Raw genomic sequence first — 44,312 nt, 5'->3', positions numbered from 1 at the left:
GCTCATAAGGGACTTACACCCTCTGGAAAAATAACACGCCATATCTTTGTTTTATAATCTGAAATTTGTATTTTTCAATTTTTATCAAAGACTACGGCGTGTGTCCTGCTCATGCAGGGCACACACAGCCACTACAACGGATTTGGGCATTGGGATTAATGGGAAGATAGTTTTGTATTTGGAATGATTTGGCAAATCCGAAAATAGGGCTTAATTTAGTCCCAAACCCGCTGTAGTGCCAAAACGTTAGCAGTAATGTTAACCTAATAATTCGATTAACAAATCAACTCTAATTCGTTGCGTTTGGTATTCTCTAAATAAATCGTCTTGCCATTTATCTTCATGTTTTGAAGTTGAAAATCTTTCTTCAAACTGTCTATGGCAAATTTTATTTAACTCTAAAAGTTCTTCTTTTAATTTCAATAATAAATCTTCTTTTTCCATTTTGTTATAAATTAAAACACTACTGCTAACATATGATAATGGCTATTTGCAGACGTTCTGCTCTCCGAGACAACTTATGTAGTGGCAAACAGCCACTAGCATCAGCCGTTATGCCTCAGTTCAACAGAACTAAGGCTGAAAAAATAAATAATAACATTAAAAAACAAAACTATGAACGAAGAACAAGCCGAAAGAATGTTGAACTTATTAATTGAAATAAGTGGAAAACTTACCGACATTTCAAACCAAATATCTTCAGAATATGAAGTAAGTACTATATCTGAAAAATTAGATAGTGCTGTTTCAGCATTAAACTCAATAGACATAAATACAGCTAGCTAATTTTAGTATTGCTTGCTACACGACTTTGCAAACGCCTTATAATTTCGCTGAAATCTTTAAGAGTTGATCCTTTTAGGATATTCATAATTTCGTTTGTTTTTTTGACAATCTCATTGTCTTGTGTTTTTGAATCTGACATAATAATTTAATTTTTAATTTATAAACAATGAAAATAACTGTAAGAGAATTGATTGAACGATTAAAAGTAGAAGACCAAGATTTGGAAGTTTACTTTGGCGGACTTGAATTTTATAGACTAAAAGACCGTGGTGGAGTTTTACAAGTTGAATTTAATCAGTCAGTTTATCCAGATGAAGAAGGTTTCGTGGTGGTTGAAAACCATTTAGAACGGAGACAATCCAAACCTGAATAACTTAATTTGTTTCAGGACGATATTGTTCTTTTACTTTACCGTTTTCAAATCGAGATAGAAAATATTTCCCGTCTTCAACTTTAATTATAATTTCTTGATTTTCTAAAATCATAATAATTAATTTTTAATTGTGTTTCTGACTTAAAAACGGTGCAGAAACTAAACCGAAGTATTATAAATAAAGAACCGAAGGCATAATCGAGTAGACGGCTCCGTCTCAAATAGAACGGAGTGCGCCTCTCACACCACCGAGCGTACGGGTCACGTACTCGGCGGTTCGCAAAGTGATGGGTTAAGTTCGATGTAAACATCCATTAAAGATTGATAGCCTCTTTGTTTTAGGCGTTTCAGGGTAATGGTGGTATTCAAAATCGGACTCTGTGCAATTGCCCACCCGCCTTTCCTTGTTCGACTAAAAGCATAGGCATGGTCTTGGTCAACCCCCAGTCGTATGAGATTCTTTCTCTTTCGTTCGGGTTTCTTCCAATCGTGCCAAATACAATAACGAAGTCGGTTTCTGAACCAGCCGTCCAAATCACGCAGTTTGCCCATAATACTCGCTCCCCGAAAATAGTTTATCCCCTCTGGTGCTCGTTTGCAACGAGTACCTACATAAATTAAAAGATATATTGTAGCGTTTGTAACGCGGCTATTAAAACAAAAGTTTCTTATAAACCTTATTGTAGGCAATCTATCTGAAAAGCTGCGTTGCAAACGCTTTATCCTATTTTCATAAATAATTAGGTACTCGTTACAAACGAGCACCAGAGGAGACTGGCGTTATGTGAGATTCCAAAAAAATTAGTAATAATTTGAAAAGTTACCATATTTTGGTAACTTAGCTAAAAAAATTATGGGACGAAATACTTCTATATCGCTTGGTAATCATTTCGAAAGTTTTATTGAACACAGTGTAAATGATGGAAGATTCAATAACGCAAGTGAAGTTATCAGAGCCGGTCTTCGTCTTTTAGAAGATGAAGAAAATAAAATTGTAGCGTTAAGAAAAGCAATCAATGATGGAATTGAAAGTGGACGTGCAGTTGATTTTGATGCAAAAAAATATCTTGATGTTTTAAAAGCAAGAAAAAAATCAAATGGCTAAGTATTATTTTACAAACAAAGCTGTTGATGACTTATCTGAAATTTGGGATTATACAATCGAAACGTGGTCTGAAATGCAAGCTGAAAAGTATTATGATTTACTTTTTGCATCATGCAATGATTTAGCAAATAATCCAGAACTTGGTAGAAACTATGATATCGTAACGAAAGGAATATTAGGTTTTAAATCAGGTGAACATATTATCTTCTACACAATTATATCTAAGAACGAAATAGAAATCGCAAGAATTCTTCATGGAATGATGGATTTAAAAAGCAGACTATAAGAAACCTCACACAACATAGATACTACAACGGATTTGGGCAATTAACTTAATGAAAAAATGTTTTTTTTTTGTAGCAACCATAAAATCAGACTATTAAAAAACAAAATTGACCTCTTGAGAATTTTATCTTTGAGATTTTTCTCAGGCAGCCCTCACAATACCTTATAAATTTAAAGAGTTTTTTTTCACAGACTAACGTTACCAGAAAGGGCAAAACGCGTATCATGAACCCCAATAAAACAAGAAAATTTAATCATTAATATAATATTTTCATCCATTTAAAGTATTTTTGTAATAGACTTAAATTGGAGCTAAATCTATATGAAAAATATTGACAAAAATAGTTTAGAAAATGCATATCGATTGTTTGAATCGAACGACATTGAAAAAATAGAAATCGGCACCACAAAAGGTCTCAAAGAAATACACCGCTATCTATTTCAGGGTTTATATGATTTTTCTGGAGAAATAAGAAAACTCAATATTTCTAAAGGTGGATTTAGATTTGCAAACGCTTTATATCTCAATGAAATTTTAGTGAAGATCGAGCAAATGCCAGAAAATAATTTTCATGAAATTATTGCTAAATATGTCGAGATGAATATTGCTCATCCTTTTATGGAAGGTAACGGAAGATCTATGAGAATTTGGCTGGATATGATTTTAAAAAACAGACTCAAGAAAGTTGTAAATTGGCAACTCGTTGACAAAACACTTTATTTACAATCAATGGAGAGAAGTCCCATTAATGATTTGGAATTACGGACTTTATTACAAGAAAATCTAACTAACGATATTAACAATAGGGAAATTATCTTCAAAGGAATTGAACAGTCCTATTATTATGAAGGCTACGAAAAAGATGAAGAATAAAATCTTTAGAAAAAAGGCCTTCTGATAACAGTTTCGTAAACTAAATCTACTTCGTGAATGGGAAATGTTTGCCCCCACTGGCGCGAGCTTCCCGCTCGTGTATTCTTTCCTACAATAATATCTATATTACAGCATTGTGTGCACGAGCGGGACGCTCGCGCCAGCCTGGCACTGATTGCAGCAGCCTTGTTAGACTGACTATATTTTAACGAATCTGTAATAATGTATTTTTGATTTATTCTGGTAAATAATGCACTATGTTTTTTTATTTATAAAATACAAAACCACAACTTTTTAGGGTTGTGGTTTTTGCTCTTGTTTATTGGCATAAGCCTAAGATGTCGCCTAGCTCAATGGTATCTATTTCTCGTACTACTAGTGGAAATTGTGTTTGTAGTTGATTTTAATAAAGTCAATACCAATGTGTACAGGCTTTTATTGTACAGGTAATGTACTTACAAAACAACTAATAAGTTTATTTCCCTGGCCATCAAAAGTTTCAATGCCATATGCCTCACGTGTACAACTGTAAGACGGTGCATCTAAATAATCTCCATTTGCAAGAAAATAAGGTAGGTATATATTATAATAAATAACCATCATCATCGATAGTTACATAAGCGCTTGTACTCTCAGCTTTAATTTCTATATAATCATTGTCATAGTCAAATTCACGTCCCAAGTCGTACACAAGATCTGTACCTGTTTGTAGATTTCCTATAAAAATTGGTGATCCACCATTTATGATAATACTTACTGATACATTGCCATATGTAACATCGCCATTAATAACATATTTTTGTTGAGCGTTTGTTGTACAAGCAACAGTTAAAAGTAAAAAACAAATAATTTTTTTCATAATAATTAAGGTTTTTAAGGGTTGTTAGATTGTAAGATTTGTAAAACGAATTTATATTATTATTAAGTAGTTTAATTATTTTTATGTTTTTATTAACAAAATTTATCCTATTACTTATAAATCAAACATCCTAACCCGTAGTGCTGGCGCAAGCGTCCCGCTCGTGAACACAATCAACAAAAAACTAAAAACCCTTTCAGATTTAAACTCTGAAAGGGTTCTTTTTAGAATCAATAACAATTCTATTATACTTTTTGGATTATTAAAACCAAAAATTAATTGACTGTTGCGGTATTTGTAGTGGCTTTGGTAGTCCGACGAGCCAATATATCCGAGTAATATTTTCGGGTGGTATTAATCAAAGTTAGCGCACGGTTGTACTGCTCAGAATCCAGTGCCTTAGAGAGACTCAACACATAATTGGTCATATCTGAGTATATTTTGTTTATTTCCTGACGAAGAAGTTTGATGTCAAAAACCTCTTTATTGGCTTTTTCATGAGTGCGTCCTGAAAAAAGCAGTTTAAATTGGTCGTTGGCAGTTTTAAGACGCTCTGCAAAAGGCAGCATCTTCAAAACATTGAGGTGCTGATTGTATTTTGGGATGCTCAAATCAGTAAGAAGTTTGTCTATGCCATTGGTCTCCTCAACAAAATTCCAATTTTGAATTCCTTTGTAATTGTAAAACAAATTGGTAAGGCTTGAAAAAGCTTCCAACTCATTTGGCTGCTCTGAAAGTTCAAAAACTTTAAGTATGCGAAACAAAGCCGTAACAGCATTATCCCTCTGCTTGTCTGCCTCAACAATTTTAGCAGTCTCATCACTTTTGGTTGTCTGAAGTTGGGCTTTATCATAATCAACAGATTTAGTCTCTAAAATGGTCAGATAATTTACCAAAACTTCATCTGTTATCGTAATACCTTCCATGTTTCCCAGCCCTTCACAGCTACTTTTCAAAAGTTGTCCAAATTCCAAATTTGATAGGCGGGTTAGACTTAAGTTTTCCAATTTTTTCATTATTTTATTTTTATAGTTAAGTTATAAATGTAGTAAAAAAACTATAAAAATAAATTCAACCATTAAATAATTGTAGTATTTTACTTTTTAAAAAGAATATTTCATACTATTTGAGCAGCATTTGAGGCAAACTGAGTGTAATTATGTGTAAAAGCACTGCGTCTGAAGTAAACTCAATTCAATTGATACTAAAAGCGTTGCTGCTGAAGTAAACTCAATTCAATTGATACTAAAAGCGCTGCGTCTGAAGTAAACTCAATTCAATTGATGCTAAAAGCGCTGCGTCTGAAGCAAACTGAACTCAATTTGCTGGCGCGAGCGTCCCGCTCGTGCATTCGTTCCTAAATAATATCTATTTACAGCATTATGCGCAAGAGCGGGACGCTAGCGCACAATGTCATTAAGCTAAGGATTAAATGATAAAATGATTACTGATTTTTGATTAACGATTTTTAATTTCAGATGTAAAAACCTTTTAAAATCAAAAATCTAAATATTTAGCCAAACCAAATCTGAAATCAAAAATCGTTAATCCTCAATCTAAAATCTCTTAACTTAATGACATTGCGCTAGCGCATCAATATCTATATATTTAAAAGATAATGGTTCGACAGATAATCAACATTATTTGTGGACCGAATCACAAGTAAGTAAAATCCCCGATATTTCAATCAGGGAATTAAAAACTTTTCATTGGTTATTAAACCTACAGAATATTAGACGAAATATCTTATATTTGTTATTACTTCGAAATATTTTTTATCGATTTTATCACTAAATTTCTTTTAGAGATATTACGAAATATAAAACCAAAACATACATGAAACTAATCATTACAACTCTGCTTCTAATTTTTAATCTGACTTTAATCGCCCAATCAAACCAATTTGCAGGCGATTACAGTCGTTCACTTAGTAACACTGATGGAAAACATAGAATCGAATACAAACTGACTTTAAATCAGGATGGAACCTTTTTATTTCATTCGTATTCGAAAATGCAGGGCGGAGTTCCGCCTGAAGTAAATAAATACGGAAAAGGAAAATGGAGTGCAAAAAACAATCTGGTTCACTTTTTATCCAATAAAAACGAAGACTTTGATACAAAATATACGTTAGATTTTAATAACTCTACAGCGAGATTTATCACTAAAAACCCGAGAGATAAAAATGATAAAATAGCACCAACAAAACTTCAGTTTTTAGAGTCAGGAATTTTCTGGATACAAAAAATTGATGTTTTTAAACTGTAAATCTGCCTTTCAAGGATAGTCCTGATTTGTAATCAAAAGCTTTGACAAATAAAAACTCATACAATAAAATCATTGACAACTGGATCAAAGCCAGAAATAGTGCTATTGTAAACAAACCTGTTGTAGATTTTGCTGATTATATAAATTCAGAAGGAACAATTTTAGACATTGGCTGCGGAACCGGATTGCCAATAGCAAAATATCTTTCTGACCGAAATTTTTCCATTACAGGAATAGATCAATCGGCTAAAATGATCAAAACAGCCAAATCTGTCGGGATTAAAAACTCAGTCTTTTCTACCTGCGATTTTTTTGATTTTGAATCAGATGAAAAATTTAACGGAATTATAGCCTGGGATTCACTTTTCCATTTTCCAAAAGAGCGACAAGAAGAAATTTACAGCAAAGTGTATCGCTTATTAGCTCCCGAAGGTTATTTTCTTTTTACCCATGGAAAAGAAGAAGACGAACATTTTGGCAGTATGTTTGGAGTACAATTTTATTACAGCTGTCTGTCTAAAAATTTTGTTCTTGACTTAATGAAAAAAATTGGCTTTGATATAATATATTCAATTGAAAATTTCATCGAAGAAAAAGACGAACGGGACTGGGTTGTGCTCGTTAAAAAAAAATAAAAACTTTGCTGCAAATGCAGAATTTAAACTAACATTAAGTCTTTAAGCAATGAAAAATCAAAAGAATCAAAAAACATTCTCAGACATTTTTGGAGACCCAAATGTTTTCGAAAGAGAAAAGTATAAATATTACATACAAAACAATGATTCGGCATTAGACCTAAAAGAAAAAACAAGAAAGATTGTTACTGAAAAAAGTCTGGGTTCTGTTATGAATGATACAAAATGGTTAAAACTTCAAAATGCAATAGAAAAATTACCATTTGCTCCTCCTTACATTGAAAAACTAATATTTGAAGATAAAACTTTTGAAGAAGTACAAATAAGCGACAACCCTGATTGGTTGGGTGATTGGAGTCCGTTTTATCAGGAAGGCATGAGTTTGTTTTTTGCGATTGAATACATCAAGGTAAGACCCCGTTATGCTGAGCACCAAGGCAGACTAACTGTTCCAAAAGTAATTGACGAAACAAAAGAATTTATACAACTTTTAAAAGAATTATACATCCCTTATGAAGAAGATAATGGGACTTTTATAATTTATGGATACAAATAATGACCTGTCACTTTGATAAGAAGGAAAAAGAAACGTTTAAAAAGTCTAAATTGTCTAGTTACTATTTATATCGTCTTCTCTTTGATTATTATTAAACTATAACAGCACAATCAACCTTTTTTTCTTCAATTATCTTCAAATCAATTATTTTTTGAGCAACATCTCCCCTTTCAAATAAGCGAATGAATTTGAAAACAGCACTTACAAAATAGCCCGGATTTGAAACTAATCGGGCGATTTCTGTAATTCTTTTATCTCTTACCTGTGTACAGGCATCACGTTGATTTTCAGGAGTAGATACAAATTCATTGGCAAATTTCCAGGCTCCGTCTCTGGCGGTTTTCATACTAAAATCAATAAAAAAATTATCAATTTTACCTGTCAATTTTAATATAATGGTAAGCGTTGGCCAAATCTTGATTAAACATTTCTCAACATGCTCTACCAGATTACTAAGAATGATATTGATTTGATTAAAATCTGATTCTAAATCCTGAATGTTTTCTACCGTACTTACTTCTGCTGAAGCAATTCCTAAATCGAGGTTTACATGTGCATTAATTCCGAGCAGTAAATGCTGAAGTACTATTGGCCAAAAACTTTCTGCCTGCTGAAAGGAGAATTCCCAACATTCTGATGCTTTTTCTTTGGCTTTGTATTGATAATATGCCTTCAAATACCGATTGGCAAAAACGACATCCAGCCTTTCCATGCGCTCTCCGTCCTGAAAAGCACCATTTTGAATTCCTTCCTTGATTTTTACAGTAACTTCACGATACAACATCGTGAACAAACCTATTGCACTTTGCTCCAGTTTGGATGTTTCAATTATTTCATCCAGTAAAAGAATAACTTCATCTATAGTAGCGGCTTGTTTTATATTCATTTCCAGTAGATTATAATTAAATTAACAAAAGCGAATATAATTATTTTAAATTTTCAGAAAAAATTATTTAAAGTAATTATCTTGTTATTTTTAACTCTAAAACTAATATATCCCTCCATTTCTTCATCTCATTTCAATTCTAAAAAATACACCAAAAGGAGTATTCTTCTTAGTTATGAATTATCTATATTTACGTATTAATTTAATTATGAACCTAATAAACGCCTTAATTATGAAAACAAAACTACTCTTCACTTTTTTATTCATTGCAATTTTTTCCACTTCTTACTCACAACAAGAAGCGACTGACTATCTGTCAAATTTAGAAGAGCCATCAGGAATGGTTAACAAAGGAAACATATTGTATGTACAAGGGCTTAAAAAATTATACGAAATCAATACCGCTTCTGGTTCTCCAACTGCTAATGTAATTTATACTGCTGAAACAAATTACTACATGAGCAACCTTACCATTAGTGGCAATATTATTTATATTTCAGAAGAAAATTATGATGAAGATTTTGACACCTCCTCAGGCTGCAGAATTATTGCTCTTGACACCAATAATCCCGGAGCACCTCTAAACGTGATTTACACGACTACAAATTACGTTTCGGCATTGGCGATTACAGGATCTAACCTCTATTTTGCATCTGAGACTACTCCTGATGCAAATGATAAATTTACGGTTCAGGTAAAAAAAATCAATATCACAAATTTGGCGGTAGAGACTGTTGTAAGCAACTTATGCGAAGATGAAGCTGCAAATGATATGGCTTTTCATAATAATAATTTATTAATCTCTGTTGGTAATCTTCAAACGGTTTTTGGATTTGATACTACAGAAACTGTAATCTCAGTATCTCAATATATGACTAATCTCAATTTTAATAAAGGCTTATTTGTAAACGGTAATAACGTATTTATTGCTGAAGGTAACCGTATTGGAACAAAACCACTTAACGTGCAGGCTTCATTAACTTATGTTGCTCAAAACACATTTTATAAGGATAATATCAATGGACTCTTTAATGCTAACTTTAGAGATGTCGTTTTAATTGGAGACAAATTGTATATGACTTTATTAAACCAGGGTAAAGTTGTTACCGTGCAGGATCCTGCTTTATCTAAAGACAAATTCAATCAGGATTTAAAAGCCGTTTCTATTTCTAATTCAAAAACGTCACTTATTGTTTCCGGATTAGAAAGTAATCATAATGCAACAGTATATAATCTTGCAGGACAATTAATCGCTACAAAAAAACTTTCTGCAGGTGAAAACTCAATAGATTTAAGTACCTTTAGTAATGGTGTTTATGTGTTACAATTAGACAATCAAAAGACGTTTAAATTTATTAAATAGACTTCTAATCCATGACACATGGATGCAATATAACTCACAAAAAAGCTGCAGAAATTAAATTCTTGCAGCTTTTTTATTTTGCTATAAAGCCAATATGCAAACTTCAGCATTTTGTGATAAATTTGAATTTCATTCAGTAATTGAAACACAAGTATTAAAATATGAATAATATTTGGTTTACTTTTGAGAAAAACAAAGCCATTTCATACAAGTCATTGAGGAATATCAGGCAAACAAGACATACTGACTTCAAGCTAACAACCTAACAAACATTTAGATAATTTTATTGTCTATTGCAAAAGCCAAAGCTTCTGTAAAATTTTTGACTTCGAAAATTTCGAAAATTTTTCTTCTATAATATTTTACGGTATCCGGTGAAACAAACATCTTTTCCGCAATCTGATTTATTGTTAAACCTTGGGCATATAAAAGAAGTATTTCCAATTCTTTTTCTTTGAGTTTTAGCCTTTCTTTCGAAATCCAGACTTTGGTTGACAAATTCAATTCCCATAAAAAAGAAGAACCTTGCTTACTTATGGTTGCATTTCCGGCCTTTTTATTATGCGAAATAGACACAATACACAATGATTTCCAAACAGTTCCTTTTTCGTTTAGAAAAAGTGGTGTTAATTTATGATTAATAAGAATAGGTTTGTCATGCTTCCCTTTTAAATGAAAATCATACGAAATACTGTATAATTTTCGTTCCTCATCATTTGGTAATTTATCATAAAAATCAAATCCGGCATTGTTAATTACAGTTAATAATTCTAAATCTTCTTTAGGAACATTATTGAAATAGAATTCATACCCCATTTCAAGTACTTCTTCAGAAGAATAGCCACATAAGAATAACGGATTGTTTGAAACATACTCAAACTTCATTCCTTCATAATCAATAATATAAACGCTTTGATATGTGATTTTCGCAAATGCTTTTACCACTTCCAAATAATTACCCAGCTGAAATTTATCAGCTTCTGATATTGCATTAATTCTATTTCTGTTAAGCAATGAGTACTTTTCGTTTTCCATCCCTTAAAAATACTAAAAACTACACAAAAGTGTAAACTAAAATTAAAAATCATTGCTTTTTTTTGTATAGAAATTTAACTTTTTATTATGAAGAAAAAACCTTTATCCGAGTCCAGTTTGGAAGAGTTGCTTAAGAATAAAAAAATAATACAAGTAACTATAATTAGCTTTGGAATTTTATTTGCTATTTCTTCTATTATCATGATAGCTATATCAAAATACACCTTGCTTTTTACTTTTTTACCAATTGTGCTTGGTGTAGGAGTTGCCGTTTATAGTGGTGTTAGTGAAATAAATTCTGAAATTAAGAAGCGTAATTCTTAAAACAGCTAATTGATAATTCACTATTTTAATCATTTAGTGCCTTAAGATCATAATTCATTTTAGATCATAAAATAATGACTCCATCATCACAAAATATTGTTTAACTACAATAATACAGCCAGTGTATTTTTTACAGCAACAACCGCAAATAAATGAATCAGAAAAATCATTAGACTACAATGAACTGCAAAAACTGTGCAAGCGAAGTAAATCAAAACTTTTGTCCAAACTGTGGATATCCAGCAAAACTGAAAAGAATTGACGGACATTATATTGCTCACGAAATTGAACATGTTTTACATTTTGAACGTGGAATTTTATTTACTGTTAAAGAACTTTTTATAAATCCGGGACAAAATATTAGAAGTTATATTTCTGAAAACAGAAGCCGTCTTGTAAAACCGGTAATTTTTATAATTATAACATCTTTAATTTACACACTTATCAGTCATTTTTTTCATATTGAAGATGAATATGTAAAATATGAAGGGCTAGAAAAATCTGCCTTTGTGAAAATTTTAGGGTGGTTTAAGGCAAATTATGGCTATATGAATATTTTGACGGGAATGTTTATTGCGATTTGGCTAAAACTATTCTTTAAAAAATATAACTATAACTTTTTTGAATTGCTTATAATGTTATGTTTCGTACTGGGTATTTCAATGCTTATTTTTGCTTTTTTTGCTATATTTGAAGGAATTTTACACATCAAATTATTAAACATTGCAGGAATGTTTAGTCTGGTTTATCTAATTTGGGCGACAGGTAATTTCTTTAAAAAGAATAAGATCATTAACTATTTCAAGGCATTAGTTTGCTATTTATTGGGAATGATAACCTTCTTTATTTTAACATTTGCAATAGGAATTACAATTGATATAATAACAAAACCTTAAAATATGGAAAATAATAAAATCCCATCGTTTATTTTTGGTGTAATAGCAGTCATTTTAGGATGGACATTGTTAAAACATTTTGATTTTGAAAATATAAGATTTCAAAAACCCTGGTTAGACTCACTATATCTAATAATTTTTATATTTTCAATTTATGCTCTGATAAAAAACTACAAGAATCGAATTAAAAAATAAAAACTGCATTTATTTTGCATTTTGCCAAAAATCATAAACTTAAAATTTCATTTCAATTCCAATTTCTAAATCCTTAATTTCGCTTTCAAATAAAAAGAGAAAATGAAGGTCTGTATTGCCGAAAAGCCTAGTGTAGCAAGAGAAATTGCCTCCGTTTTGGGAGCAAACAATAAGCACGACGGCTATTACGAAGGCAACGGTTATGCCGTGACCTACACTTTTGGACATTTATGTACTTTAAAAGAACCCAACGATTACAAACCACACTGGAAAAGCTGGGATTTGAATAACCTTCCTATGCTTCCTGAAAAATTCGAAACCAAAGTGGTTCAGAATTCCGGAATCGAAAAGCAATTTAAAATCATAAAAAGTTTATTTGACAAAGCCGAATTGGTGATTAACTGCGGGGATGCCGGACAGGAAGGAGAACTCATTCAGCGCTGGGTAATGAACGAAGCACATTACAAAGGCGAAGTACAACGCTTATGGATTTCATCTCTAACCACCGAAGCCATAAAAGAAGGTTTTGAAAACTTAAAACCATCTGCCAACTACGATAATTTATTCTATGCCGGGTTTTCCAGAGCGATTGGCGACTGGCTGCTGGGTATGAATGCCACACGTTTGTACACCGTAAAACATGGCGGTTACAAACAAGTATTATCTATCGGCCGTGTGCAAACTCCAACTTTAGCAATGGTAGTGGATCGTTTTAAAGAAATTGAGAATTTTAAACCTCAACCTTATTGGGAATTACAGACGTTATATCGGGAAACACTTTTTAGTTATGAAGAAGGACGCTTTCTGAATAAAGAAGACGGTGAAATTTTGGCGAATAAGGTCAAAGAAAGTGAATTCGAAATTGTTTCAATTGATAAAAAAAACGGAAACGAATATGCCCCAAAACTGTTTGATTTGACTGGCTTACAGGTTTATTGTAATACTAAATTTGGATTTTCGGCAGATGAAACACTTAAAATTGCCCAAAGTTTGTATGAGCAAAAAGTAGTTACTTATCCCAGAGTTGATACAACTTTCTTACCAGGTGATATCTATCCGAAAGTACCCGGGATTTTGCAAAAACTAACAAATTACAGTCATTTAACGGAACCGCTTTTAGGAAAAAAAATCAAAAAATCCCCAAAGGTTTTTAATGATAAAAAAGTAACCGATCACCATGCCATTATTCCAACCGGAATAGAAATCAACCTTCCTTTCAATCAACAACAGGTTTATGATATTATTGTAAAACGTTTTATTGCCGTTTTTTATGATGATTGTCTGGTAGCCAATACCACTGTAATTGGAAAAGCTGCTGACGTAATGTTTAAAACCACCGGAAAAGAAATCTTAAAAAAAGGTTTTCGGGTTGTTTTTGAAGATCCGAATGCCAAAGAAAAAGAAGCTGATATATTACCGGGTTTTGTTGTGGGAGAGAAAGGCCCCCACGAACCTTCATTTTTAGAAAAGGAAACCAAACCACCCAATCAGTTTACAGAAGCAACTTTATTACGTGCCATGGAAACCGCAGGAAAACAAGTCGATGACGAAGATTTGCGGGAACTGATGAAAGAAAACGGTATTGGTCGTCCGTCAACACGGGCGAACATTATTGAAACGCTTTTTAAACGTCAGTATATTATTCGAAATAAAAAACAAGTTTTACCAACACCAACCGGAATACAGCTTATTGAAACGATTCAGAATGAATTAATCAAATCAGCTGAATTGACTGGTTCCTGGGAAAAACAATTAAAGGACATCGAAAAAGGTACTTTTACCGCCGGAGCCTTTATCAAAAACATGAAAAGAATGGTCGAAGCTTTGGTTATTGAAGTACGAAGTGAAACCAGACATGCTAATATATCTCACGCAGCAACGATTCAGAAACCTGCCGTAAAAACAGAAAAAGAGAAAAAGAAAGCTTCCGGGATTTCGGAAGAAACATGTCCGAAATGCCAAAAAGGAAAATTAATTAAAGGAAAGTCAGCTTTTGGATGCAGTGAGTACAAATCGGGCTGCAATTTTGTATTGCCTTTTGTTTTTCATGATAAAAAGATTACTGAAATCCAATATTTACGTTTAGTCCAAAAAGGTTCAACTGTCAATATAAAAGGCTTTAAAACTGAAGATGGTACAGTTGAAGGTTTGATTCGTTTTGAAGAAAACTACAAACTGAAGTTAGAGCCTAAGAAAACCGAGAAAAAAACCGGGGTAAAAGAAAACTCAGATTCTTTAACCTGTCCTAAATGTAAAAAAGGAAATATTCTAAAAGGTAAAACCGCTTATGGTTGTTCAGAATACAAATCAAACTGTGATTTTAAAGTAACTTTTGACGAAGTAAGAACAAAACTGGAGAATCAAAAACCTACAAAAGAATTGGTTTATTCGATTTTATGCAGTGAAAAGTGAGAAATGTGAAATGTGAAATGTCAGATGTTAAGGAATACACATTTCACATTTCACATTTCACATTTCACATTTCTCATTTCACATTTCTCATTTCACATTTCACAAATAAACAATTCTTTTTCATACTTTAGTAACTCAATACAAAATCAAAAACTTACAAATATGTTTCAAAAAATTACACTTATCGCTCTTATTATAACTTTCGTTTCCTGCCAGAAAAAAGAAACCGTTGAAAAAGACAAAATCAAAAAAGCAGACTGGCTAATCGGAAACTGGGAAAATATTTCCCCCGATGGTGTTTTAACCGAAAACTGGGAAAAAGTAAACGACAGTACTTTTAGTGCTGCTTCTTATTTTATCAAAGGAAAAGATACTATTCATTCTGAAAACATCGTTTTAGCTCAATTAGGCGAAACATTAACCTATAAAGCAACCGTAAAAGGTCAAAATAATGACAAACCGGTTTCTTTTCCTTCTATTTCGGAATCAGATAAACAATTGGTTTTTGAGAACCCGAAACACGATTATCCTCAAAAAATCACTTATACAAAAGGAGCAAATAACACTTTAACGGCTGAGATTACAGGGAAATTGAATGGTAAGCAGACTACGGAAAGGTTTATTATGACTAAGAAGTAATTGCTGCTTTTTGTAAAAAAGTAAAATATTAGTAAAGTAACCCGTTGTGTGTAATTAGTTTTTGATGATAATTTTTCGTCAGTTCGAGTGATTTTCGATAGAAAATTGTATCGAGAACAGAAAAATTATCATCAAAAACGGTTCTCGATACTTTTTTTGTTCCGTTTCTCTACACAAAAAACACTCGAACTGACGTTTTTAATAATTACAACCAACGAGTTTAAGTACTTTAAAGCTTATAAAACTCAATGTCATCCTGAGCGGTGTCGAAGGCTTTTGAAAACGAAAGGGCTTCGACTAAGTTTATCCTGTATGAAGCCAAAGTGGCTCAGCCTGACACTTAAACTTTAATTATACCCAACTCTTTAAAATAATAAAATCTACTTCCCTAATTATAAAATTAATCTTTGAAAAATTACGTTTATATTGAAAAAGCTTCTTCAATTAAGTTTATAATTGGAAATTTATTATTTATACTCAGTTTTTTTATAATAATTTCCATCAATAAAAGCAATGCACCAATTCTTTTATTAGTCTCTTTACTAACAACTTACTGGGGAATTTTCTTCATTTCATCAGAAGGTTTAGAAATTGATTTTCAAAATAAAAAATTCAGAAAATTATTTGCTGTTTATGGATTCCGAATAAGTTTAACATGGACTTTTTTTCCTGAAATACAATATATTGCTTTAGTAGAAACCACCGTTAAGCAAACTTTTGGAGGGCGGGGATTTAAATCGAGTGCAACCACAACTATAACGGAGAAGACAATCAAAATAAATGTTTTCGACTGTAACGAAAAATATTTCACCTTGTATTTTGCAAATGATAGAAATTCAGCTTTAGAAATTGCATCAAAAATTGAGGATGCTTTTAAAATTGAAGTTCTGACAAATTTTTAAAATAAGAATAAAAAGGAAAAGATAACACACACTGCCAAAACTTAGAATCTCAGCAACTCAGCAACTTTAAAAAAAACCTACTCATTCTCTCCTATCTTATCGACCATAAAAATCATTAAAATACCCAAAAGAGCCATAATTAAAAAAGCCCATTTCATACTCAGGTATTCTGAAATAAAGCCCACCATTGGCGGAACCAGTAAAAAACCAAGATAACCAATTGTAGATATAGAAGTTATGGCAGAACCACTGTTTAATTTAGAAGATCTTCCTGCAATACTAAATACTAAAGGAACCACACAGGAAACTCCAAAACCAATTAAAACATAACCAAAAATTGTTGGATAAGCATACGGCAGGATAAAACAAATGGCAAAACCTGCTGTAATTAATATACCACTATAAAGCAGAATTTTTTTAATACCAAATTTCATTACTCCATAATCTCCAAATATACGTCCTAAAGTTACTGCCGTTGCAAAAAACACAAATGCAGCACTGGTTAATTTTGGAGAAGCTTTCAAAATATTTTCAAAATAAATACCGCTCCAGTCATACATGGTGTTTTCACAAGCCATTGAAACAAAACAAATTACAGCAAATTTTATCAGGTTTTTTTCCGGCATTGCAAAGAATTTCTTTTTAACAGGAACAGGTTCATTATGAATACTCAATGGATAAAAGCAAGCCGTAAGTGCCAGCATAAAAACACTTACCCCTAATAAATGATGGGAAGGCGCAATACGTTGTGTTACCATTACATAGCCCAGACCGGCTCCTGCAAAAACAGCCATGCTCCAAACAGCGTGAAAACGGGTTATGATTGAATTTGGATATAATTTCTGAACTTCAAGAGATTGCGCATTAATCGATAAATTAAAAATATTACGCGAAGCACCAAAAATTAAAAGTACAATAACCAATTGCCACACAAAAGCTACTAACCCCGGTAAGGACAGTACAATATTAAACATGATAGCTCCTAAAAGCATGATATAGCGACTGCTGTGTTTGTTTAGTAATTTTCCGGTAAAAGGCATTGTCAGCATTAATCCAATCGGGAATGCGAATAAAACAGCTCCAAACTGGGCTTCAGATAAATGTAGCTGTGCCTGAATATGCGGAATACGGGATACCCATGAAGAATATCCAAAACCTGAGAGGAAAAAAAACACAGTATTGGCTAATCTATATCCTTTGGGAGTATTCTGTATTTTTTTAAAAAAGGGAATGATCATTAAGTCTTGTCAATTTAATTTGACTGCAAAATTAGGGTTTTTAAAAGCAACTTCCCTTTTTAAACTTTTCTAAAATTCTTTAAAACAGCAAAACAATTAAATGCTTAATATTTTATAATAAAAAATATACTTAATATAATTTTTCTCCCTTTTTAATAAATACCAACAAATTATATACAATCAGTCTAAATAATATTTGTTAAAGAAGTATTAATTTCTACATTTGCCTTGTTTTTATTTATTCTAAATAAATGTAATTAATTAACCAAATTTAAATGACAATGAATTACCAAAATCTGAAGACATTACGTTTTCTACTTTCTATCAGTGTGCTATTTTCAGCTTTCAGCATTTTTGCTCAACAAAACAACGGAAAAATTAAAGGAGTAATCATAACCTCTGACGGAGATGCCGCTGCAGGCGTAAATGTTATTCTTAAAAACTCTAAATATGGCACAATCTCTAATGAAGATGGTGTTTTTGAATTCAACAGAGTAAAAGCAAATACTTATACTTTACAGGTTTCATTGACCGGTTACGAAACTTTAGAACAGGAAGTGAGTGTTTCCGAAAATGAAACAACATCATTAGAACTGCAATTAAAAGTTTCTAATAAAGAATTACAGGAAGTTGTAGTAAGCGGTAAAAAAAGCATCTTATCCAAAAAGACCGATTACGTAGCCCGAATGCCAATATCAAATCTTGAAAACCCACAGGTTTACAGTGTAATTCATAAAGAGCTTTTATTGGAGCAAGTTGCCGTAAATATTGAGACTGCTATTCGAAACAGTGCCGGTGCTGTACCTGTAAGTTACCCTTCAGGTGGAATTGGTATCGGATTCAGAGGTTTTACCGTTGGAGTTAATGCCCGAAATGGTATGGAAACAGTAACAGGACGTTCCTCAATTGATCTTTCTAATGTAGAACGAATTGAAGTTATGAAAGGACCTTCCGGAACTTTATTCGGTTCATCTGTTTCTTCTTTTGGAGGTGTAGTTAATCTCGTAACCAAAAAACCTTTTAAAACTACCGCATCTGAAGTGTCTTATACAGCAGGAAGTTTTGGTTTAAACCGACTTACTGCCGATGTAAATACGCCTCTGAACAAAGACAAAACAGTTTTGTTTAGAATTAACATGGCTGTTAATAATGAAAAGAGTTTTTTAGATTATGGTTTTAACAAATCACTGGCTATAGCTCCAACCCTTACCTATATAGCAAACGATAAACTTACTTTTAATCTTGATGCCGAATTATATAATTCAAACAACACCAGAAGAACTTATAATACTTATGGTACAACTTCCGGTTTAACCAATCCTGCTGAATTAAAAATAGATTATAAAAAATCTATGTTCCATGATGATAATGATGCTAAAACTTCGGCTACTAAAATTTTTGCAAACGCTGAATATCAAATTTCAGAAAACTGGAAATCAACAACCCTATTTTCTTTTGTAGGAGAAGATGTTGAGCGCAGTTATCAAAGTTATGCTGTCTGGAGTTCTCCAACTCAGGTAGCCCGAAGAGTTGGTTTATGGGGACCTATATATAATAATTACACCAACATACAGGAAAACATTAATGGTCAATTTTCAACATGGATTTTTAAACATAAATTATTAACTGGTGTTAATTACAGATTATTCAGCGGAAATTTCTCTGGAGGCACAACATTTACTCTAGATAATATTGATGTAACAACAAATTTTACCCCAATCAGAAGAAAAGCCGTAGATGCAGGATTAGCATTAACAACATCTCCGGTTGGAGATCAGGAAACTTTTAGCGCCTATGTTTGTGATGTAATCAACTTTACTAACAGATTATCAGCGATGCTAAGTTTACGTTTTGACAATTTTAATCGTGATAAAGCCGGAACTGTAATTGCATTTCACCAAAATGCAATTTCTCCTAAATTAGGACTGGTATACGAAATTGTCAGAGGTCAGGTTTCTGTATTTGGAAATTATATGAACGGCTTTCAAAATGCTGCACCTGTAACTCAGCCTAATGGAGGTCAATTAATTCTCGATCCAATCTATGCAGAGCAATTTGAAGGAGGTATAAAGGCAGAGGCATTCAATAATAAATTAAGTGTTACAGCAAGTTATTATGAAATTAAAATTGATAATGCTACAAGAACATTCATTGTTACGGGCAATGTCTTACCTACATACATACAGGATGTAAAACAAGAAAGCAAAGGGGTAGATTTTGAATTAATTGCAAAACCAATAAACGGATTAAATATTATTGCAGGGTACGCTTATAACGACAATCGTATTTTGAAAGCGACCAATCCTGCCCTTGAGGGAAATAAAGCCGCTAGCTCTCCAGAAAACGTAGTCAATTTTTGGACAACTTATACTTTACAAAATAATTTTAAAGGACTGGGTGCCGGCCTAGGAGCCAATTATGTAGATGACAGTTACTTCACAGTAGATAATACTTTTTACATGCCGTCGTACATGATCTACAATGCCACTCTATTTTATGACCAGCCTAGCTGGAGAGTTGGTTTAAAACTAAACAACATAACCAATAAAAAATATTGGGATATTTGGGGAGCATCACAAGCACCGACAAACCTTCTGGTAAGTTTATCATTAAAATTTTAAACCAAATTACAATAAAAAACATCTCGTTTCTGTGCAAAAACGGGGTGTTTTTTTAATCATAATAACAATTTTATTTAAACTGTTGTAGCATTACTAAACATGACATTTAAAAATTTTATAAAGAAAGTACACTTATGGTTGGGATTAGCTTCAGGTTTAATCGTAATTATACTTGGAATTACAGGCTGCATATATGTTTTTGAAGAAGAACTACGCCCGATAGTTCATGATTATTATTATGTAGATCAGGTACAAAATAAAAGATTCCCCGTTAGTCAATTAATACAAATTGCAAAAGAAGCCAACAAAAGCAATCCCAAACAAACACTTTCAGGATGCAAGGTAATTAATGATGAAAAACGTACCGTAATGATCTGGTTTTTTGAAGAACTTGATAAAGATGCTATTTGGTACTGGAATCGTTATCAGAGTACCTACGTTTATTTAGATCCCTATACAGGAAATGTAAAAAAACTTGAAGAATACAACTTTGAGTTTTTTGTTTTTGTACGAATGCTGCATCAAACACTATGTTTTAACAGTAAAATAGGCGATCCAATTGTAGGAACTGCAACGATAATATTTATTATTTCATTAATTACAGGTCTTATACTCTGGTGGCCAAAAAACAAACAGGCAGCCAAACAACGATTTTGGTTCCGATGGAAAGATACTACTAAATGGAAACGTAAAAATTACGATTTACATAATATCCTAGGGTATTACATGATAATTTTTGCTTTGATTATTGCGCTTACAGGATTAGTCTGGGCTTTTGAATGTTATGATAAAGGAGTGCAATGGGTCTTTAATGGAGGAAAGACTATCGAAAAAGATTCTAAAGTTATTGAATCTGATACTGTTCACTATACCGAAAAAAAACCGGTAGATAAAATTTACAATACCGTAAAACAACTCCAGCCAGAAGCCAAAAGTTACTTTATGTTTATGCCTAAAGCAAATGATTCATTAGGGACTGTTGGAACTTTTATCAAAAATAAAAGCCGTTTTGATGACGTTTCTGTTCAGTTTGACCAATACACCGCAAAAAAACTTAAAACTACGACTTATGAAGACAAAAATAATGGTGAAAAATTTAGATTCATCAATTATGATTTGCACGTAGGAAGTATTTTGGGATTTCCCGGTAAAATACTCGCCTTTATTGCCAGTTTGGTATCAGCGAGTTTACCCGTTACAGGTTTTTTGATTTGGTGGGGAAGAAATAATAAGAAAAAGAAAACAACTGCCTAATTAGATACTAGCGCAATAAGAATAATCATTTTAAAACTAAATAATTAACCAATTAAAATAATATGAATCGTTCTAATAAACAAATTCAAAGTTTTGTATTTATAATTTATTCGTTCTTATTCTTTTCGCTTAGTTCTGTTGCCCAACAGAACAACGGAAAAATAAAAGGAAATATTACTACTTCTGATGGTGAACCTGCAGCCGGTGTAAACATTATCCTTAAAAATTCAAAATATGGAACAATTACAAATGAAGACGGTAATTTTGAGCTAAACCGTATAAAAGCAAACACTTACACCCTGCAAATTTCATTAACGGGTTACGAAACAGCACAACAAGAAGTAATTGTTACCGAAAATGAAACAACCACAATTAATTTACAGTTAAAAGTTTCTAATAAAGAATTACAGGAGATCGTAATAAATACTAAGAAAGCAAATAGATTTGCAGATAGAGAGACCGTTTATGTAGCCCGAATGCCTCTAAAAAATTTAGAAAATTCACAAGTGTACAACACCGTGAGCAAAGAGTTGATAAAGGAGCAGCTGGCAACAGATATGGCACAAGCCCATAGAAATATACCCGGAGCTATCCCCGGAGCTGCCGGAGGCGGAAGCGTTGGTATTGTATCCAGAGGATTTACAAGTTATCAATCACTTAGAAACGGTATGAATTCTGCCGCTATCGGTCCTGAAGACCCTGTTAATATTGAACGTATTGAAGCCATAAAGGGACCTGTAGGCACTCTGTTTAGTAATATTTCTACCAGTTTAGGAGGAGTTCTTAACTATGTTACCAAAAAGCCATACGAAACCTTTGGAGGTGAAGTATCTTATACAACCGGCAGCTATCAGCTTAATCGCGTAACTGCTGATGTAAATGCGCCACTCGATAAAGAAAAAACATTATTATTCAGAGCAACAGCTTCTTATCAGACAAGAAATGGTTATATTAACGGTGATGGGGCGCTTTGGGCAAACAGTTATTCTTTTTCTCCTAAATTAACTTATAAAGTGAATCCAAATCTTACTTTAAATTTTGATGCCGAGATCGTTAGTCAAAAATACAATGCTACTTATGTTTACACCATTAATCCGTCAGTTACAGTCAAAAGTTTAAAAGATTTACTGCCTTACGACAAAAGTTTAAGCAGCAACGGTCTTACCAATTATAACTTTATGAATAATATAAATGTTACGGCAAATTATAAAATTTCGGATAGTTGGACTTCTCAAACCAGTTATATGTTTTCTGAAGGACATTATCCAAAACAATATTTATATTCAGCTGCTACTTTCACAAGCAATACTTCTGTTAACAGAGTCGTTGGATTATGGGAACCTGATAATAAATTTGGTCAAACACAGCTACAACAAAACTTTGTTGGTGATTTTAAAATAGGTATACTTAGAAATCGCATTGTGGCAGGTATTGATTGGTCGCAATATTACTATGGATTAAATCGTCCAGTATCATTGGCAAACGGATATACAGATACAGTAGATCTAACCAAACCTATTCCCGAAATTAGTCAAACTCAGGTAGAAGAGGCAAATTCATTAGTTAAATACAATTTTAGAAGTTCTAAATTGGATCAATATAGTGCTTATGTTTCAGATGTGTTAAACGTTACAGACAACTTACTGGTAATGGCTAGTTTGAGAGTTACCCGAGCTATAAATAATGGTATATACTCACAAAATTCAGGATTAACAACCGGTAATTACAACCAAACACAATTTTCCCCAAAATTAGGTATCGTTTATCAGGTACTGAAAGACAAAATATCACTTTTTACCAATTACAATAATGGTTTTATAAATATAGAACCTGCTCAAACTGCACCTAATGGAGATATGACAGTATTTAAACCACAACAAGCCAACCAGGCTGAAGGAGGTGTGAAATTCAATTTATTTAACGGAAAATTAAGCAGTACATTCAGTTACTATGACATTCAGGTGACTAATGCAGTCTATGCCGATCCTACAAACGCAGCCTATAAAATACAAAATGGAACACAGCGTAGTAAAGGGTTTGAAGCAGACATCATTGCTAATCCTATTACCGGACTGAATATTGTTGCCGGTTATGGATTTAATGAAAATATATATACTAAAAACTCAACAGCTCTTCAGGGTAAATTTTCAACCTTTGCACCTAAAAACATTGCAAATCTTTGGATTAGTTATAAAATAATGAATGGTAAATTAAACGGTCTTGGTCTTGGTGCAGGAGGAAATTATGTAAGTGACTCCTGGTTCAATACGGCTAATACTTTTATATTCAACGGCTACACTGTCGCCAATGCATCTATTTTTTATAGTACTGAAAAAATCATCCTAAACCTTAAGCTAAATAACATTACCAATGAAGAGCATTATATTGTAGGAACAGGTACACCTCAAATGTTGAGAAATATTGCAGTAGGTTTTACATATAAATTATAAATACTCTTTTTTAGTTTTTTTTATTGAAATCCCCCTTTTTATAACAGAAGGGGGATTTTTTTTCCAGTAGCAATAAAATTTTTAGATTTGCACCTTTCAGTAATGATTTAATTTTCTATTGTACAAATACCATGAACTATCTTAACCTACGCATGCCGCATTTTATTTTTATAATTTGCTTATTTCTAATTTCTGCCACAAAAACTTTTGCTCAAAACAATGGAAAACTAAAAGGAATTATAACCACATCAGATGGAAATCCGGCCGCTGATGTAAACGTTATTCTTAAAAGTACAAAATACAAGGCCATCACAAACGAAAATGGTTTTTTTGAATTCAACAGAATTAAAACAAACACCTATACTTTACAAGTTTCCCTGACAGGTTACGAGACTTTACAAGAAGAAGTGACTGTTTCAGACAACGAAATAACTTCTCTAAATCTTCAATTAAAAGTTTCAAACAAACAACTTCAGGAAGTAACAATATATAATAACAATAAAGCAAAGCTTTTTCCGAAACAAAGTAATTATGTTTCTAAAATGCCCCTGAAAAATATTGAAAATTCTCAGTTATATAATGTAGTTACAGCTGATTTATTAAAAGAACAAGGCATAACCAATTATGAAGATGCCTTAAAAAATGTTCCCGGAATTCATAAATTATGGGAATCTACAGGAGCTGCCGGAAATGGCGGGTCCTTTTATACCTTGCGTGGTTTTGTAACGCAGGCAAATATTGTAAACGGAATGCCTGGATTAACAAACGGTAGTCTGGATCCTGCTAACATTGAAAAAATAGAAGTGATAAAAGGCCCATCCGGAACTTTATTTGGCAGCAGTCTTATTTGTTACGGCGGACTCATAAATACCGTAACTAAAAAACCATATTCGGGTTTTGGTGCAGAAGTTTCTTATCTTGCCGGGAGCTTTGGGCTTAACCGCGTTACAGCCGATGTAAATACAGCTGTAGATCAATCTGATAATGTTTCCTTAAGAATCAATGCCGCTTATCAAACAGAAAACAGTTTTCAGGATGCGGGTTTCCGAACTTCTTATTTTGTTGCTCCGGTTCTTTCTTACAAGGTTAATGAAAAGTTATCTTTCCTGATTAATACTGAATTCATGCAGGAAGAAAAAACAACACCAACAATGCTACTTTTAGGAAGAAGCAAACCTTTGCAATTTGCTAATATTGAGGAATTAAATTATAATACAAAATTGTCTTTCACTAACAATGACTTATCCATAAAAAACCCGAAATACAATTTGCAGGCACAAATGAATTATAAAATATCAGATCAATGGACTTCGCAAACCGCATTATCCAGAGGGTCTACAAAATCTAAAGGCTACTACTCTTATCTTAATGATAATCAGAATGGAAATGGAGATTTTACAATTGTTATTACAAAAGAGAATTCTTTTACCACAACTACTGATATTCAGCAAAATTTTGTTGGTGATTTCAAAATTGGCAAAATGCGAAACCGCATTGTAATAGGCCTTGATTATTTTCAAAAAGATGTCATGTATGGAGGTACCGGATGGCCAGGAGTATATAATGTTACTCCTCAGGGAGAAATTAGACAATATGATGAAGATAATCCGAATTATTTAACGCAGTCATCTGTAGACAAATTACTTTCAAATACCGCAACCAGTAATTACACTTCCAGAAATAATACCTACAGTGCTTATGCTTCTGATGTAATCAATATTCTTCCTAAATTGATTGCAATGGCAAGTTTACGCATTGACTATTTTGATAATGAAGGCGATATTACAAATGACAAGGATGACTATGACCAAACGGCTTTATCCCCTAAATTTGGTTTACTATATCAGCCAATTGAAGACAAATTATCCATATTTGCCAATTACATGAATGGTTTCAGAAATGTATCTCCAGGTGAAGGAAGAGATTCTGACGGAGTTTCTACAGGAATCCAAACTTTTAAACCGGAGCATGCCAATCAATTAGAATTTGGAATTAAAGCAAATCTTTTAGCTGACAAATTAAATGCTACTGTAAGTTATTATGATATCAATGTTTCTAATGTCGTTACCACTAATCTTAATTACAGTGTCCAGGGAGGTGAAATCCGCAGCAAAGGTTTTGAATTTGATTTGAATGCTTCACCTGTAAAAGGTTTAAATATTATTGCCGGATACAGCTATAATGACAGTAAAGTAAACAAAGGAGATACCGATAATGTCTGGCTTGAAGAAGGTAAACGCCCAATGTCATCAGGACCAGAAAATTTAGTAAATCTATGGGCAACTTATAAATTTAATTATGGAGCCCTGAAAGATTTTGGCTTAGGTTTTGGAGGAAATTATGCCAGTGAAAATGCAATCGTAAACAGTGATAAACTTGGTAAATTTGTATTGCCTTCTTATACGGTCATGAACGGTTCTGTTTTTTATGACTCAAACAAATTCAGGATTGCTTTAAACATCAATAACATTGCAAACAAAGAATATTTTAATGGTGGATGGGCAACTGTAAACCCTCAAAAACCCAGAAATGTTGTAGCGAGTTTTAGCTATAAATTCTAAAAACATAAATATATTAAAAGGAACTAACGTAAAAAATTAGTTCCTTTTTTAATTTTTAAGTTTGCTTGGCAATTGCCTGACAATATACAAAAAAAAGAGATAATTTAGTTAATTATTTTTAATTATTCTAAATAAATATTAAGTTTGCGGGAACTTAATTATAAAACAAATTCTACTATGAAATCAAATTCATTAAAAAAACTAACATTTTTACTTTTAATGTTAGTTTCTGCTCCATCCTTGTTTGCACACGCCTTGTGGATTGAGACTAAAGCTGCCGGCACAAAAGGAAAGGCTCAGGAAATATCGGTTTACTTTGGTGAATATTCAGATAATGATATTACTAAAGCTGATAAATGGTTTTCAGATTTGAAAGATTTTACATTAGTAGTAATTTCTCCATCAAAAAAAGAAACTAAATTAACTTCTAAAGCTTTAGAAAATAAATATCAGGCCTTTTTTACTCCTGATGAAGACGGCGTTTATACCATTGTGATGCATCATACAGTGAAAGACGTTTACGGTACAATGAAACTTGATTATAATTCTAGTGCTACAGTTACTGTTGGTACTGCTGTTAAAGGAAACGAAGCTACTGCAAATTCAAATATAATCAGTTTATTTTCTAAAGATCTAACAAGCGCAAAACAAAAAAACAAAGTAACTGTAATTGCTTTGTATGAAGGAAAAATTGCAAAAAAACAAAAAATAAAAGTAATCGCCCCAAATGGCTGGGAAAAAGAACTATGGAGCAATGAAAATGGCGAAATCTCTTTTACACCTATCTGGTCAGGTAATTATATGGTAGAGTTTGCTTATACTGAAAAAGCTTCAGGAGATCATAACGGTAAAACTTATGATGAAATTTGGAAAATGGCAACTTATTTAATTACCGTAAAATAATTCATTATATTACTTTAAACACATTAAACCTTGCTCAAAACAGCAAGGTTTTTTTATAGCTATTTTTAACCGATTTAAATAAAGATAGTTTCAAATTTAAGTAAATATTAATTTTATTTTAATGTAATTTTAATGTATATAACAGTCTAAATATTTTGTTAAAGCATCTGCCTGTCATTATATTTGCAGAAAATTATCTTTATTAAATCTAAATAAATAACATGAAGAATAAATTACTGCTGGTTTTATCATTAATAAGTTTTATTTCATACAGCCAAAATCGCCCTGAATCTGAAAACGATACTGCTACAGCAATTAATGATACTGTAAAAAATAAAAAGGGAGAAATTCTAAATGAAGTAATTGTTACTAAAGGTAAAGAACCAAAACCTGTAACTGCCGTTCGTTCCGGATTAAAACCAATGGATAATCCTCAAACTGTACAAGTTATTGGTTCTGAAGTTATCGAACAGCAACAAGCTATCAGATTGAGTGAAGTTCTTAAAAATGCCAATGGTGTTTATGTAAGTTCTGCTCGTGGTGGTGCACAGGAATCATTTTTCTCAAGAGGATACGACATGTCTGCTAACAATATGTTTAAAAATGGGTTTCGTTATAATGCAGGTTCCATTCCGGATATTTCAGGTTTAGAAAAAGTTGAGTTTCTAAAAGGTGGTTCTGCTTTATTATTTGGAAATGTTGCACCGGGCGGAATATTGAACCTGGTAACCAAAACACCATCATTTACCAGAGGAGGCGAAATCTCAATGCAAATGGGAAGCTATGCATATTACAAACCATCTATTGATTTTTACGGGCCTCTTAGTAAGTCAATTGCTTTTAGAATTAATGGATCTTATGAAAATTCAGAAAGCTTTAGAGATGTGGTAAAAAACGAGCGTTTGTATGTAAATCCATCGTTGCTATTTTTTATCAATCCAAAAACACAAATTACGGTTCAGGGTGATTATTTAACTGCTGACTGGACACCTGATTTTGGAACAGGAATTATTGGGAAAACTATTTTAGACATTCCTCGCAATACTTATTTTGGTGCTCTTTGGTCTACAGGAAATACAAAATCTTCCAGCGCTTCTGTATTGTTGAATCATGATTTCAACAAAAACTGGAAGCTTAATTTTAATGGTTCTTTCCAGAATTATAACAGAACTCAAAAATCTACTGCACAAATATCCAATTTAGATGATATTAAAGTATACCCTGTTCCAGGTTATTGGAATAGAGCATTAACTCAGGCTAAAAACTTAGAACAAATTTTTGGAGACCAATTAAGTCTGCAAGGAAATTTCAATACCGGATCTGTAAAACATCAAATATTTACCGGTGCTGATTGGGAAAACTCTTTCACAACTGCTTATACTTTTGTATTCTCTCCTGCAAATTATGATACTATTTATCTTTTCGATTTTGACCCTTCAACGCAAAAAAAAGATATTCCTAATGCACGAAATACTCAAATTTTAAAAACTGATGCCAATCGTTTTGGAGCTTATTTTCAGGATTTAATTTCAATAACTGAAAAAATTAAAGTTCTTGCTGGTATTCGCTGGTCCTGGCAAGAAACAGAAGTTACTACCTACAAAGAAACATCTACAGGTGCAGGAAATCCACAAGACGCAATACCAACGGTTGCTCCAAAACGTTTAGACAATGCATTTTCGCCAAAAGCAGGATTGATATTTCAACCAACAAAAGATATGTCATTATTTGCCAGCTATTCAAATTCATTTACTCCTAATACAGGAAATACTTTCAACAGCCAACCACTTAAGCCTTCTATTATTGATCAATATGAAGCTGGTATTAAAAAGGAGTTTTTTAAAGGACTTTTGAGTACAAATATAACCGTTTACCAAATTACAAATGATAATTTAGTACAAACTGCAGTATTTATGCAAGATGGTATAACTCCAAATTCTGATACCAATATTAAAGTAATGAGTGGAGAAACAAAAAGTAAAGGGGTTGAAATTGATATTGCAGGAAAACCAGTTGAAGGCTTAAGTGTAATTGCAGGATACAGCTACAATGATATGCGCTACACTAAAACATCAGGAAAAAATGGAAGCTTTATTGAAGGTGACAGAGTAGCAAGAACACCTCAAAACACGGCTAATTTAAGCTTTTTCTATACTTTGCAGTCAGGATTCTTAAAAGGTGTTTCTGTTGGAGCAATTGGAAATTATATCGGAAAAAGAATTGGTGGATGGAACAATCAATACAGCACAGATCCTAAATATCCTGACGGAATCTGGTACAGAGAAATTCCTTTAGAAGGCTATACCACTGTTGATGTTTCAGCTGGATATAACTGGAAAAAGTTCTCTCTTTTATGTAAACTATCGAACATCACAAATGAATTAAACTATACTGTACATGAAAATTATAGTGTAAATCCAATTGCCCCTCGTCAGGTAATGGTTAATTTAAAATACAAATTGTAACCTAAAATCAGGTTTTCAACTTTACTAAAACTTTTTCTGCCTCTTTCATTTTTGAAATGCAGAAAAAGTTTTTTCTTTTAAAATAAAAAGTATTTTTGTCCAAAGAACTTCAATTATTACAAACCGATTTATTTACTAATATAGAAAACATGCCTAGTCCAGTTTCAGAATGCCTTTATTGTCAAAACAATGACACCTTACACCAGTTAATGATAAAAGTTGCAGACTTAAAAGTATCTCAGCTTTTCCTTTTCAAAGAACAATCTTACACAGGCCGCTTAAATGTAGTGTACAACGATCATGCTGTTGAGTTTTACGAATTAAGCGATGAGCAACGCAATTTATTCATGGAAGATGTTGCTACAGCCGCAAAAGCTATTGCAAAAACCTTTAATCCTGACAAAATCAATTATGGAGCTTTTAGTGATACTTTATCACATTTACACATGCATATTGTTCCGAAATACAAAGATGGTTACGGATTTGGAAGTGTTTTTGAAATGAATCCTCAAAAAACCTATTTGTCTGATGTCGAATATGATGCTCTTATTGAAAAAATTAAAACGAACTTGTAGTTCAGATTAAAAAATAGCTTACATCGCTAAAAGCTTTTTCTGCCTCTTTCACTTTTGAAATGCAGAGAAGCTTTTTTATTAAAAAACAATTGAGATCAAAAATTAAATAACCCCCATCTTTTGCATTAAGAAAGTAGCACTTTTATTTTTACAGATTCCATTGCGAAGTTTATAATCAAAATGTAAATCATTGTCTTTAATTTCAACTTCAAAACATTGATTGGTTAAAATTTCAGGATATTCATTTGTAGTCAGGCAAACTTCAATATCGTGTGTTGCAATGGCGCCAATTGCATTTTTAGCAATAACCTTTTTAACTACTTCGATTGTTCCGTTTCGTTTGTCATCAGAATTAGTTCCTCTTAAAATTTCATCCAGTAAAACAAAAGCCGGTTTTTCTTCAAGGGCATCCATAATTTGTTTTAAACGTTTGATCTCGGCAAAAAAGTAAGACTCACTATCCGCTAAAGAATCAGACAATCGCATTGAAACTAAAACCGGAAGTGGATGTATATTAGCCTCTGAAGCACAAACTACTGAACCAACACCACCTAAAACCATATTAATCCCAAGGCTTCTCAAAAAAGTACTTTTACCGGACATATTAGACCCCGTTAAAATCATAAACGACTGCGGGTAAAAATGAGTATCATTCCCTACCCTGCTTACCGGATTTAATAATGGATGGCTCAGATTTTTAAACCCTGTTTTATATTCTGAATTGATTTCCGGAAAAACAAAATCAGAATTATTATAAGCAAGATTTGCCAGACTGTTTAGCATTTCAAATTCACCAATCACATCAATCCATTTTTCAAGCTGGTCGGCATGCTGTTCTTTCCAATTTAAAAGTGCTTTTAAAACATGCAGATTAAATAAAAAGCTTCCATTAAATAGAACGGCTGTCACAAGATTGCTAACCGTATCCATTCGGGAAAACAACTCTGAAAGCTGTTTTAAATGCGAACTGGCTGATGTATTTTTAAAAACCAGCTGTTGCTGTAATTCAATTAATTTTTTAGATTCAAATTTTTCCAGTTCTATCTTTTTAACCAAAAGACTGTATTGCTTGATAATTTTATCAATATTATCGGCTTTGGCAATTTCAGACTGGATACGTTTTGATACACTTCCAAAAACAATCAGATTTCCAATAAAAGCATAAGTCAGATAGGATAAAAGTATTGTTTTTGAAGTAATAAAATACGCTGCCAGAAAGCCAAAAAACAAGGCTGGGAGAACAATCGAAATTATATTTAAAGCTTTAGATAAAGACTCTTTTTTAAATGATTTCCAATGCATTAATGATTCATACGATTCTTTACTGTCATGACTGACAACTGCCAAAGCCAGAAACTCCTGTCTCCAGTCAATTTTTGATGCAAGCTCTTTTACCGCTTCTTGATTTTCAAGAATACTTTCATTAGAATTTAATTTTAACAATTGATTTGCTAATGTTTTTTTTCCGGTAAAAGTTGCTGTTCTGTTTAAATTCTGAAATAAGGAATGGTCGCCGAAGATATCTAAATCATAAGTATAAGGATGATGAAAATCATTAAACTCAATACCGTTTTCAAAAGGAAGTTTTTCTCTTTTCAGAAAAGATATTTCATTTGCATTTATTTTTAAAAGAGCCGTTAAAAACTGTTTTTGAAAAGACAAACGCGAATGAATGCGCATTAAAAAAATAAAACCAATAAAAAATAATAAAGCACTAATTAAGTATAAAATTTTATCTGTTTTAATGTAATAAAACATCAGAAATAAAAAACTAAATATACTTAAAAGCCTTAAAAGACTTATGCTGTTAAATTTTTTATTGGTTTTATTTAATGACTCTGTATAATGTAAAACCTTTTCTTTATAATAGTTCATCTTTTTAATTTTGCTGAACCACAAATATAGGTTTTACCATTTCAAAATATACTTAAAGCCTGTTTAAATTGCAACAGAAATTAGTTGTCATGCATCACTAAAACCGGTATAGAAACCTCTTTTGTTATTTTTTTACTAAAACTGGAAGTCAAAAGACTTTCAAAAAAAGATCTTTTATGTGTAATGGTGGTTAGAACATCAATATCTTTATAGAGTATAAAATCAAGAATTGTTTCTTTTACTTCATCGCTTGGCAATACTAAAAATTCTACATTTTCACCGGCAAATTCAACTTCCCATTCCTTAATTGTTTCAGGAGCCACATCTGACACAGACGTTTTAACATATAAGCTTCGAACTTTGGCATCCATTTTCTTAGCTATTTTTAATACTTTTTTTAATTCTTTCTTATCTTTTTCGCGATAACGTGTCGTAAAACCAATAACTTTAATTTTTTTGAATTTTGCATCTATCGGCACGCATAAAACAGGAACATCCACTCCTGATATTACTGAACTGGTATTAGATCCCGTAAAAAAAGTTGTCCAGTCAGAAATTCCGTTGGTACCCATAATAACAAAATCTGCTTTATCTTCTTCTACAGCATTTTTTAAATTATAAAGCAAATCACCATCCATTAAACGATGTTTGATAACAATTTCTTCTAAATTTCTTTCGATCGCAATAGTTTTCAGTTTTGGAATTTCATCCTTAAAATTCTCAAAATTAGCTAATTCTATAGAGTTATAAATTGCTGCATAATTTTCCGGAAAGAACTGACTATCATATACAGGAATTTCAAAAGTATGCAGTAAAATGAGTTCGGCGTTAACTACTTTGGCAAATTCTAAGGCATGAACAAAAGCGTTTGTAGCTGCTTCAGAAAAATCGGTTGGAAATAATATCGTTTTCATCTTTTGATCTGATTAATAAGTTAATACTCAAATTTAACCATTCTAAAAACAAATCAACCTGATAATTATCAGTTATTTAACAGTTAATATTTTCTTAAACTACGTGTTTTACAGTTCTTGAATTACTGCTTTTGAAGAAATATTTTGTTCGTAAATTCATTCTCATTTTTCACATCTTTAACCAATTTTCTAATACAAAACTAAATCACTATGAACTTAAGTCCATAGTGATTTAGTTTGGCATACAGAAAGTCTTCAAAGTCGAAACCTTTAATTTTAACGGCAAATTGTACAAATTAATTTGCGTCAATTTGTACAATTTGCCGTTAAGAAACTTTTTTTAGAAGCCGAAAGGAAAATATAAATTTTAAATCATTTAAAACTGTTTTCAGTTTTTATATAAACAGACAAATACGGCTCTTTTCAGAATACCGTATTTATCCAACTAATTCAACCTTTATAAACTTGCTTTTACTTCACCGCAAGTCAACATATTTTTTGGATAGTAGGGATTTTTAATTTCCTTACTATCACTTGTCCAGACCGCCCCGGTCATTGGGCATACCTGAAGATATAATGTGGCATCTTCTGCTTTAAACTTTGGAGCTAAATCCCAAAATTTAACTGAAAGAGATTCTACAATTTTTCGCTGTTTATTAATATTCTTAGTTGCAGCTACCTGAGTGGCAAGATCAATAATTTCTCCTCTTTTTGTAGTCGCCGCATTCATTTGTTCAATATTTAACTTTTTAAACCTGAAGTTATTTAATGAATTCTTTAATGCAGCTGCATTTTTAACAACAGCAAGACTATCTGAAACTACAAGACTGTTTTTTAAATCCAGATAATTTTTTGTGATTTCCTTTTTTAAAGCTTCCCGTTTTTCTACCAATTCCGGAGCCACTTCCTCTTTTGATGTCAACTGAGCCTGAGCCAGACTGCTTAAGAAGATTAGTGCTATAACTAATACTTTTTTCATATATCTGTTTTATTTAGTTTTGAAGTGATTTTGTCTATTTCTATCAAAATACTTTCAAAATGTTCTTTGTTTAATCCTGTTGATGCATTCATTAATTTTGTAACATCTGTTCTTAATTTTAAAAGATGCTGTTTAGTATATAATCTTACATCACTACGTTGGGCTGTATTTAAAGCTCTGGCACCTTCTGCTTCTTTAGGTAATAACAACAAGTAAAGCTTATCAATATAGCTGCGTTGCAAAGCTCGTCTGTAAAAATCCTGTTTTGCGTCACCAGTAAATTTTACCCATACGGTTTGCTGTACGTCATTTAAAAACTCAGGTACTGTATAAGCACCTTCAAACTGCATTGCTTTAAGGCTGATATTATAAAGAATACCTGAACTCAACAATATGTTTAATACCTGATTTTGCTGGTCTGAAATCTGATCTTCTGTTTTTAAAGCAATAAGCTCATCAATTTTTTGTGGATACATCCAGAGAGGAGCTACAAACAATTGTCTTCCCACATAATCGATGGCTGCTTTTACTTTTGCTTTAGGTACAGGCTGTTTTACGATACCTTTTTCTTCAACAGTTCTTTTTGTTACGTAGTTATTGCCTATATATTTCAGCACATGATACAAATACCTTGAATATTGTCCTACAACCGCTTTGTGCATATCTTCTAAATTGTTATATGCATCGTTTGGCTCGTACGTCCATTCTACAAGATTTGGTACAACACGTTTTAAGTTTTTTATTCCGTAATCACTTGCTAGTACTGCGTCATCACCAAGGTCTTCTGACTGGCTTCGTGGATCTTCGTCTTTTCCTTCGCCTCCAAACCACAATTTAGGATTAAGGGTAAGGCTGTCTGTCGTCATTTTGGTGAGAATTTTTTCTTCTTCAAATTCATCTTTAGTGTTTGGAAGATAGCTATAACCCCATTTAACAGCCCATTTATCGTACATTCCAATACGTGGATAGATTCCCGCAGGACCAATATTGTCTTCCGGCTGTGCTACATAATTAAAACGAGCATAATCCATAATAGAAACCGTATGACCATTTGCTTCAACCCAATTTTTATCACGAAGTTTTTCTACCGGAGTAGCGCTGCTCGCCCCCATGTTATGACGCAAACCAATGGTATGCCCTATTTCATGAGAAGAAACAAAACGAATTAACTGTCCCATTAACTCATCATCTAAGTGCATTTTTCTGGCTTTTGGATCTAAAGGTCCTACCTGAATCATATACCATCTTTGAACTAATTTCATCACATTATGATACCAGCCCACGTGGCTCTCGATTATTTCCCCACTTCTTGGATCACTAATTCTCGGACCGTAAGCATTTGGCGTTTCAGATGCAAGATATCTTACTACTGAATATCTTGCATCTTCTAAACTCATCGTAGGATCATTTTCAGGCCACTCCTTACCAACAATAGCATTTTTAAAACCGGCAGCTTCAAAAGCTTTCTGCCAGTCGTTGATTCCTGCAATTAAGTAAGGTCTCCATTTTTTTGGTGTTGCCGGATCAATATAATAAACGATTTGTTTTTTTGGCTCAACCAATTCTCCTTTAAGGTATTTTTTGATGTCTTTGTCTTTTGGTTCCAGGCGATAACGCTGAATAATGTATTTTGTTTGGGCACGCTGCTGTTCATCATCAAACAAAACATATTTATTGGCAAAAAAACCTACTCTCTCATCCGCAAAACGTTTTCGCATTGGCGTTTTTGGAAGCAGTACAATCGAGGTATTAAATCTCAATGTTGCAGTTCCGCTACTTGCTGTACTGTTGGTGTACGTCTTCGTAGTTTTTACTTCAATGTTAATAGGATATGCATCTATCGATTCTATAAAAGATTTATCATCGGCAAGAGCAGTTAATTTTTTTTCTGTTTTTTCTTTGCTTTCCAAAGAGAACATTGCATTATCTTTTTTGAAAACATCAGTTACATCAATCACCACATTTCCTGTATCAGGATTGGTTGTTTTTATTGGAAAAGCAGCAACAATTGGATTTTCGTTACTTCCTGCCAATGCTTTTGCCAGCATCGAATCTGCGTTACGGACATCCTGCTTGTATTGCAATGATCTTAAAAAAACGGTATTGTTAGCTCCTTTTTCAAAGTAAATAGTCTGCTCATTGGCTTTCTCACCACCAAAACGTCCAAAACCTTCAGGAGTAGAAAGATATCGCGTTACAACTAGCATATAACGGTTAAACAAACTGTCCGGAATCTGAAAATAAAACTTAGTATCTACCTGATTAACAACAAAAAGACCAATTTTACTTTTAGCTTTATCGGTAATTACTTTGTTATAAGCCTGCATTCCTTTTGGCTGCGTACTGGTGCTATCTGCTTTTTTTTCTGCCGTATTTTGTGAAAAACCATGCTGCTGCGTGGCCAGCAACATGATTAGTATTATAGATAATTTCTTCATTTGAATTAAAATGGGACCTTTTCGTCTGTGTTCAAGGTAAGTTTAGGATTCTTTTGCAGCACAGATAAAGGAAATGGAACAATATATAACCTCGAATTAGGCTGTAACGTGTACGTTTGTTGCGGAACAGTTTTGTTTACAATTGGAAATACTCTGGTAATTGTTTTTGCATATTCCGTTTCCGTATTTAATCTTTTTAAATCAAAAAAACGGTTAAAACCTAAGAGTAATTCTCTTCTGCGTTCGTTTACAACAAGTTCCATTGTTTCCTTTCTTGTTTGCGGAACTTCTAAATTTACGGTACCAGATAAAATACGTTTAGCTCTTAATGTATTTAAAACCGTAATTGCTTCATTTAACTTATTATCCCTGGCATAACATTCTGCAAGCATTAAGTATACTTCTGTAGTTTTCATTCCAACTGTCGAATAGAAGAATCTTGTATGCTGTGTTGCCCAATAGGCAGTATTTGAATCCTTATCTAGATTTGTTGTACTTGTTGAATTGAAAAACAAATTAAAACGTGCATCATTTGTACCAAATAAAGTTCGCAACTCTGGACTGATGATATAACTTTGTGCAAAATTCATCTCGGTGTAGCCCGTCATATACTGGTAACTCAAGACTTCTATATTATTTGCTGCCGGAACCGCAAGCACAGTTGGTCCGCCTTGTGCACTATAAGCAACCATATCAAATATTTGATTGTTGTAGCTTAATGATTTTTCTGCTGCTGCCTGAGCATTGGCAATTTCACGTTTAAACAAATGAACTTTAGCTTTAAATGCATAAGCAAATGCTAATGACGGGTGGTAAACGTCAAGTGGTTTTTCCTTAAGATACGGTAATGCATCTTCTATGTCTTTTTGAATAAAATCATAAACCTGTGCAACGGTAGATTTTGAAGGCTGTGCTTCTAAATCAAATTTATCCATGATACAAATTCCTCCATCAGTAGCGGCAGTTTGTGGATCATAGCCTTTAGCATACGTATTTATCAGCAAAAAGTGATCGTAGGCTCTAAAAATTTTGGCTTCTGCTTTAGCTAATTGTTTTATGCTTTCATCTCCTTTGCTCTCATCAACTAATGAAATAATCGTATTCCATCTGTTGATATAGGTATAAGCCTGATTATAAAAACTTGAATTGTTTATTAAAGAAACCCTATCCGTAGTTTCATCAAAAGTAAAATTGATAATATCGATGTTTGGAGTTCTTCCTATCACGTTTGCTTCCCTCATCCATTGATCGTCTGATAAATACTGAAAGTTATTAATTGGATAACCCCGGTTTGGCAGCGATACCATTTCCAGAAATTGTTGGGGTGTTTCAATAACTAAAGCTCCTTTTGGTGTAATCTCTGTATAATCTTCGCATGATGATACTGTAAACATCATGAACGAAAGCAGTGTTATATATATCTGTTTCATTTTTTTAAAGGGTAAGGTTAAATCCAAGTAAATACGTTTTTGGCGATGGCAAATTACGTGTAGCTGAGTTCGCGCTGTAAACTTCCGGATCAATACGATTTCCAGCTGCACTCCAATACCAAATATTATTCATTTGAAAAGTAAATTTAGCCGATGCAATATTCATTCTGGCACCAAATGTTTTTGGCAGATTATAAGCCAGCGAAATGTTTCTAAGTTTGATATAATCTCCATCTACCACATTTGCCGTTGAATTTTTCCATTGACTGCTGATTGTTCCTGCGTAATTTCTAACACTTTCATCAAAATCTACATACAAACGGGTATTGCCATTTTGATTGTCAGCATTATAACGATCTGCAATACCTGAAAGATTTAGTGCATCAGAATCCATAGCCAAAACTTCTTTACGCATTACATTTCCGCCAGAGAAAACAAATAAGAAATTCAAATCGAATTGCTTATACGAAAATCGCTGTGATAATGAACCTGTGTAAGTTGGCATCAAAGTTCCCATATTTACTAATGCATCCGGATTAGTAACTGTTTTTATACTTGTAGAAATTGGATTTCCGTTAGCATCGAAAGTAATTGACGGATTTCCGTTCTCATCTAAAACATAAGGATATCCATTAGTTGTTCCTCCATATTGATAAGCATACAAACTATTGTATAATTCATTTTCTTCGAAAAAATCTCCCGGTGAAGAAACAAACACAGAAGCTGTCGACTGCGCTCTGGTAACTTTCTTTACAGTCGTTTTGTTATGCGCAAATATTACATTAGAAGCAACACGGAAATTACCATTATTGTACCATTCAGAACCAATACTAAATTCGACTCCTTTGTTTAATAAAGCTCCGGCATTAATTCTTCTTGTCAAAGCTCCAACTGTTGGATCTAAATCTGTCGTAGCCAATAAGTCTGTACTGTATTTACGATACAAATCAATACTACCATTTAACTTCGCTCTAAACAAACTGTAATCTACACCAACGTTAGTACTTTGTGTTTTCTCCCATCTTAACATCGGATTTGGCTGTCCTGTAATATTAATATATTGTAAAGATTGATATAAATTATCGTTTCTTCTTGTAGCAGTAATGTATGGAGTTGTACTTTGATCAATATTTCCGTTAACACCATAAGTTGTTCTTAATTTTAGCATGCTAACCCATTTTACTGGTTTCATAAATTCTTCATTGCTGACATTCCATCCTAAACCTGCAGACCATAACGGACGGTTTTTATACTTAGGATCTACTCCAAACAAATCGGCTCTGTCTATACGGTAACTTCCGGTTACGTTATATTTTGATAAATAGGTGTAACTCGCAGTACTAAAAAAGGAAAGATAACGGTGTAATATTTCTTTCTGCGTTCTTCCTAAAGCTGCAAGAGTTCGATTATTTCCGAATATATAACTTGCAACTCCCGTTTGGCTTAATGCCAGATTATTCAATACAGCAGAAGCAAGTGTTACAGGGTCATAACCATAACGCAGCTGTTCGATTGTTCTTGGAACAAAGGTTTCACGCATTTCAAAACCAGCCAAAGCATTAATAGAATGTTTGCCTTCTCCAAATTCTTCAGCAAAATCTAATTGATTTCTAAAAGAATAGTTGGTAGCCTGACTACTCGATTGTTTGTAACGTCCTCCTGTAGAAAAACCTTCTACTGGTGTGTAAACATTTGTAGCTGGATTATATCCTGTTAAACCATTAATGGCATAACGCATTTTATATGAATTAATATCATAATATTGCTCATTATCGTTTCTTCTTACCTCATATTGAAACTGCGCATTATAACTTAATCCTCTCCAAATTTTAGCTTTAATGTTAGCAAATGCTCTTAAGCTTAATGAATTTTGTTTTTCGATACCTTCCTGTAGCGAGTTTAAAACATTAAAAGTCATAGGTTTAAAACCGCTTAAACTGGCTAATTTTTCGGCTACAGCCGGATTAATAACACCGCTGGAAGTAAAACCATCTCTAATTCCTACAAATGGTGCCAGTACAAGATCTCCATTGTCATCGGTAATGCGCTCGTATCTTTTTTGAATGGTAAGGTAATCATTGTAATCCCCATCGGTTACGTCGTCATTACTGTATGTTCCATTTACTCCAAATGTTGCATTTAACCAATTATTGATTTGAAAACTGCTTTTTGCATAAAGATTAAATGCTCTGCTTTCGTTGTATTTTACACGGTTTTTTGACTCGTCATAGTTTAAAGATACATAAGTATTCTGTTTACTTGTACTACCGGAAAACGCAATATTGTAACGCTGTCTGAATTCATTCTGCCATACATTATCATGATAATCTTTTATGTAGTCGTTTTTTCTCCATTGCGCCATGGTGCTCTGATAATCAGTACTGCTGATTTTTCCTTCTTCCAGATTTCTGTTAAGCTGGTAAAGCGGACTGTAATATTTCATACTGCTGTTTCCGATGTCTCCATAATTGGCAAACATTGTAGAAGTGTTGGCAAATCTGGCTCTTTCTCTGTTATAAACAGCTTGTTCAAGATCTATGATATCGCTTGTAGAAGCATAATTCATATCTCTTAAATTTGGCTTTTCAGCCATAAAGAAATCTGCATTTATACTTACTTTTAATTTTCCATTTCCTTTTTTGGTAGTTAAAACAATAATACCATTTGCTGCTCTTGAACCATAAATAGAAGCTGCTGCGGCATCTTTAAGAACATCAACGCTTTCTATATCATAAGGGTTAATATCATTTAGAGTCAATTCTGTAGGTAAACCATCGATTACTATAAGCGGACTGTAACCTACTTCAACAGAAGAAAAAGTACCTATACCCCTTAAAATTGGTTTATCTGCCGCCGCTCCACTTGGATTTTTCTGAAACATCAAACCTGCAACACGACCTTCAAGTGCACTTGATAAATCAGCGTTGATGTTTTCATTTAATGTTTTTTCATCTACTTTGGTAATCGCACCAGTAAAGTTACTTCTGGCAATAGTTTGAAAACCTGTTACTACTACTTCTTTCATTGCGGCAACCTTATCTTCAACAATAACAGTCAATTGGGTACGTCCATCAACAGCAACAGATTTTTTCTCGATTGTTAATCCAGTAAATTCAACTATACCATTTGAGGGTACTTTATCAAAAGTAAAGCTTCCGTCAAAATCGGTTACACTAACTCTATTGGTGCCTGCAAGAGTAATCGATACACCTGGAAAAGGTTCACTTTTATTATTTACGACCTTTCCCCGGATATCGATTAATGCGTTTCCCAAACTTTCCGGTTTTTCTTTCTCCTTAGTCACTACAATAGTCTGGTTGGTAAGTGAGTATTTTAAATTTTGAGAACTGAAAATTTGATTCAATGTTTCTTTTAAACCGGAATTCTTTACATTAATTGTTACAGGGCTCGAATCCTTGAGCAGTTTCTGTGTGTAAAAAACTTCATAATTAGCTTGTTTTGCAACTTCTTTCAAAACCGTTTCAAATGATGCATTTTTAAAGTTAATACTGATCGTCTGCGCTTTACCGGTATAACCGGCCAATAGCATAAACAGTACGCTTAACATCCATAAACGAGCTGAAAAACCAAGATTGGGAATCTTTTTTTTGAGTTTTTTGTAAGGCTTTTTTGGTTGTAAATTAAATTTCATACATTTACATTTAGTTATAGTTAAACAATAGTGAACAACTTATACTGGCTATAAAATTTTTAACAACCAGAAGCATCGTAACTGCTTCTGGTTTTTGTTTATTATCTCAATATAAACGGGTAAATCTAAAATCAGGGATATACAATAATCGTTTTTCCTTCGACCTTAAATTTTATATTACTAAGCTCAAGTACTTTTAGCACCTCAGATAAATTTTTATTCATAAATGTACCTCCGTTAAACCTCACATCTGATACATCTCCACGGTATTCTACTTTTATTCCGTACCAGCGTTCTAATTGTTTCATTACCGATTTTAAGTCAGCATTATCAAATTTAAAACGGCCATTTTTCCAAGCAATTGCTGCTTCGGTATCTACTTTTCGAATACCAATCCTGTTAAAATCATCAGATACATTTGATTGTTGTCCCGGTTTTAAAATAGCTTTTTGACTTTTATAAGAAACCGCTACACTTCCTTCTAATAAAGTAGTTTTTATAATTGCTTCATTATTATAAGCATGTACATTAAAATGAGTTCCAAGGACTTCTATAGACTGATTACCTGATTTTACGATAAAAGGTTTGTTTTTATTTTTAGCCACTTCAAAATAAGCCTCTCCTTCTAACTCTACGATTCTTTGATCTCCATTAAACTGTGTTGGATATTTAATAGACGAAACTGTGTTTAAATATACTTTGGTTCCATCTGCCAAAACAATATTGTATTGCCCTCCTGTTGGTGTCGAAAGTGTATTAAATGAATTAGTACCAGCTTTTGAAACATCAGCATCCGGATTTATAACATAGGTGATAACTCCTTTTTCATCCATCTTAATAGTTACTTCTTCTTTTTCTCCTTCTTGAGCAATAGTATCTTTTGCGGAAATATCAGAAAGCACAATTTGCTTTCCGTTCGAAAGTGTCAGGATTCCCCTGTTTCCTCCTGGAGTAATTTCCTGTGGTTTTTCAACTACCTGAATAATCTGTTCTTTTGGTTTCGAAAAATAAAACATTCCTGTACCCAACAATAAAGCTATTGATGCAGCAACAGCATATTTGTAAAACTGATTTTTATTTTTTACAGGAATGATTTTTCTATCAACAACTTTCCATGCTTCATCAAGATTTATATTCCCGATCTCGCTTTGATAGTTATTCTTAACTTTAAAAAAATAATCTCTATTCTCTACAGATTCATTATACCATACATCAAAAATTGATTCTTCTTCCGGCGAAAGAGTATCGTTTATTTTTTTTATGATCAGTTTAAATTCCATTTTCAGAATCTCTTTAAATTAACAATTACATAATGTAATTTAAAACTAAGACAATCAAAACTAAATAATGGGTGACAAAAGTTTAAGAAAAAATGAAGAAAAAATTAAATAATCAAAAAAAACAAAGTAACTTTCTTACGAATGAATGGATAATAAAGCCAATAAAATAACCAATGCTTCACTGAGTTTTACTTTAGCCCTTTTAAGCTGAGTTTTGACGGTGTTTACAGAAATTCCCAATTCATCGGCAATTTCTTCATATTTATAATTTTCAATAAATTTAAGTTTAAAAACCTGCTGCATACTTTCAGGAAAAGTTTCAATAATCTTTAGAATATGATTGTAAAGAATTGTCTTTTCTTCTTCAGAAATCAAATCTAAATCTTCATCTAAAACCAGCATTGAATTTAAATCGATTATATTTAAATCATCTGTAATTTTAACCGATTTAAGATAATTCAAACATTTATTTCGCACCATGGCATATAGATAAGCCTTCAGGGAAGATTTTATTTCTATATTTTTTGCATTTTCCCATAACAAAATAAATACTTCCTGCACTACATCTTCACTGGTTTGCTGATCGAATAAAAAATTGTTCGCATAAAGAACCAGCCCTCTATAAAAATGGTTAAACACATTTTTATAAACGGATTTATTTTGATTTTGAAGTTCTTTAAAAACAATATCTATTTCCAAGGCAAGTAATAAAAAAGCAAATATGCTACAAAAAACAAATCTATGTATTTTTAAGTTTTCAACAAATCTCTATTGAATTTCTTTGAATAATCTCAAAAAAGGCAATTATATTTCACTTAAATTTTGAATATAAAAAAAATACCGCATCTAAATTATATAAAAAAAACAATATTAGTACTTATCTTACGATGCAAATTATATTCTTTAGTACTATTTATCTGTACAAGACATCGTACTTAACCCATATATACAACATTAACCGTTAAAGCTTATTAAAAAATATAATTTAATTAAAAATTTGCTAACCTTAATAATAATGTTTCTTCTCATAAAAATATATGAAAAAAAAAATCACCGAAATTAATTTTCAAAGTTGATTTTAATAAAAAAACAGATCTAAAAGTTTAAAATCGATCAAACATCATTTAATAATTTTAGAAATTAATGTTCATCTTTTGAAAACCAAAAGATCTCAGTTTAGAGCAATTATAAAACAGATATCCTTTAGAGATCCTTTCTTTGATTTGACCTTTTCCGTGTTTATACTTATGGCGTTTCCCTCTGGGCCGGGCTGTGCGCTGTATC

35 protein-coding genes and 1 pseudogene are annotated in these 44,312 nt (G+C 32.6%); 21 read left to right on the top strand and 15 right to left on the bottom strand.

The window, feature by feature from the left end; genetic code table 11:
* Positions 1 to 258 precede the first annotated feature (258 nt).
* Positions 259 to 444 (bottom strand): hypothetical protein, encoded by a 186-nt coding sequence (locus FLV_RS19325; protein WP_243236399.1) that lies wholly within the window; start codon positions 442 to 444, stop codon positions 259 to 261.
* 171 nt (positions 445 to 615) lie between these two features.
* Here FLV_RS19325 and FLV_RS19320 point away from each other — a divergent pair, with 171 nt between their 5' ends.
* Together FLV_RS19320 and FLV_RS19315 are read left to right on the top strand one after the other, a co-directional pair.
* Positions 616 to 786, top strand: coding sequence for a hypothetical protein (locus FLV_RS19320; protein ID WP_243236398.1), 171 nt, complete (start codon positions 616 to 618; stop codon positions 784 to 786).
* Positions 787 to 952: 166 nt separating this feature from the next.
* A complete protein-coding gene (locus FLV_RS19315) occupies positions 953 to 1,159 on the top strand; it encodes a hypothetical protein (protein ID WP_243236397.1) in 207 nt (68 codons plus the stop codon).
* 261 nt (positions 1,160 to 1,420) lie between these two features.
* Here the strand turns inward: FLV_RS19315 and FLV_RS19310 are convergent.
* A pseudogene (locus tag FLV_RS19310) lies at positions 1,421 to 1,738 on the bottom strand (group II intron maturase-specific domain-containing protein); the annotation flags it as partial.
* Between the two features lie 274 nt (positions 1,739 to 2,012).
* Between FLV_RS19310 and FLV_RS19305 the strand changes: the two are divergent.
* The 3 genes from FLV_RS19305 (at position 2,013) to fic (ending at position 3,423) form a co-directional block, all read left to right on the top strand.
* Positions 2,013 to 2,264: a type II toxin-antitoxin system ParD family antitoxin gene (locus tag FLV_RS19305; RefSeq protein ID WP_243236396.1), complete on the top strand. Its 252-nt coding sequence runs from the start codon at positions 2,013 to 2,015 to the stop codon at positions 2,262 to 2,264.
* The gene (locus tag FLV_RS19300; protein ID WP_243236395.1) at positions 2,257 to 2,550 is read left to right on the top strand and encodes a type II toxin-antitoxin system RelE/ParE family toxin; all 294 of its coding nucleotides are present in this window, start codon (positions 2,257 to 2,259) and stop codon (positions 2,548 to 2,550) included. Before FLV_RS19305 ends, FLV_RS19300 begins: the two co-directional genes overlap by 8 nt.
* A gap of 321 nt (positions 2,551 to 2,871) precedes the next feature.
* On the top strand, positions 2,872 to 3,423 hold the full coding sequence (gene fic / locus FLV_RS19295) for a protein adenylyltransferase Fic (RefSeq protein WP_243236394.1): 552 nt from the start codon (positions 2,872 to 2,874) through the stop codon (positions 3,421 to 3,423).
* 583 nt (positions 3,424 to 4,006) lie between these two features.
* Here the strand turns inward: fic and FLV_RS19290 are convergent.
* Both FLV_RS19290 and FLV_RS19285 read right to left on the bottom strand, forming a co-directional pair.
* The gene (locus FLV_RS19290) at positions 4,007 to 4,282 is read right to left on the bottom strand and encodes a hypothetical protein (RefSeq protein WP_243236393.1); all 276 of its coding nucleotides are present in this window, start codon (positions 4,280 to 4,282) and stop codon (positions 4,007 to 4,009) included.
* 275 nt (positions 4,283 to 4,557) lie between these two features.
* Positions 4,558 to 5,298, bottom strand: coding sequence for a DUF6261 family protein (locus tag FLV_RS19285; protein WP_243236392.1), 741 nt, complete (start codon positions 5,296 to 5,298; stop codon positions 4,558 to 4,560).
* An 820-nt stretch (positions 5,299 to 6,118) separates the two neighbouring features.
* Between FLV_RS19285 and FLV_RS19280 the strand changes: the two genes are divergently transcribed.
* The 3 genes from FLV_RS19280 to FLV_RS19270 are packed head-to-tail and all read left to right on the top strand — an operon-like array spanning position 6,119 to position 7,741.
* Positions 6,119 to 6,550, top strand: coding sequence for a copper resistance protein NlpE (locus tag FLV_RS19280; protein WP_243236391.1), 432 nt, complete (start codon positions 6,119 to 6,121; stop codon positions 6,548 to 6,550).
* A gap of 41 nt (positions 6,551 to 6,591) precedes the next feature.
* Positions 6,592 to 7,185 carry a class I SAM-dependent DNA methyltransferase gene (locus FLV_RS19275; protein WP_243236390.1) on the top strand — a complete coding sequence of 198 codons (594 nt, stop codon included), beginning with the start codon at positions 6,592 to 6,594 and terminating at the stop codon, positions 7,183 to 7,185.
* 49 nt (positions 7,186 to 7,234) lie between these two features.
* Positions 7,235 to 7,741, top strand: a complete 507-nt coding sequence (locus FLV_RS19270; protein ID WP_243236389.1) for a DUF6678 family protein — start codon at positions 7,235 to 7,237, stop codon at positions 7,739 to 7,741.
* 91 nt (positions 7,742 to 7,832) lie between these two features.
* On the opposite strand, the gene FLV_RS19265 is transcribed toward FLV_RS19270, so the two are convergent.
* Positions 7,833 to 8,627 (bottom strand): DUF5995 family protein, encoded by a 795-nt coding sequence (locus FLV_RS19265; RefSeq protein WP_243236388.1) that lies wholly within the window; start codon positions 8,625 to 8,627, stop codon positions 7,833 to 7,835.
* A 232-nt stretch (positions 8,628 to 8,859) separates the two neighbouring features.
* Between FLV_RS19265 and FLV_RS19260 the strand changes: the two genes are divergently transcribed.
* Positions 8,860 to 9,990 carry a T9SS type A sorting domain-containing protein gene (locus FLV_RS19260; RefSeq protein WP_243236387.1) on the top strand — a complete coding sequence of 377 codons (1,131 nt, stop codon included), beginning with the start codon at positions 8,860 to 8,862 and terminating at the stop codon, positions 9,988 to 9,990.
* Between the two features lie 273 nt (positions 9,991 to 10,263).
* Here the strand turns inward: FLV_RS19260 and FLV_RS19255 are convergent, their stop codons facing one another.
* The gene (locus FLV_RS19255) at positions 10,264 to 11,025 is read right to left on the bottom strand and encodes a response regulator transcription factor (RefSeq protein WP_243236386.1); all 762 of its coding nucleotides are present in this window, start codon (positions 11,023 to 11,025) and stop codon (positions 10,264 to 10,266) included.
* Positions 11,026 to 11,112: 87 nt separating this feature from the next.
* Here FLV_RS19255 and FLV_RS19250 point away from each other — a divergent pair, with 87 nt between their 5' ends.
* The 5 genes from FLV_RS19250 to FLV_RS19230 all read left to right on the top strand — a co-directional run bounded on the left by FLV_RS19250 (position 11,113) and on the right by FLV_RS19230 (position 16,393).
* Positions 11,113 to 11,349, top strand: a complete 237-nt coding sequence (locus FLV_RS19250; RefSeq protein WP_243236385.1) for a hypothetical protein — start codon at positions 11,113 to 11,115, stop codon at positions 11,347 to 11,349.
* Between the two features lie 179 nt (positions 11,350 to 11,528).
* Complete coding sequence (locus FLV_RS19245) at positions 11,529 to 12,245, top strand: DUF3667 domain-containing protein (protein ID WP_243236384.1); 717 nt, start codon at positions 11,529 to 11,531, stop codon at positions 12,243 to 12,245.
* A gap of 297 nt (positions 12,246 to 12,542) precedes the next feature.
* A complete protein-coding gene (locus FLV_RS19240) occupies positions 12,543 to 14,852 on the top strand; it encodes a DNA topoisomerase 3 (RefSeq protein ID WP_243236383.1) in 2,310 nt (769 codons plus the stop codon).
* A gap of 162 nt (positions 14,853 to 15,014) precedes the next feature.
* Complete coding sequence (locus FLV_RS19235) at positions 15,015 to 15,491, top strand: DUF6265 family protein (RefSeq protein WP_243236382.1); 477 nt, start codon at positions 15,015 to 15,017, stop codon at positions 15,489 to 15,491.
* 407 nt (positions 15,492 to 15,898) lie between these two features.
* Positions 15,899 to 16,393, top strand: a complete 495-nt coding sequence (locus tag FLV_RS19230; RefSeq protein ID WP_243236381.1) for a hypothetical protein — start codon at positions 15,899 to 15,901, stop codon at positions 16,391 to 16,393.
* Between the two features lie 77 nt (positions 16,394 to 16,470).
* On the opposite strand, the gene FLV_RS19225 is transcribed toward FLV_RS19230, so the two are convergent.
* The gene (locus tag FLV_RS19225; protein WP_243236380.1) at positions 16,471 to 17,631 is read right to left on the bottom strand and encodes an MFS transporter; all 1,161 of its coding nucleotides are present in this window, start codon (positions 17,629 to 17,631) and stop codon (positions 16,471 to 16,473) included.
* A gap of 281 nt (positions 17,632 to 17,912) precedes the next feature.
* Here FLV_RS19225 and FLV_RS19220 point away from each other — a divergent pair, with 281 nt between their 5' ends.
* The 7 genes from FLV_RS19220 to FLV_RS19190 all read left to right on the top strand — a co-directional run bounded on the left by FLV_RS19220 (position 17,913) and on the right by FLV_RS19190 (position 30,460).
* A complete protein-coding gene (locus FLV_RS19220; RefSeq protein WP_243236379.1) occupies positions 17,913 to 20,252 on the top strand; it encodes a TonB-dependent receptor in 2,340 nt (779 codons plus the stop codon).
* Between the two features lie 99 nt (positions 20,253 to 20,351).
* Positions 20,352 to 21,506, top strand: coding sequence for a PepSY-associated TM helix domain-containing protein (locus FLV_RS19215; RefSeq protein ID WP_243236378.1), 1,155 nt, complete (start codon positions 20,352 to 20,354; stop codon positions 21,504 to 21,506).
* 62 nt (positions 21,507 to 21,568) lie between these two features.
* Positions 21,569 to 23,956, top strand: coding sequence for a TonB-dependent receptor (locus FLV_RS19210; RefSeq protein WP_243236377.1), 2,388 nt, complete (start codon positions 21,569 to 21,571; stop codon positions 23,954 to 23,956).
* Positions 23,957 to 24,087: 131 nt separating this feature from the next.
* Complete coding sequence (locus FLV_RS19205) at positions 24,088 to 26,517, top strand: TonB-dependent receptor (protein ID WP_243236376.1); 2,430 nt, start codon at positions 24,088 to 24,090, stop codon at positions 26,515 to 26,517.
* Between the two features lie 177 nt (positions 26,518 to 26,694).
* Positions 26,695 to 27,420, top strand: a complete 726-nt coding sequence (locus tag FLV_RS19200) for a DUF4198 domain-containing protein (protein ID WP_243236375.1) — start codon at positions 26,695 to 26,697, stop codon at positions 27,418 to 27,420.
* 221 nt (positions 27,421 to 27,641) lie between these two features.
* Complete coding sequence (locus tag FLV_RS19195) at positions 27,642 to 29,885, top strand: TonB-dependent siderophore receptor (protein ID WP_243236374.1); 2,244 nt, start codon at positions 27,642 to 27,644, stop codon at positions 29,883 to 29,885.
* Between the two features lie 95 nt (positions 29,886 to 29,980).
* Positions 29,981 to 30,460, top strand: coding sequence for an HIT family protein (locus FLV_RS19190; RefSeq protein ID WP_243236372.1), 480 nt, complete (start codon positions 29,981 to 29,983; stop codon positions 30,458 to 30,460).
* Between the two features lie 102 nt (positions 30,461 to 30,562).
* Here the strand turns inward: FLV_RS19190 and FLV_RS19185 are convergent, their stop codons facing one another.
* The 8 genes from FLV_RS19185 to FLV_RS19150 form a co-directional block, all read right to left on the bottom strand.
* Positions 30,563 to 32,335, bottom strand: a complete 1,773-nt coding sequence (locus FLV_RS19185) for a MutS-related protein (RefSeq protein WP_243236357.1) — start codon at positions 32,333 to 32,335, stop codon at positions 30,563 to 30,565.
* Positions 32,336 to 32,415: 80 nt separating this feature from the next.
* Positions 32,416 to 33,249 (bottom strand): universal stress protein, encoded by an 834-nt coding sequence (locus tag FLV_RS19180; protein ID WP_243236356.1) that lies wholly within the window; start codon positions 33,247 to 33,249, stop codon positions 32,416 to 32,418.
* Between the two features lie 457 nt (positions 33,250 to 33,706).
* Complete coding sequence (locus FLV_RS19175; RefSeq protein WP_243236355.1) at positions 33,707 to 34,228, bottom strand: DUF3347 domain-containing protein; 522 nt, start codon at positions 34,226 to 34,228, stop codon at positions 33,707 to 33,709.
* Positions 34,225 to 36,666, bottom strand: coding sequence for a zinc-dependent metalloprotease (locus tag FLV_RS19170; protein WP_243236353.1), 2,442 nt, complete (start codon positions 36,664 to 36,666; stop codon positions 34,225 to 34,227). The genes FLV_RS19175 and FLV_RS19170 overlap by 4 nt, the downstream gene beginning before the upstream one ends.
* Before the next feature lie 5 nt (positions 36,667 to 36,671).
* Positions 36,672 to 38,096 carry a RagB/SusD family nutrient uptake outer membrane protein gene (locus FLV_RS19165; RefSeq protein WP_243236352.1) on the bottom strand — a complete coding sequence of 475 codons (1,425 nt, stop codon included), beginning with the start codon at positions 38,094 to 38,096 and terminating at the stop codon, positions 36,672 to 36,674.
* A 4-nt stretch (positions 38,097 to 38,100) separates the two neighbouring features.
* On the bottom strand, positions 38,101 to 41,748 hold the full coding sequence (locus tag FLV_RS19160; protein ID WP_243236350.1) for a SusC/RagA family TonB-linked outer membrane protein: 3,648 nt from the start codon (positions 41,746 to 41,748) through the stop codon (positions 38,101 to 38,103).
* 131 nt (positions 41,749 to 41,879) lie between these two features.
* Positions 41,880 to 43,028, bottom strand: coding sequence for a FecR family protein (locus FLV_RS19155; RefSeq protein ID WP_243236349.1), 1,149 nt, complete (start codon positions 43,026 to 43,028; stop codon positions 41,880 to 41,882).
* Positions 43,029 to 43,163: 135 nt separating this feature from the next.
* Positions 43,164 to 43,727 carry an RNA polymerase sigma-70 factor gene (locus FLV_RS19150; protein WP_243236347.1) on the bottom strand — a complete coding sequence of 188 codons (564 nt, stop codon included), beginning with the start codon at positions 43,725 to 43,727 and terminating at the stop codon, positions 43,164 to 43,166.
* Positions 43,728 to 44,312: the final 585 nt, after the last annotated feature.

The sequence above is a fragment of the Flavobacterium pectinovorum genome (genome assembly GCF_022802975.1).
GTDB lineage: Bacteria > Bacteroidota > Bacteroidia > Flavobacteriales > Flavobacteriaceae > Flavobacterium > Flavobacterium pectinovorum_B.
The sequence above is the reverse complement of the archived record's forward strand: the minus strand, read 5'-3'. Positions and strand labels throughout refer to the sequence as shown.

What these genes read in the sequence shown, in the direction of transcription:
- FLV_RS19325 (WP_243236399.1), bottom strand. Translation starts at nt 444, where the DNA reads ATGGAAAAAGAAGATTTATTATTGAAATTAAAAGAAGAACTTTTAGAG.
- FLV_RS19320 (WP_243236398.1), top strand. Translation starts at nt 616, where the DNA reads ATGAACGAAGAACAAGCCGAAAGAATGTTGAACTTATTAATTGAAATA.
- FLV_RS19315 (WP_243236397.1), top strand. Translation starts at nt 953, where the DNA reads ATGAAAATAACTGTAAGAGAATTGATTGAACGATTAAAAGTAGAAGAC.
- FLV_RS19305 (WP_243236396.1), top strand. Translation starts at nt 2,013, where the DNA reads ATGGGACGAAATACTTCTATATCGCTTGGTAATCATTTCGAAAGTTTT.
- FLV_RS19300 (WP_243236395.1), top strand. Translation starts at nt 2,257, where the DNA reads ATGGCTAAGTATTATTTTACAAACAAAGCTGTTGATGACTTATCTGAA.
- fic (WP_243236394.1), top strand. Translation starts at nt 2,872, where the DNA reads ATGAAAAATATTGACAAAAATAGTTTAGAAAATGCATATCGATTGTTT.
- FLV_RS19290 (WP_243236393.1), bottom strand. Translation starts at nt 4,282, where the DNA reads ATGAAAAAAATTATTTGTTTTTTACTTTTAACTGTTGCTTGTACAACA.
- FLV_RS19285 (WP_243236392.1), bottom strand. Translation starts at nt 5,298, where the DNA reads ATGAAAAAATTGGAAAACTTAAGTCTAACCCGCCTATCAAATTTGGAA.
- FLV_RS19280 (WP_243236391.1), top strand. Translation starts at nt 6,119, where the DNA reads ATGAAACTAATCATTACAACTCTGCTTCTAATTTTTAATCTGACTTTA.
- FLV_RS19270 (WP_243236389.1), top strand. Translation starts at nt 7,235, where the DNA reads ATGAAAAATCAAAAGAATCAAAAAACATTCTCAGACATTTTTGGAGAC.
- FLV_RS19265 (WP_243236388.1), bottom strand. Translation starts at nt 8,627, where the DNA reads ATGAATATAAAACAAGCCGCTACTATAGATGAAGTTATTCTTTTACTG.
- FLV_RS19260 (WP_243236387.1), top strand. Translation starts at nt 8,860, where the DNA reads ATGAAAACAAAACTACTCTTCACTTTTTTATTCATTGCAATTTTTTCC.
- FLV_RS19255 (WP_243236386.1), bottom strand. Translation starts at nt 11,025, where the DNA reads ATGGAAAACGAAAAGTACTCATTGCTTAACAGAAATAGAATTAATGCA.
- FLV_RS19250 (WP_243236385.1), top strand. Translation starts at nt 11,113, where the DNA reads ATGAAGAAAAAACCTTTATCCGAGTCCAGTTTGGAAGAGTTGCTTAAG.
- FLV_RS19245 (WP_243236384.1), top strand. Translation starts at nt 11,529, where the DNA reads ATGAACTGCAAAAACTGTGCAAGCGAAGTAAATCAAAACTTTTGTCCA.
- FLV_RS19240 (WP_243236383.1), top strand. Translation starts at nt 12,543, where the DNA reads ATGAAGGTCTGTATTGCCGAAAAGCCTAGTGTAGCAAGAGAAATTGCC.
- FLV_RS19235 (WP_243236382.1), top strand. Translation starts at nt 15,015, where the DNA reads ATGTTTCAAAAAATTACACTTATCGCTCTTATTATAACTTTCGTTTCC.
- FLV_RS19225 (WP_243236380.1), bottom strand. Translation starts at nt 17,631, where the DNA reads ATGATCATTCCCTTTTTTAAAAAAATACAGAATACTCCCAAAGGATAT.
- FLV_RS19220 (WP_243236379.1), top strand. Translation starts at nt 17,913, where the DNA reads ATGAATTACCAAAATCTGAAGACATTACGTTTTCTACTTTCTATCAGT.
- FLV_RS19215 (WP_243236378.1), top strand. Translation starts at nt 20,352, where the DNA reads ATGACATTTAAAAATTTTATAAAGAAAGTACACTTATGGTTGGGATTA.
- FLV_RS19210 (WP_243236377.1), top strand. Translation starts at nt 21,569, where the DNA reads ATGAATCGTTCTAATAAACAAATTCAAAGTTTTGTATTTATAATTTAT.
- FLV_RS19205 (WP_243236376.1), top strand. Translation starts at nt 24,088, where the DNA reads ATGAACTATCTTAACCTACGCATGCCGCATTTTATTTTTATAATTTGC.
- FLV_RS19200 (WP_243236375.1), top strand. Translation starts at nt 26,695, where the DNA reads ATGAAATCAAATTCATTAAAAAAACTAACATTTTTACTTTTAATGTTA.
- FLV_RS19195 (WP_243236374.1), top strand. Translation starts at nt 27,642, where the DNA reads ATGAAGAATAAATTACTGCTGGTTTTATCATTAATAAGTTTTATTTCA.
- FLV_RS19185 (WP_243236357.1), bottom strand. Translation starts at nt 32,335, where the DNA reads ATGAACTATTATAAAGAAAAGGTTTTACATTATACAGAGTCATTAAAT.
- FLV_RS19180 (WP_243236356.1), bottom strand. Translation starts at nt 33,249, where the DNA reads ATGAAAACGATATTATTTCCAACCGATTTTTCTGAAGCAGCTACAAAC.
- FLV_RS19175 (WP_243236355.1), bottom strand. Translation starts at nt 34,228, where the DNA reads ATGAAAAAAGTATTAGTTATAGCACTAATCTTCTTAAGCAGTCTGGCT.
- FLV_RS19170 (WP_243236353.1), bottom strand. Translation starts at nt 36,666, where the DNA reads ATGAAGAAATTATCTATAATACTAATCATGTTGCTGGCCACGCAGCAG.
- FLV_RS19165 (WP_243236352.1), bottom strand. Translation starts at nt 38,096, where the DNA reads ATGAAACAGATATATATAACACTGCTTTCGTTCATGATGTTTACAGTA.
- FLV_RS19160 (WP_243236350.1), bottom strand. Translation starts at nt 41,748, where the DNA reads ATGAAATTTAATTTACAACCAAAAAAGCCTTACAAAAAACTCAAAAAA.
- FLV_RS19155 (WP_243236349.1), bottom strand. Translation starts at nt 43,028, where the DNA reads ATGGAATTTAAACTGATCATAAAAAAAATAAACGATACTCTTTCGCCG.